We start from the raw sequence: 57,343 nt of genomic DNA on the forward strand, positions 1-57,343 counted from the left end.
CCAAGGTTGGGGTCGCGAGTTCGAGTCTCGTTTCCCGCTCCATAGCAACTTCCCTGCCCCCCACCCTAAAAGGTGGGGGGTTTCGTTTGGTGTCTGGCCCCAAAACCCTTGCCTGCCGCACCTCTCATTTCCCCCTCTCCCCCTGGGAAAGGGGTTTTGTCCACCAGTCTCGATGATGTCCCATGGGCCCCTCAAAGGGCCGCTCTCGGTAGTTGAGCCAATCGAACAAGGGGTGGTTTTTCTCAAGGTTCAGGAATCACTTAGAATCGGCTGGCATGCACGGTCTCGAGGCCACCTACCAGATCCAGTCCAGCCCCGACCAGATTGAGGCCAGGGCCGAAGCCCTGGCTATTGAGCAGAGCATCGAGATGCCCCCCTCTGCCGTGCGCCAGCCCGAGGTTCTGCGCGAGGTGCTGGCCCGGGTAGCATCCATCCAGGAAACCGAAGAGGGCTACTACCGGGTGGTTTTGCGCTTTGCCAGCCAGACCACAGCTTTTGAAACCGCGGGCTTGCTCAACGTGTTGTTTGGCAACTGTGCCTTGCAAGAGGACGTGCAACTGGTAGACCTCGCGCTGCCCTCAGAGTTACTGGCGGCATTTGACGGGCCTCAATTTGGAATCGAGGGGCTTCGACACCTTGCCCAGGTACATGACCGGCCCCTCACCTGCACCGCCCTCAAGCCCCAGGGCCTCTCCCCTACCCAACTGGCCGAACTGGCCCATACCTTTGCGCTGGGGGGAATAGATATCGTCAAGGACGACCACGGCCTCACCAACCAGCCCTACGCGCCCTTTGCCGAGCGGGTTCCCATTATCCAGAAGGCCATTAGAGAGGCCAATGCACAAACCGGAGGCCACACCCTGTATGCCCCCATGCTGACGGGTAGCCCCAAAACCCTGCTCGAGCGCCTGCAAATTGCCAAACAAGCGGGGGTTCGGGTGGTGCTGGTAGCCCCGATGCTAACGGGGCTTCCGGCCTTTGCCGAGTTAGTGAAAGACCTGGAAATGGCCGTACTGGCCCACCCTGCCTTCGCAGGCCATCGGATAGCCCCACCCCTGATGCTAGGCAAGCTGTTCCGGCTGCTGGGGGCCGATGCCACCATTTTTCCCAATTATGGTGGGCGATTTGCCTACAGCACCGAGACCTGCATGAACCTGGCCCAGGCTGCCCGGGCTCCCTGGGGACACCTCCGCCCCACCCTGCCGGTTCCGGCTGGGGGCATGACGGTGGAACGGGTCGAGGAGATGGTGAGCTTTTATGGGCCTGATTCCATGTTGCTGATCGGGGGCAACCTGCTGGCGGCAGGAGACAGGTTGCTGGAACGTACCCAGGCTTTCGTACAGAAAGTGGCGGCCAGCGTGGGCAAAATATAGCGGTAAAATGGGGCTATGGCGGCCACTCGAGCCAAAACCAAGCGGGCTGCCCAGGGCTTCACCTGGGAAGATGTGGAAGTGCTGGCTTATAAAATGGGGGAAAAGGCACCGTTCAAGAACGTAACCCGCCAGGTGCTGTTCGACGACCCCCACCTGGCCGCCCAATGGCGCTACTTTGAGGTAGCGCCGGGGGGACATACCACCCTCGAGCGCCACCAGCACGTACACGCGGTCATGGTTATCCGCGGGCGGGGGGCCTGTCTGGTGGGGGACGAGGTGCATCCGATTGGTCTGCACGACCTGATTACCGTGCCCCCCCTGGCCTGGCATCAGTTCCGCGCTGCTGAAGATGAGCCCCTGGGCTTCTTGTGCCTGGTCAATGCCGAGCGTGACCGGCCCGAGCTGCCAGGCCCCCAGGATCTGCAAGCTTTACGTGAGAACCCCCAGATAGCCGCTTTTATTCGGGTATGATACCAACTTCAGGTGTATAACAAACTTTCAACGATACATAAGGTGGGGGTGGCTTGTAGGAGGTAGGTAGCGGTTCTTCAACTTCTGTCCCCTACCTCACCGCTCCCACAGCATGCAAAGGGTTCAAACAAAGGTGGCATAGATGAACCTGTCCAAGTGGTGCAAGGCTCAAAAAAAGCTTGTGATAAGGTGATGGCATGTCGAAACAAGGAGTAGTTGAAGAAACCAGAGGGGCTGAGAACCCCGATGCCCACCTCGAGCAGATTCGCTCGATTCTATTTGGACAGCAGATGCAGGCGTTCGAGCGCAAACTCCAGGGCCTGGAGCAGCGCGTTCAGGAGAATGCGGAACAGATGAACCAGAGCCTGCTCGAGCGAATTGCAGCCCTGGAAAGTCGGATGGTTGGGCTCCTGGAGCAAGAAGCGCAGGAACGAGAAATTGCCGATCGGTCACTCCAGGAGAACCTCGACACCGCCGTGAGCAACCTGGAAGGCGAGCTGGCCTCGCAGATGAAAGAGTTGCGGGCCGACCTGAAGGATCAGGGCAAAGAGCTGAGCAAGAAGCTCGACCAACTAGCCACCAGCCTCCAGGCCGCTATAGATGAGCTGCGTCTGAGCAAAACCGACCGCTCCACCCTGGCCCAACTGCTGGAGGGCCTGGCCGAAAAGCTGCGGAAGGCGTAATGCAGCGGGCCTGGAGAGGTAGCCGGTTACCCCCCTCTCCCCTGCCCCACCCTGGTCATGGCACACCCCACTCCCCCCACCCAAGGCGACCTCGAGGCGCTGCGGCGCTTGTTGCTCGAGCCTGAGCAGCAAGCCCTGGAGGAGTTGAAAGACCCCAGGCTCTGGGAAGAGCAGGTCTCTAAAGTGCTCCCCGAAGCCCTGGTTCGGCGGGCCCACACGGATAAATCGATACAGTACGCCCTGAACCCGATTCTGGAAGAAACCTTTGTGCGGCTGGTGCGGCGCAACCCCAAGCTGCTGGTGGAAATTTTGTTTCCGGTCTTGCTGCCAGCCATTCGCCGGGCGGTAGCCAGCCTCTTTGCCTCGCTGACCCAGAGCCTCAACCAGACCCTCGACCAGGTCTTCAGCCTCCAGGGCCTCCGCTGGCGGCTCGAGGCCCTCTCTACCGGCAAGACCTTTGCCGAGGTGGTGCTCTCGCACACTCTTCTGTACCGGGTGGAGCAGGTGCTGCTCATCCAGCGGGACAGCGGGCTGTTGCTGGCCCATCAGGTGGCCGAAGGGGTCAATGTCCAGGACGGTGCCCTGGTCTCGGGCATGCTCACGGCCATCGGCGATTTTGTGCGGGATTCTTTCGATCCACAGGCGGGGCTCAACACGGTGAATTTTGGTGAGCGGGTTCTGGTGGTCGAGCAGAGCGCCCAGGCCGTCCTGGCGGCGGTAGTTCGCGGTACTCCGCCCCCGGAGCTACAGGAGCGCTTACAGGACGCCCTTTCGGAAATTCATACTCGCTTCGCCGAGGAATTGCGTCGTTATTCGGGCGACAACCAAGTTTTTGCCGATGTGCGGCCCATACTGGAAACCTTGCTGGAAACCCAGTACAAGCGCCCCGAGCGCCGTCGCCCCTACGCAGTCTGGCTGGCCTCAGCCGTGTTGCTGGCCGGTCTGGCCTGGTGGGGCTGGAACAGCTTCCAGGCCCAACGTGCCTGGGAGGCTTACCTGAAGCGCCTTTCCCAAACCCCCGGCATCGTGGTCACTGAAGCCCCTCGCCGCTACGAAGTGCGCGGTCTGCGCGACCCCCTGGCTGCCGACCCCCTGACCCTGCTCAAGGGCCTTCCCCTTCACCCCAAGCAGCTCCGGGCTACCTGGCAACCCTACCAGTCCCTCGAGCCCGAGATGGTACTGAGGCGCATCCAGCAGCGCCTGGACACCCCCGGCACGGTGCGGCTGGCCTGGCGCGATGGGGCTCTGGTGGTCTCGGGCCGCAGCACCGCGGCCTGGCTCAGCCGTCTGCGCAACCTGGCCCCTTTGCTGGGGGTGGAGCAACTCGATACCAGCCAGCTTGTGCTCGAGCCACTCCGCAAATGATACGGGCAATCCTCCATCAGGCCGCCCCTTGCGCTCACTGCGCCTTCGACCGTAGACTGCACTCACCATTGTGAAGCCTCTATTCAAATGCATTTGCTGTTCAGCTTCAATCCAAAAAGGGCAGGGGGCAACTGGTGATTCAGAAAAAAATCTGCATGCTGGGCGCATTCGCCGTGGGGAAAACCAGCCTGGTCGCACGGTATGTGCACGGTATTTTTTCAGAAAAGTATCAGACCACAGTGGGGGTCAAAATTGACAAGAAAGTGGTCGCGGTGGATCACCAAGAAGTCAGCCTGGTGCTGTGGGATCTCTACGGGGAAGACCAGTTCCAGCGGGTGCAATCGTTTTACTTGCGCGGCAGTTCAGGCTACTTGCTGGTCGCCGATGGCACCCGCCCCGAGACCCTCGAGGTTGTTCAGGGCATTCAGCAGCGCGCCCAGGAGGTACTGGGGGCAGTCCCCTTCATCCTGATGCTCAACAAACACGACCTGCCCTGGGCAGTGAGTGAAGCCCAGCTAGACAGTCTTCGAGCCAGGGGCTGGGATCTCCGCTACACCAGCGCCAAAACGGGGGAGGGGGTTGAGGAGAGCTTCGAGGCGCTTGCCAGGAAAATGCTGGAGCAATCTTAGAGCGCTCTTCAGAAATATCGGGCCATCCGGGGCTGAGAATCCTTTGTCCTGGACAGTACAGTAGCCGCCAGGATGCTCGGCCACGTCCATGAAGGGCGCGATATGTCTCAAGGCTGACGGTTCAACAACCAGTACGCCACCACAATCACCAAAAGCCAAAGCCACCAGCGGTTGCCAAAACTGCCCAGTAAGGGGCGGCGTTCGGGTAAAGGCAACGGGGCCGCAGCGCCAGGCACCACGGAGCGAGGCGGGCGGGTCGCAGGGCGCATCTGCAAGCGCTGGCCGCGCTTGATGTGGTACACCGATTTGTCAATCTGGCCCTTTTTGCGGTAGGCCGCGCCCAGGTTGTGATGCGCCAGGGGATACTCGGGGTTGAGTTTCAGCACCTCTTCGTACATTCGAATGGCTTCGTCGGTCTGGCCGGCCTCGAGGGTCAGGTTGGCCAGGTTGGTCTTGACCCGGTAATGGCCGGGGTCGGCCAGCAGGGCCGTATCAAAAGCCTTTCGGGCCTCTTCCCGATTACCGCTGCGAATACGCACCAGGCCCAGCGCAGCCCAGGCCTCGGCGCCCAGGTGGGGGTGGTCGAGGTAGGCGGCAATTTTGCTTTCATCTTCCTGGTCAAAAGCTTCAATGGCCGCCTTGGCCTGAGGCACATCCAGGTAGCCTGCAATCAGGTCGCCATCCTGTTCCAGGAGCTTCTGAGCCTTGCCGTACTCTTTCAGCCGCAGCCAGTCGCGCAGTTCCAGCAACACCGCCAGCCCATCGGCATCCCCCTCTTCCCCAGCCAGGATGCGGCTTCGGGCTTCCTCGTACCGCCCCGAACGGATAACCTGCTCTAGTTCTTCCATCGTCCCGATCCAACAGCCTATTGTACCCAGGCAGGTGAGAAAAGAGCCTGCTACCGGAAGGCGCTCCAGACAAATAATCCAGGCCGCTCAAGGTAGGCGACTCGAGGGTGCGTTCGGAACAGCGACCCGGCTTGACTCGAGGAGTTCCGGCACGGTCACAAACCGATACCCCTGGGCTTGCAAGGCTGGCAGAATGGTGTGCAAGGCTTCCACCGTTTTGCTGCGATCCCCCCCACCATCGTGCAGCAAAACAATGCTGCCGGGCTGAACCCCCTGAAGCACGTTATCCGCAATAGAAAGCGCCTCGAGCGGCTCCGTGTCCTTGCTCAAGACCGACCACTGCACCACCGTATATCCCTGCTGCAAGGCATAATCGGCCAGACCATTGTGCAGGCGGCCCCCAGGAGGCCGGAATAAGGTGGTAGAAAGGCCCGTGGTGTGCCTGATAAGTGCTGCGGTACGCTCAATTTCCTCTCCGGCTTCCTCCGGGGTCATGGGGGTGTTGCGGTGGCTCCAGGTATGGTTGCCAATGGCATGGCCTTCCGCCACCACCTGCTGGGCAATCTCGGGCCGCTTTTGCAGGTGCAACCCCACCCAGAAAAAGGTAGCCTTCGCGCCATACTGTCGCAACACCTCCAACACCGCCGGGGTGTCGGGCCAGGGGCCATCGTCGAAGGTCAGGGCCACCAGTTTTTCCTCCCCCACCGGCACGATGCGGCGTACGACCCCGGTATGAGATGAGTAAGGCTGGGGGGGTTTCTTTTCCGTTAAGGGCTGGGGTTGGGGGTTGGGGGTGGGCCTCGAGATGGGTGCCGAGGGCCGCACTGGCTGCTCCAGGGCTTCAGGAGGCGGATCCTGGCTGGGCTGGGTAATCAGCACCGTTTCCTCAAGCGCCCTGCCTGAAGGCTTTTGAAGCGGTGGAGACGGGTTGGGCTTCGGCTCCACCCCAGACATTGGCTGGGCTGTAGCAGCCGGGGTAGCGGCAACGGCAGGGCTCTGGGCTGGCCTGGTAGCAGCCCCAGGTGCTGGCTGGGGCGCTTGAATCGCCCCACTCAAGTAACCCACCTGCACCACCAGTACGGCTGCCAGAAGCAGGGCCAGCCACGGTTTGTAGGAGGGCTGGGGCTTGGTTTTGCGTTTTCGGGCCACCTCTAGCTATTATTGCACCTAGTTTCTATTAAGTTGCGCCTGTATAAGGTTTAGAGATGAATCCAGGCCACGCTAGAAAATCATGCTCCGGGCGCAATACCCGAATGATTTTCGATCATGCCATTATCCAAAACATGGGCGGGAGGTACTTAGAACGGTGCTGTTGTTATTTTCTCGCCATTGCTGCCGCTGCAGTAGTTTCACAGTTCGCCGCTCATGGTGTTTCGGCCATCGGCTATGGGCTATCGGCTATAAGCTTCATGTAACACAGTGCGCGTTCTTTGCGTTAATCCAGCCCCAACGCAGGTACCTTTGACACCAAAGCCCATTGGTAAGATACATACGCTATGGCAGACAACACGCGGGCTTGGATGGAAGAGCTGCTGGCCGAAATGGAAGAGCGACGCAAACAAATCGAAGCGGGCGGCGGGCCAGAACGAATCAAAAAACAACACGAGGCAGGCAAAATGACCGCCCGTGAGCGCATTCAGTATTTGCTCGACGAGGGCACCTTCGTCGAGCTGCAACCCTTTGCTGAGCACCCCGAGAGCGAGCTGATGCGCGGCGTACAAGCACCTGCCGATGGGGTCATTACGGGCTACGGCAAGGTAGGCGGACGCACGGTATTCGTCTTTAGTCAGGATTTTACCGTGCTGGGCGGGAGCCTGGGCAAGACCCACGGACAGAAAATTGCCCACGTTATGGATATGGCCGCCAAGGTGGGCGCTCCGGTAATTGGCCTCAACGACTCGGCGGGGGCCCGCATCCAGGAGGGCGTGGACAGCCTTTCGGGCTATGGCGAAGTGTTTTACCGCAACGCTATTTACTCGGGCGTGGTGCCGCAAATCTCGGCCATTCTGGGCCCTTGTGCAGGCGGGGCCGTATACAGCCCGGCCATCACCGACTTTGTGCTGATGAGCAAGGGCAACAGCTACATGTTCATTACCGGGCCGGAAGTGATTAAGAGCGTGACCCGCGAGGAGGTCACCTTCGAGCAACTGGGGGGTTCGGAGGTGCACACCGCCAAGTCGGGGGTGGCCCACCTCGAGTGCGAAGGCGATCAGGGCGTGCTGGACACCATCAAAAAACTGCTGGTTTATCTTCCTCAAAACGCTAAAGAAAAGCCCCCTCTAAAGGCCAACGGCGACCCCAAAAACCGCAAAACCCCCGAGCTGCTCAACCTCGTACACCCCGACCCGCGCCGCCCCTACAACATGCACCAGATTATCCAGACCATCGTGGACGAAGGCGAGTTTCTGGAACTCCACCCCAACTTTGCCAAAAACATCATTGTGGGCTTTGCCCACCTGGGCGGCCAGAGCATCGGGATTGTGGCCAACAACCCGCGCTACATGGCCGGGGCGCTGGACATCAACGCCTCAGACAAGGCCGCCCGCTTCATTCGCACCTGCGACAGCTTCAACATTCCCATTCTGACCCTGGTGGACGTAACCGGCTTCCTGCCCGGCGTGGCGCAGGAACACCAGGGCATCATCCGCCACGGGGCCAAGATGCTCTACGCCTATGCCGAGGCCACCGTGCCCAAGATTACCCTGATTACCCGCAAGAGCTATGGCGGGGCCTACCTCGCCATGAACTCCCGCGATATGGGCGCGGATGTGGTGCTGGCCTGGCCCACCGGGGCAGTGGCGGTGATGGGCGCCGAAGGGGCTGCCAACATCATCTACCGCAAGGAAATTCAGTCCTCACCCGACCCTGCTGCAACCCGACAAGCCAAAATTGCCGAATACAAAAAAGCCTTCGACAACCCTTATGTGGCGGCTGGGCGGGGCTATATTGACGATGTAATTGACCCGACCGAGACCCGTCGGCTTTTGATCCAGCACCTCGAGATGCTCTCCACCAAGCAAGAAGAACGGCCCTACAAGAAGCACGGGAATATCCCGCTCTAGCAGCAACCGCCAGAAACGATGCTGGAGATGTCGAAGATCACACACAAGTTGCAGGCCAAGCGGACAGCTTTTACCTCGAGCGCTGTACACGCCCCTGGGGTCGGCTGGAGAGCACCTGGTCGAAGCTGCTACGGGCGCGGGTTTTCATGGTTTCAATGGCACTCCAGTTGGGCTGGCGTTGCGTAAGCACCGCCGAGGCCAGCAGGTCGGGGTCGCCGGGCAGATCCACATACACCGCGCCGGCGTCGCGGCAGAAACCCGCCACCTTGGGGTCGTAGGCGATGCCGGCAAAGGGGGTTCCGGCAGCGGCTGCCAGAATGGCCCCGTGCAGGCGCACCGAGATCACGTAGCCCGCCTGGGCCAGCAGGTAGCTCACCCGGCGCGGATCCCAGGCCAGCTCGCGGGTGAAGCTGCCGAACTTTTCCAGTACCGGTTCGTCGAAGCCCGGTTGCAGGGCCAAAATGACCACCTCGTAGCCCTCTACCCGCAGCCGGTCGGCCAGCTTGTGCAGGTTGGCGGTGGCCTCCTCGGTGCCGTATTTGGGCACCAGCACCACCATATTGGGCTCGCGCTCTACCGGCGGGGGGGGCAGGAGCAAGGCCGGGTCGGCCCCCAGGTGAACCTCGAGCCCCAGCTTGCGCCCGTACTCGAGCGAGCCTTCATCGCGGAAGAAGCACGGCACACCCCGCAGGGCCCGCCTTACCCGCTGCTCACCCCGCTTGCTGAGGGGCCCCAGTGACTGGTTGAACACATACACCGGCTTGCCCCGACGGCGGGCCAGGCCCAGAATGGTCAGGTAGTACCACAGGCTCAGGCTCGAAGTCTTGTCTTGCAACAGACCGCCCCCGCCCGATAAGAGCAGATCCAGGGTGCCCAGCGCCTTCCAGACTTCCAGCGGCTGGGTGCGCTTGACGGCCTCAACCCCGTAGCGCTGGGCGGTTTCGCCGGGGTTGTGGGAAAACACCACGGCCTCGTGGCCACGGGCCTTGATTTCATGCACAATGGCCTCGAGGATGGCCTCGTCGCCCGCATTCTGAAAGCCGTAATACCCGCTGACCCCCACGCGCATGAATACCCCTCCAGGTTTGTTATATCTTGGCACGCCCCGGGATTAAATGCTTCTATCTGAGCCACCATTCGCGCAGACGCCGCACCACCCAGACCCCCACCAGTCCCACCAGGAGGCCAATGATGAGACCGTTGAGCACCCGGAAAAAGGAGATGCTGAGGGGGGTGTGGTAGTGCGAAAAGGTGTTGAGGATGGAGCCCATTCCCACCGCCACCAGCACCAGCAGCACGTTTTTGAGCCAGGTTGGCCAGGGCAGCAGCAGCGCCACCGGGGCCAGGGCGTGGGCGAAAATCTCCTTAAAGCGGGGCCGCACCATCACGTCCTGCAAAAAGGCCCGAAGCTGCAACTCCCACTCCGGCACAATGGAGGGCGCCGCATCGTTGCCCCGGCGCAGCACTGCGAGCCCCACCACCGCCAACCCCAAGAGCGCCACCGCCACCTCACCGAGCTTCAGGGGATGGTTGTACAGCGCGTTGAGGGCGGGCCTGTAAGCGGCGGGCAAGAACGAGAGCGCCACCAAGAGGGGCGGCACCACCAGGGTCAGCGAGACCCCTCGGAAAGGCTCGAGGCCCAGCACGCTCTGGGGGGTGCTGCCCAGGGCCGCCAGAAACACCACCCCGGCCAGCGAATAGAGCACCGCCGCCAACCACAAGCGCAAACCCGGCAGGTGGCGCTCGAGGAAGCCCAGTGCAGGGAAGACCATTGCGGCCAGCAGGGGCCCGGCATCTCCTCGGGCTACCCCCAGGGCCAACAGGGTAAGCAGTACCGCTACCGGAATGCCCCAGGGCTGCGGCAGCCCCAGGGCCAGCAAGCCCAGCCCCGCCAGAATGCCCACCAGGGCCACAAAGCGGAGCGGCGACGGGCTAAAGTCGCGGGCCGTGGGTGTGCCGATGGGTATGCGCGAACGTTCCAAATCGCGGCGCAGGATGGTCAGAAAAGCCTCGGTGTCGCCCGGTTGCTTGTAGGGCCGCAGGTAGAGCAACTGGTGTCCGCGCTCGCGGGCGGCCAGCACAAACTTGTCGGCGGTTTCGGCGGGGGTCAGCTTGTCCTGCCACTCTGGCCGGATGCTAAAGAGCCGTTTGACCGGCAGCGTGCGGCTGAGCTGGGCAAAGCCCCGCTGGGGGGTGCCCTCGATCCAGGCGATGGGCTTGCCTTGCAGGCCCGAGGCCACGACCTCGAGGTTGTCTTTGTAGCCCAGCACATCCAGCCCTGCAAAAACCACCGCATCGGCCTCCGGGGGAATCAGCTCCACGTCGTATCTGCGGTAGGGATGGTCGAAGGGCCGGGCCACCAGGTAAAAGCCCTGGGCCTTGAGTTCGCGGGCCAGGGCTAGGTCGTAACCTGCCGGGAAAAAGTCCACGTTGACCGGGGTGGCCAGCCAGGTCTGGGTGCCAATCAACACCCGCTCGGTGGGGATGTTCCACCGCACCACGAGGGAATCCAGCAGACTCGCCGGGCCGGTCAGATAAAACCACCCGGGCCTGATCTGGGCGTTGGGGTAGACCAGTTGCAGGCTGTTGGCCGGATGGTAGGCCAGAAGCCCCCGGCTCACCCAGTTCCGCACCGTCTGTTCATATAGCGCAACCCCCTGCACCCCCAGGGCTCGGTAAGCCTGCATCACCTGTAAGAAGGTTTGGCCGGTGAAGCGGGCCTGGTCGGCCACCTCCTCGCCGTCCATAATGAGCACCACCGGTCCCGGGCGTTCGGCCTGCATCCGCGGCAGCAAGGCCGGCAAGCTCAGCACTGCCGCCACCATGACCCCTATTCGCAACAGGTTGCGTAGATTCAAAGCCAACCCCCATGACCTGATTTTTCTGCAGGAACCAGGCTCCGTACCCTGGCGGTCAGCATGGCCAGGGCCTCTTCGTTGTGACCGCCGTGGGGAATAATAACGTCGGCATAGCGCTTGGAGGGCTCGACAAACGAAAGGTGCATGGGGCGCACCTGCTCCAGGTACTGCTGAATAACGCTTTCCACTGTGCGGCCCCGCTCGAGAATATCGCGCTGCAAGCGTCGGATAAAGCGCACATCGGCATCGGTGTCCACAAAAACCTTGAGGTTCATCTCGGCCCGCAAGGCCGCATCTACCAGCAGCATGATGCCCTCGAGGACCACCACCGGCGCAGGCTTCACCTCTATGGTCTCGGGGGCCCGGGTGTACTCCTTAAAAGAGTACACCGGAATCGAGACCGGCTGGCCTGCCACAATCTGCCGAATATGGCTCAGGTAAAGCTCGAGGTCAAAGGCGTCAGGGTGGTCGTAGCTCTGCTTCACCCGCTCTTCAAAGGGCAGGTGCCGATTGTCCTTGTAGTAGTTATCCATCGGCAGTAAGGCCACATGCTCTGACCCCACCGCATTAATCACCGCCTCGGTTACGGTGGTTTTGCCGCTGCCGGTGCCCCCCGCAATACCAATCACAAAAGCCCGACTCACAAAGCCAATCATACGCTGCGGGGTTTGGCCTGGGTAGGCTTTCCCTCTGCAAAGGCCTCACCAATGCAGCCTGAAGCGGAAAGCAGGCCCGATGTTTGCACCGAACTGTTGCGGCTGTGATGCCGCAAACTCGGCACTATGAAATAATTTTGAAAAATTTGCCAGAAGCGCCCCCCAGGACTATGGGCCTCATCGGGTCTGTTAGAGTATGGGGCGAAGATGATCGTCTTGACCGGGGAAGTCTTGATTGACCTGATTGGACACAACCTGAATTCCCGCTCTAATCTGGCCTATACCGGCGTTCTGGGAGGTTCAGCCCTGAATACCGCCTCGATCCTGGCTCGAGTGGGTGCACCCACGCGCTTTGTGAGCGAAGTTGGGCAGGATTTTCTGGGGGATTGGGCCATTGCCCACATTGCCGAGCGCAAAATAGAAACCCGTTTTATCCAGCAGCTTCCGGGCGTACCCACCCCCCTGAGCGTGGCCGAGGTAGACCCAGAAGGCAACGCCCGATTCAGCTTTTATCGGGCTTTTGGCAATACCCAGTTCAGCCCCGATAGTGCAGCCATGGCCCGCGCCAAGTGGTTTCACTTTGGCTCCCTCTCGGCTTTCGACCCCCGCAACAGCCCCGGTATCGAAAGCCTGCTGGAGATTGCCCTTGAATACGATGTGCTGGTGAGCTTCGATCCCAACCTACACGCCCGGCCCAATGAAGCCTACTGGGAACAGCTTCGGCGCTACATGCCCTATGTTTCGGTGTTCAAAGCCAGCCTGGACGATGCGCGTCTTTTGTTCCCCGCTGCTGCAAGCGACCCCAAAATTCTGCTCGAGCACCTGGTCGAGCTGGGGGCTCCGGTCACGGTCTTGACCCTGGGCGCCGCAGGTTCGATGGCTGCCTTCCGCACTCGCATGATGCAGGTTCCGGGGGTCAGGGTTCACGTGGTGGATACCATCGGTGCTGGCGATGCTTTCACGGCAGGCCTGATTTACGGCATGTTGAAGCAGGAAATTGGCTCGAGGATGGAATTGCTCTCCTGGGACGGCACCCAGCTTCCGGTAATTCTGGCCTCTTCGAACCACCTCGCCGCCATTACCTGTACGGTGGAGGGCGCCAGTCCGCCCGAGCAGCTCTTGCAAGCCTGGTGGGAGCGTTATGGCTAAAGCCACCGGGGAGATACATTACCGGAGTCGCACCTCGTGTTAGCCGAAAGCCTAACAGCAGCTCATGTGATAGGGAGTTTCCATGAGCCCTTTTGGTCAGGTCATTGCAAGGAGGCCCTTAGGCCAACAGAGCAATCCAGCGGATCGCCAAGCCCCCCGGCTGATGGGTTGCTCTGGATGGCTTCCCCTTCGGCTTAGTCTCAGGGTTGCGATAACGGGACACATAACGATTCACGCGAATCCCATGAGCAATCATCGCAAAATATACCCGGCACAGCAAAATACTGCTGTACCGGGTGTTCTTGGGAACCGCCCTATACTCGAGCCGCCGAGCGGGAATCCTGGGCCATGGCGTGACCAATAGCCTTTTCGTGTCCGTCCACTTCAAAGGCGTGGAGTTTGCTGGTGTCCACCAGAAGCTCCACGGTGTCGCTGGGCAGCACCATGGCATGGCCGTCCACCTTGGCGGTCATCATGTGACCCCCCACCTCGGCGTGTACTTCGGTGTCGGCGCCTAGCGGTTCGACAACCTCTACCCTGCCCCTCACCACATTGTCGCTCTCGGGAATGCTGGTCCAGCCCTTGAGGCCAATGTGTTCGGGGCGAATGCCCATCCAAACTTCCTTGCCGTTGTAGGGCATCAGGCTGGCACCCAGGGTTCCATTGGCCTTGATCTTGAAGCCCTCGCCCACAAAGTAGGCGTTGCCTCCTTCGACCTGTACCCTCGAGCGAATGAAGTTCATCGAGGGGGAGCCGATAAAGCCAGCCACAAACTTGGTTTCGGGGAAGTCGTAGAGGTTCAGGGGGCTATCTACCTGCAAAACCTCGCCGTCCTTCATCACCACAATCCGCTGACCCAGGGTCATGGCCTCGACCTGGTCGTGGGTCACGTAGACGGTGGTAACCCCCAGGCGGCGCTGGAGCTTGGAAATTTCGGCCCGCATCTCCACCCGCAGCTTGGCGTCGAGGTTGGAAAGGGGCTCGTCGAACAAGAACACCTTGGGTTCGCGCACGATGGCCCGGCCCATGGCTACCCGCTGGCGCTGACCGCCGGAGAGCTCGCGGGGCTTGCGCTGCAAGAGGTGGTCAATCTTGATGATGCGGGCCGCTTCCTTCACCCGGCGGTCAATTTCGTCCTTGGGAACCCGCCGCAAACGCAGGCCAAAGGCCATGTTCTCGTACACGTTCATGTGGGGGTAGAGGGCGTAGTTCTGGAAAACCATGGCGATGTCGCGATCCTTGGGGGGTACATCGTTGACCAGCCGGTCGCCAATGTAGAGCTTGCCCTCGGTGATGTCTTCCAGACCCGCAATCATGCGCAGGGTGGTGGTCTTGCCGCAGCCCGAGGGCCCTACAAAGACCACAAACTCGCCGTCTTCGGTCTCGAGGTTGAAATCCTTGACCGCCGTGACCTTGCCGCCATACCTTTTGTAGACGTGCTCCAACCGAATTTTTGCCATTATGGCCTCCTGCTTGGGAGCTGTGCTGTAAAGGCACCAGCCCGTACCCGGTTCCCACGCTGTGAGACCTCGCCTTGGCGAGCCCATCGGGGATTATGCGGTACGCTGCTAGTCTACCCGGCCCCCTGTACGAACTTCAAGCGCCAACCCAGCCCCGGGCTACCGGACAGGTATTCCCCGGTAAAGGTCGTCGAGGCTCAAGGCAGCATTGGCACAGGGTAACCTTACGACCCCGTCCTCTCTGGCCTCATAGCGCCAGCCGCCATCCTCCAGCCGCTGAAACACTTCCAGCCTACGGTCAAGCTGGGAAACCAGCACATACGCCTGCAGACCGGGCAGTTTCTGGTACCCAAGCAGTTTCTCGCCCCGATCTATGGCCTCCGTGGCAACCAGACGGTTGTGATAGTCGGTTCCGCCCGCCATGGCAAACACAAACCCGTCCACGAATTCGTGCCGGGCCTGGGACTTTGCCTCCATCTCCAGGAACTCTGCAAAGGTCGCCTGGCTAACCGGATTCTGCCGGGGCATGGCTTCAGTGTAGCAAAGCCCACGAATACCAACTTTACCTGGATAGTTATCTTTGAGAGGCGTTCCTAAGCCCCCTCATCCGGCGACTCCCCAGGCGCGGTTAATCGTGTTCCCGTCAATGTTTGTAAAAAGCATGGTCGGGGTGTCGCCACCTTCTCCCGCCCAGGGGAGAAGGCAAGAGGTTCAGATGGATTTGGTATGAAGTCTAATCGGTGGCCTCACCGGCCTCTGCGGGCTTGCGTTTGAGGTTTTGTACCACCAGCTCGGAGATGTCCAGCACCCTGGGGGCCTGGCCTTCGGGTTCCTGGGCGCTCTCGAGGTTCATCATCTGCATACAGAAGGGGCAACCCACCGCAATGGTCTCGGCCTTTGTCCCCTTGAGTTCACGGTAGCGGTTGGTGGAAACCCGCTCATGACCGGGTTCTTCTTCTTTCCAGAACTGCGCCCCGCCGGCCCCACAGCAGAAACTGTTTTTGCCGTGACGCGCAGGTTCGTGCAGCTTGAGGCCGGTGGCCTGGATTACCTGCCGGGGTTCGGTAATCACCCCATTGTGCCGCCCCAGGTAGCAGGGGTCGTGGTAGGTGACTTCGCCCGCCATGGGAAGAAGCTCGAGGCGCTTGGTATCCAGGAGCTCGGCGATGTACTCGGTGTGGTGTTTGACGGTGTAGGTTCCACCAAAGTCCCGGTACTCGTTGGCCAGGGTGTGGAAGCAGTGGGGACAGGTGGTCACAATGGTTTTGGGCCTAGCCTCCATGGCCGCGTTGAGGGTGGCTACGTTCTCGGTGGCGAGCTGCATAAACAAGAACTCATTGCCGGCCCGGCGAGCGGCGTCGCCGGTACACTTTTCCTCCTTGCCCAGCACCGCCCAGCTCACCCCGGACTCGTGCAGGATTTCCGCAAAGGCCCGGGCGGTTTTCTGGGCCCGGGGGTCGTAGGAAGGCGCACAGCCCACCCAGTAGAGCACCTCGGCTTCGGGGTTCTGGGCTACGGTTTGCACCTCAAAGGGAAGCCCCTCGGTCCAGCCCAGGCGCTTGTCGGCCCCCAGGTTCCAGGGGTTGCCGTTGCGCTCCATGCCCTTGAAGGCATTGTTCAGTTGGGCCGGGAACTCGCCCTGCATCATCACCCGCTCGCGCCGTACATCCAGAATATGCAGCATCTGCTCGTTGCCCACCGGGCACACCTCGATGCAGGCATTGCAGGTGGTGCAGGCCCAGATGGACTCTTCGTTCATGGCAAAGTCCATCAGGGGTCGGGGGCTCTCCTTGCCCGCCGCAAAATCGGGCAGAATCTGGTTCAGCTCGTAGCGCTCGCTAATCAGGATGGCCGCCGGGGAGAGGGCTTTGCCGGTGGTGTAGGCCGGGCAGACCTCCTGGCAGCGGTTGCACATGATGCAGCTATAGGCGTCCAGCAGGCGCGGCCAGCTAAAGTCTTCCAGCCTGGCTACCCCGAACTTCTCCAGCTTTTCCAGTTCTTCGAAGTCCCTGGCAATGGGCAAGAGGGCCCCCGGCTTTTCCTTCTTGAAGGCCAGGTTCAAGGGGGCCAGGAACAGGTGGATGTGCTTGGAGCGGGCAAAGTAGGGGATGAAAAGCAATATGGAGCCAATGGCAAACCACCAGAAGAGGTGCTCAACAATCACAATGCGATCCACGTCCACCCAAAGGAAGAGAGCCGAGGCCAGGCTGGCCACCGGCTGGTAGGGGTCGGGGCCATAGTCCAGGTTGGCAGCCTGGGCGGCCTTGTGCAACAGACGGCTCCCTACGTGGAAGAGAATGAACCCCCCCACAATGGCGCTGTCGGTGGGGATGCCATGGCGCACTTTCTCGTGCAGGGGGGTTTTCTCGTTCCACTGAAAGGTCTTGCGCCCGACCCTCGAGTAGCGCCGGATCAGCAGGCCCACGATGCCCACCAGGATCAGGGCGGTCAGGAGGTCGGCTACCAGGTTATAACCGTTCCAAAAGCCCCCCCGGGCCTTGATGGGAAAGAAGCCCTCGAGCACATCCACCAGGTTCACGCTCAGGTAAAAGACAAAGCCGTAGAACACGAAGGCATGCAAGAGGCTCACCCAGGGCCGCTTCTTGAAGACGGTCTGCATGGTGAGGGTCTGCCACAAAGCCCTCCCCAGCCGAGCGGGCAGGTGGTCGAAGCGGTCTTCCGGCTGGCCCCGGCGGATGGCCCGGTACACCCGCAGCAGGGCTCCCCCGCCAAAGTAAAGCGAGGCCAGCACCAGGAGCAGGAAAGCGATTTTTTCGGGGGTGGTCAGCATGCAACTCCTCGAGATACAAACTTATACTTGGTACAAGTTTATCCATCAGGTCGGACTCTGACAAGCTACCCAGACTACCTGGGGCAGTTATAGAGCACTCTTCAAAAATATCGAGCCATCCTTGATTCAAAATCTTTCGCACTGGACAGGATAGTAGCCACCCGCATAGGCGGCGGCATCTGTACAGAGCACGATGATTTGTTATACGTGCATCGTAGAATGCAGGGCGATGAATACCTTTGTGCTGGCCTGGGCTTTGCTGCTGGTGTTTGCGGCCTTCAACAACTACATCATCTACCGCCTGCTGCGGGAACGTAACCGTACTGACCTGATGTGGATTGGAGTGGTAGCCACGGTGGTTCCCGTGGCGCTTTTCGCCCTGTGGCCGGGGACCATTACCTTGATGTCCTTCCCGCTCCTGCAAAGCGTGGGAATGCTGATCATTATGCGTTTGGCGCAGCAGCGCTAGCGGGGCTGGGCCAGCACCACTGCCCAGGCATGGCCGACCCTCGAGAGCCCGGCCCCAAACTCGGTGTAGTGGGGGCTCATGATGGCCCGGCAGTGCGGAGGCGAACGCAGCCACCAGCGCACTGCCCTGGCGGGGTCGCTGTTTCGACCCTTGAAGATAATCTCCGACATACGCAAGTAGCCATAACCCGCCCTGGCCACCCGCACGCGGGGCCCCACGCCCTGGAAATAGTGTGACATAAAGCCGTAGCGCCCCATATTGAGGGCATGGCCCTTGGCAGCCTGAGCCAGGGTGGCATCGTAGTGTAAGGGCGACAGGCGAACCCCACCCCCTCCCCCACGACAGGCCACACCTCTGGCCCGGGCCTCGTTGATGAGGGAAAGAACCTGCGATTCCAGCTGGGCGGTAGTCTGGGCCATTGCAACGGAAAAGCCCAAAACCAACAGCATCCACCAAACCTGTTTCATAGGAATACCAGGAAGTTACCACATACTTGCCCGTCCGGAATCTTAACGTAACGGCCAGGAAACCGAACTGCCAACTTGCGGCGTAAACCCAACTTACAGCTTCGCGCGAAGGGCGGGGGTTGGGGGGGTCTTCCAATCCAGCCCTTTACCCCCTAACCTCTGGTTCCTACCTCCCACCTCCTACAGTATGCAAAGTGCTCGAGCAAAGGCGGTTATCACACCAGCGCAAAGCTGAGCACTGCAAAAAGGATGCCCAGGGTAGCCCCCACAGCCACCTCGAGGTAAGTGTGGCCAAGCAGCTCTTTTAAGGGCTCGGGCCGGGGGCCGTGCTCGAACACGGCACGAAACTCTTCAAACAGGTCGTTCAGGCGTTCGGCGTGCAGCCCCGCCGCCCGGCGAATGCCGGTGGCGTCGTACATGACTATGATGGCCAGCACCACTGCGATGGCAAAAAAGGCGCTACCCAGCCCCTCGGTAATCCCCACCCCGGTCGCCAGCGCCGCTACTGTGGCTGAGTGGGAGGAGGGCATGCCGCCGGTCTCGGCCAGGCGTTCCCACTCCCAGCGGCGCTCGACCAAGTAGTAAATGAAAAGCTTCAGGAGCTGTGCAAACACGCTGGCCAGGATGGCCGTCCATAACACCTGGTTGGCAAGAAGCTCGGTCACTGCTTTTCATTCTACCTTCATTGTGGAAGGCTGGCCTCTGGCTTTGGGCTGCAATCAGGCTTTTATTGTTTTCCCCTTTCCCTCTCCCCTGGCGGGAGAGGGTGGCGACACCAACGGCAAGTTTGATACCCATTCTGCCGAATAAAACTGTTCTGACGGCAACCCGGGGTCGCCGGGTGAGGGGTTGCAACGACCATGTTTAGGCAAATGATAAGAGCCTGGGGCTGCGATCAGGCTCCGGGCACGGCTGAGCCCCGGCGACGGATGGCCGCCTTAACCGTGTTGTGGAGCAGCATGGCCACCGTCATGGGGCCCACCCCCCCCGGCACCGGCGTCAGGGCCGAGGCCACTTCGGCCACCTCGGGGGCCACATCGCCCACCAGGATGTCGCGGCCTTTTTCGTTCTGGCCCACCCGGTTGATGCCCACGTCCACCACCACCGCACCGGGGCGCACCATATCGGGCGTGATCAGCCCCACCTTGCCCACCGCCGCCACCAGCACATCCGCCCGGCGGCAGACGGCGGGCAGGTCTTGGGTGCGGGAGTGGGCCAGGGTTACGGTGGCATTCTCGCGCAACATCAGGGCTGCCAGAGGCTTGCCCACCAGGTTGCTGCGGCCCACAATCACCACTTCCTTGCCCGCCAGGGGAATCTGGTAGTGCTTCAAAATCCGCATGACCCCCGCCGGCGTGCAGGATTCGAGGGCCTCCAGACCCATCCACAAGCGCCCCGCGTTGGTAGGGGTCAGGCCGTCCACGTCCTTCAGGGGGCTGATGGCTTCCAGCACGGTATTGAAGTCAACTTGCTTGGGCACCGGCGACTGTACCAGTATGCCGTCCACCTCCGGGTCGGCGTTGAGCCTGGCAATATGGGCCAGCAGCTCGTCCTGAGAGGTGCTTTCGGGAAACACATCCACCTGGCTGGACAGGCCCAGTTTCCTGGCTTGCCGGTCTTTGAGGCGCACATACGAAACCGAAGCCGGGTCTTCCCCCAGCCGCACCACCCGCAGATGAGGCACGTAGGGCAACTTCGACAACTGGACTTGCAATTCCTGATAGACCGCCTCGGCCACCGGGGGGCCGGATAGTTCTAGCATGGCAAACCTCGAGTGAAGACCTTTAGGGTGGCAATTGCCGATTATTCGTCCTTGGAAACCGCTTGCAGCTCCCCGGCCTCGATGCGCTTGAGCAACCGGGCCAGAACCCCATTCACAAAGCGGCCCGAGTCCTCGCCACCGTAGCGCTTGGCAATCTTGACCGCTACTTCAATCAGGGGCGCGTGGGGGGTAGGCTCAAAGAGCATCTCGTAGGCGGCCAGCCGCAAAACCGCCAGGTCGGTCTTGGCCATTTGACCAAAGCTCCAGCCCTGGATGGTGGTCGCCAGGATTTGGTCTATGGTTTCCTGCTGGGTCTGGTAGCCCTGCACCAACTGGTGAGCGAACAAGAGTCCTTCGGCATCAAGCACATCGGCATCCTGGTCGGACTCGTCGGGCTTTAGCTCCTGGGTAGCGTGCTGCCAGGCCGCCTCGAGCGGAACCCCACCCACCGCATGCTCAAAGAGCACTTTGAAGGCCAGTTCACGGGCCTTACGCCGCATACACACTCCATGAAAGGGGCTGGGGAGCGGCGGCAAAGCGCACAGAGCGCTCGATGAAGACTGTTCCCTGTCCCCTGTACCCTGTTCCCTTGCCCCTAGGCTGCATTGGGCTCCTTGTACTCCACCGAAACCACCGTGACATTGACGACTTTTACCTTCAGCCCGGTAGAGGCCATGAGCGCTTCTGCTACGGTCTTCTGGGCTTCCTTTGCAGCCTCCATGACCGGCTTACCATAGTCCACACTCACGTTCAGGTCTACCGTCAGACTGTCGCCTTCGCGCTCGAGGCGCACCGGGCGCGAGCGGCGCCCGGAAAGCACATCGCCCACACTCCGGGTGCCTGCCTGAGCCAGCCTGAGCCCCTTTTGCCCCTCCAGCGCCAGCACCACCAGGCTGACCAGGGCCGATTCAGAGAGATCGTAGTCCACCATGCCTGTAGTTTACCCGCTAACAAAAGAGAGCACAAAAAAAGGGGTAAAGTACAGGGGCTTTCAGTTCCCATTCCTGACCCTGCCCCGGTTCCCTATCTCCCATTCAATACGGCAACGGCCAGGTTCGGAAGTAATCTCGAATCCGGCCCCATAGCCCCACCAGACCCCTGGGTTCCAGAATCAAAAAGAGCAAAATCAGCACCCCAAAGGCCACGCTGCGCCAGGCTGAAAGCTGCGCCACATACTGCGGCCCAAAGGCCCCGGCAATCACGCTCAGGGTCTCGGGAATCAGCACGATGAAGAAAGCACCTAGCACCGCACCCAGTACGGTTCCGGCCCCACCCACAATCACAATGGCCAGGTACTGGATGCTAAAGGACAGCACAAAGTTTTCCGGGGTGACCGCCCCAATCAGGTGCATCAAAATGCCTCCGGCAATCCCCCCGTAGAAGGCCGAAAGCGCAAAAGCCGTGAGCTTGGAGCGCACCAGGTCTACCCCGGAAAGCTGGGCCGAAAGATCGTTGTCGCGCACGGCAAACCAGGCCCGGCCCGCCCGGGTCGAAAGAAGGCGCTTGGCGTAGAAGAACATCGGGATCGCAAAGGCCAGACCCAAATAGAAGACCACCCGGTCATCGGCCAGCGGCAGGCCCAGGAATGTGCCCTCCGCCGGGAGCTTGCGCCCCGCTACACCGCCGGTAAAGTCTATCCAGCGTTTGAAAATGTAATCGGCCAGGAACTGGAAGGCCAGGGTGGCGATGGCCAGATACGCACCCTTGATGCGTAGTGAGGGAATCCCCAGCACAATCCCGATGAGCGCAGCTACTAGCCCTCCGGCAAGGATGCCCAGGGGCACCAGATCGCCCGTAAGGTGGCTGGAGGTGTAGGCACCAATTCCCACAAAAGCCGCCTGACCCAATGAAATCTGGCCTGCACCCCCCACCAGCAGGTGCAAGCCCAGCCCGGCCAGGGCGGCCACCAGAATCTGGGTGGCGACAAACAACGGGTACTGCGGCAACAAAAAGGGGAGCAGCAGCAGACCCACGATTGCCACAACTAACCAGAATCGACCCTGCGGAGTGCTGGCATAGGCTTCGTCCTGACGATAGTCTTCGCGCACCGTACGAGAAAAACGTCGGCTAAAGGCATCGGTTAGGGATTGGCTCAGGCGGTACATGGTTGGTTCTCCTCCAGCCAGAACATCAAAGGGATACCAGCGGTGCTGAGGGGGTGGCAACTGGCCCTTTCCCTGCCCTGCCCATCTGGTTTTTTGCGCTCCCACGCCATCAGGCCCCCACTTTCTGCCCCGAACCGACAGGCTCACCCACATCGGCAATCTGAACCTCGGCCTCGAGGGTTCCCTGGCCCTCCAGGTAGCGGATGGGCAGGCTGAGCTTAACCTGCTTGGAGCCATCGTAGAGGGCCTCGAGCAGGCCCGCATAGCGCGACTCCACGGTGCCGCGCTTGACCTTGCGGGTACGGGTGATTTCCTCGTCGTCGGCGTGGAGTTCCTTGGGCAGGATGGCAAAGCGGCGCACCTTAAGTTCGTCGGGCAGGCTCTCGCAGGCCATGCGGAGCTCCTGCGCGATCAGCTCATAGACCAGGGGGTTGGCGGTCAGGCTCTGGTAGGTGGTAAAGATGATGCCCCGCTTGCGGGCCCAGTTCTGGGTATTCTCGGGGTCGAGCTCAATCAGGGCGGTCACGTAGGGCCGGGTATGACCAATCACCACAGCTTCTCGGATGTAGGGCGAGTATTTGAGGCGGTTCTCCAAAAACTGCGGCGCGAAGCGGGTGCCGTCGGCCAGGGCCCCCACTTCCTTGAGCCGGCCCAGGAGTACGAGGTGACCATTCTCGTTGAAGAAGCCAGCATCACCAGTACGGAACCAGCCGTCTTCGGTAAAGGTTTCCCGGGTCGCCGCTTCGTTTTTGAAATAACCGGTGAAGACCTGCCCACCCTTGACCTGAATCTCGCCGTCTTCGGCGATGCGCACCTGGGTATTGCGAAGGGGCTTCCCTACGGTCTCGGGTGGGGTATCGCCGGGCAGGTGGGCTACGCTGGTGGCCGCCGTTTCGGACTGGCCGTAAACCTGGCGGATATCCACCCCCAGGGCGCGGAAAAAGGTAAAGACCTCGGGCCCCAAAGGCGCGCCGCCGGTAGCGGCAATGCGGCAAGCGGCCAGCCCCATGCGAGCACGAATCGGACGGGCTACGATGGGGTAGGCCAGCGCTCTGGCCAGGTTCAGGCCGAAGCCAATCGGCTCCTTGCGGAATTCGCGCTGGGCGCACTCGAGCAAAACCCCCATACCCCAGCGGTACACCGCTTTCTTCAATCGGTCGGCATCCTCCATGCGGCTGCGAACAATGGCCGCCATATCCTCCCAGAGCCGCGCGGGGGCCAGGTAGAAGTCGGGCTGGACTTCCTTCACGTCCTCGCGCAGGGTAATCATGTCCTCGGGAAAGTGCATCACGGTGCCGTCGGTCAGGCCCCGCACCACCGTGAGCATCTGCTCGCCAATCCAGGGCAAGGGCAGATAGGAAAACACCCACTCCCCACCCGAGATGGTAATGGTGTCTTTGCCCGCTTCGGCCCCTGCAATCAGCTGAGCATGGCTGAGCATGGCCAGCTTGCTGCGGGCGGTGGTGCCCGAAGTAGGGGCCAGCAGGGCGATGGTATCGGGTTGCACCCTGGCCCTGGCCGAGCGCACCGCCTCGAGGCTTTGCGCCTGTTGCCCCATCGCCACCACCGAGCTAAAGGGGCGTACGCGCTCGCTCCAGTACTTGCTCATGCCGGCCTCCTCCCAGACCAGCACAAACTTCAGTTTGTCCAGGTGGGGCAGCACCTTATCGAGCTGCTCCTCGTCCGAGACCACAATGCCCGCGCACTCGGAGAACTCGATAAAGTAGCCCACCTCTTCGGGCATGGCATCGGCATAGATGCCCATCGGCATAACCCCCAGGGTCTGGGCTGCTATCTCGGAAATGACCCACTCCGGCGCGTTCTGGCCCAGGATGGCCAGCACTCCGCCCGGCTCCAACCCCAGTTGCAACAGCCCGCCCGCAAGCTGCTCCACCTTCTCTTTCAGGTGGGCCCAGGAGGTGGTTTCCCACACCCCCAGGCGCTTGACCCGCAGGGCCGGGGCATGGGGTTTGGTTTCGGCGTGATGGGCCAGGTAGTCAATCAGGGTTCTGGGCGTCATGGCACACCTCCGTTCGCCGCCCGGTTTATTGCGCGGATACTGCCCTTCATGCGCTCCTCCCCAGATAGGCCTCGGCCACGCGCGGGTTCTCCCGCACCCCCGCCGGAGCGCCCTGGTACAGCACCTCGCCGTAGGACATCACCAGCACCCCGGTAGAGAGCTCGAGCACCGCCTTAAGGTCGTGCTCGACCAGCACCAGGGTCACCCCCCACTCACGCCGGGCATCGAGCAAAAAGCGGGCCAGGTCTTGCTTTTCCTCCAGGCTGAGGCCGGCCATCGGCTCGTCGAGCAACAGCAGTTTGGGCCGCCCGGCCAGGGCCCGCGCCACCTCCACCCGCTTCTGCAGACCATAGGGCAGGGCTCCGGCGGGGGCGTGGCGGTAGGGGGAGAGGTGCAGGTAGTCCAGCACCTCTTCGGCGTGGCGGCGAATGTTCCACTCAATCTTTGCCTTGGGAGCCAGGTCGGTATAACCGCCCACGGCCAGCTCGGCCCCCAGCTTGACGTTGTCCAGCACGGTCATGCCCCGGAAGAGCTCGAGGTTCTGGAAGGTGCGGCCCAGCCCCTTCCGCACCCGGGCCTGGGGGCTCTGACCGGCCAGGTCTTCGCCCAGGAAGACCACCCGGCCCTGCTGTGGCCTGTACAACCCCGACAGCACATTGAGCAGGCTGGTCTTGCCCGCCCCGTTGGGGCCAATTACGGCAAAGAGGTCGCCCTCCGAAACGCTAAAACTCACCCCCACCAGGGCCTTTACACCCCGGAAGGAGAGGTGCAGATCCTGGGCTTCCAGCAGCACCTTAGACATCCTGACCCCCTACTAGGGCAGAGGGGAAAGACCTGTACCCACATGGGCTGTGTTCCCCGGCGCTCCCTCTCCAACTCAGACCCATCGTTTCCTCCTGCGGTAGCGCTTGGCCTCGGAGAACCCCCCCGCCACCGCGCCACCCAAGTAAAACTCCATCACGTCGGCATCGGCCTGGGCCTCCTGGGCCGTGCCCTCGAAGACCACCCGGCCCTGCTCCATCACATACACCCGCTCTACGATGGAAAAGGCCGCTCGAGCGTTCTGTTCGACCAGCACCAGGGTAAGGCCCTTGTCGCGGCGCAGCTCGTCGAGTACCCGCATCACTTCCTCGGTCAGCTTGGGCGAGAGGCCCAGGCTGGGCTCGTCCACCACCAGAATTTTGGGTTCGGTGAGGAGCGCCATGCCCAGCAAGAGCATCTGCTGCTCGCCCCCCGAAAGGTAGCCCCCCTGCTCAAAGCGGCGCTCGTAGATGCGGGGGAAGCGGGTAAAAATTTCGTCGGTAATCTCCTTCTGGCGCTGCGGCGAGAGCTTGTGGGCCGCGGCCCGCAGATTTTCCATCACGGTCAGGTAGCGAAATATGGGGCGGCCCTCGAGGATCGCCGTCAGGCCCAGCGAAGCGACTTGCAGGGCGGGCAGGTGGTTGGCCTCCCGCCCGTTGATGACAATCTTGCCGTCCAGAACCCGACCATCGTACTGCGGTAGCAGGCCCGACATGGCCCGCACCAGGGTACTCTTGCCAGCCCCGTTAGGCCCCAAAAGCGCAATGGCCTCGCCGGTGGCGGCCCGCATACTCACGCCCTGCAAGGCCAGGATGACCCCCCGGTAGACCACCTTCAGGTTTTCGACATTTATTTCAGCCATAGGGCAACCCTTGTCTCAAGACATGTGGCAAAATTGGCCATCTTTCATACTCGCTCGATTCGATGCTGCCCCAAAAGGCCATACGGACGAAACAGGAGCACCAGCAGCACAATCAAGAAAGGGATGGCCTGGGTAATGCCGGGGAGGAGCGATTCGAGGTAAAGCTGCGAAAAGGCCTCGATCAGACCAATGAGCAACCCCGCCACCACCGCCCCCGGCACCGAGTCGAAGCCGCCGAGAATAGCCACCGGGAAAACAATCAGGCCCAGCAGCACCAGATGATGCCCGGGCCCTCCACCTCCGGCAGCTCCAGCCAGGAAGGCGCCTCCCACCGTGGCCATTACCGCCGAAATGCCCCAGGCCACCGCCACTACCCGGGGGGCGTTGATGCCCATTGCAAGGGCTGCCGTCTCACTTTCGGAAACGGCTCGCAGCAGTACTCCGTAGCGGCTGTACTTGAGCCCCAACACCAGCAAGAGCGCCAGCGGCAAGGCCAGAAGCAAACTCCAAACCGCCTTTGAAGACAAAAACACCCCGCCCACGCTGAAGGCCAGGTTGGGCATCTCCTTGGGTAGCTGGGAAACATCGGCAGCCCCCATGGCTTTCTGGTCGGGGCCCCAGAGGATGAGCGCGGCGCCATCCAGGGTGGAAGCCAGCCCGATAGTGGCCATGATCACTGCAACAACGTTCCGGCCCAGCAGGGGCCGCACAAAGCCCCGCTCGACCAGCACGCCAAACAGGAAAGCCATCGGCAATGCCAGCAAAATGGCCGCTACCAGCGGAAAGAAGAGCGACATGGTGTATGTCAGGTAGGCCCCAATGAGCATGAACTCGGCAATAGCAAAGTTGACTACACTGGTCGCCCGGTAAACCAGAACAAACCCTGCAGCAATTACCGCGTAAAGGGCTCCATTGGCCAGACCGTTGAGGGCCGTTTGAACGACAAGCGCAAAATCCATCTGATTCGCCCTTTGCGTAAGGTAAAGGGTCGAGAGCCCAAAGCCGCCGGCTCCGACCCTTGACACTTGTAAACTGTTTAGAGCTTCGAGCCGTCCACCCAGTCGGTAATGGCGTCAAAGCGCCCATCCCGCACGTTGGCACGCCAGAGTTTGGTGAAGGGTAGGCGACGGTTGACCCAGCGCATGTTGCGAGCCTGACCTGCTGCATTGTAGTCGCCCAGGGTGTCCAGGGCCTCGATCATGCCGGGGCGGGTTAGCTTGCCAGCCGCAGCAGCCCGACGCATGGCCTCGGCAATCACGTCCATGGCCATCCAGGAACCCATGTAGTAGGTAGTGCGGTAAGAAAGGTCGCGGCCCTTGGCCCGGCGCAGCGCGCGTATTTGCTCCACTGCGGGTACGGTGGTGTCGTAGTAGTAAGCGTTGTGGTAAGTGACGATAAAGCCATCAGCCGCCGCCCCAGCCCGCTGCATGAGGGCCAGCTCTGCCGAGTAATAGGTGCCCATGAAAGTAGCGCGAATGCCCTGCTCCCGTGCAGCCCGCACCAGAATGGGTTCAACAGTCAGTACGTAACCCTGCAGAATTACAAAATCGGGCTGGGCCTGGCGCAGCTTGGTCACAATCGGCGTGGCATCGGCAATAGCCAGAGGGGTTACTTCCTCACCCACAATCTGGAAGCCTAGACGGGCCGACTGCTCCTTGATAAAGGGGATGGGATCGCGGCCAAACTCGGAATTGGAGTAGCACAGGAAAATCTTGGCACCGCGCCCTTTCTGGCGGCGAATCTGCTGTAGCAGAGCGCCCGCCATGTCGTTGTAGGTGGGGCCGAACACAAAGATGGTGGGGTAGGTTTGCGGATCAGCCAGCTCGTTGGAGAAAGAGGTGGCCGTGTAGGGAAGGCGAAGGCGGGTAATTTCGGGAGCGAGGGCTTTAGAGAGACCGGTGGAGTTGCCGTATACAAACACCAGCTCCTCGGGGCTCTCGCGCTGCACAATGCGGTTGAAGACCGCTGTTCCACGGGCCACATCGTAGCCGTCATCCTCAACAACCAACTCAAAGCGTCGCCCACCGATACCACCTGCGTCGTTGATCCGGTCGGCCGCATCGCGGAATGCATCCAATGCAGCATTACCCGCAAAGGCAAAGGCGCCCGTGAGGGGCAGAATGGCCGCGAGCTTGACCGGGCGGGCCTGCGCACGGGCAATCATCCAGGGGCTATACACCGCAGAAGCAGCCAGACCTGCTTTGAGCACTTGCCGACGATTCATCTTCATGTACTTCCTCCTTGAGGCAACAACTTCTCTTGTGTTGTGCTCCTAGAATACATGACACTCTGGAATTTGTGTACCGGGTTCAAAGCTCTTCTGAAAATTCAGTCTCAGTTAGCATTTGCAGAGAACGGCCCTTTCAAGGGCACAAGTGTACCTGCTTCACCTAAACACTCGACAAGGCTCCATGCGGTGAATGTAGGTCGTTGATATGGCTGGCCTGTATGGTGTCAGCAACCTCCCGCCTGTAGTGAAGGCCCGGCTGGAGGGCTTTCTAGCTCAGGGCGGTCGGGGTTCCTGAGGGGTTTTTCGCTCTGGATATACAAAGGAAGGTTAGCACAATCGCCATCAGCCTTGTACCAAATCTGCTCAGAAGTGACCCAAAAGCGATATACAAGTCCCTCGGACGCGCCCCCTGGCGCGGCAAGTGAGGGGCGCGTTTAGCGCCGCTCACGCGCAGAGCTGGTATTGGTTGTGTATGGTTCAACCGGCCTCCACGTACGAGGCGATGTACTCCAGTTCTTTCAGATGCCGCAGGTCGTGGCCGGCCAGCATCTTGACGATGAAAGCGATGGTCTCGGGGCCGCGTTTGGGGTGGTAGGCCACCCTGTCCCAGTCCTGGGGCTCGAGGTGGCGCAAAAGCTCGAGGTTCCAGCGCCGCAGGCCACTAAAAGCGTCCAGGGCCAGCCGGGCCGAGTAGCTCTCGTAGTTGCGGTAGCGAATACCCCAACGGTCGTGGTCAAACGCCTGGGCTTTTTCGGCCCCCGCCAGGGCCTGGCGCAGGCGGAAGCCGTAGCCAATCTCGAGATCGGCCAGGTGGCAGTAGATCTCCCCCGCCGTCCAGTGCGTGAGTTCGCAGCCGCGGCTCATATCCAGGCGTGGGAACAGGTCGCTCAGCAGTTCAGGCGTCTGCGCCAGCACTTCCAGGGGGTCACGGTCGCCCAGGGCCTCGAGGTTCTTCTGGACATACTCGAGTTTTTCCATAGAACCATGCTAGAGCCAGAACCCAGGTACAGAATTCCCCTACGCCCCGGCAAAAGACAGTTCAGCCACCTCGACCATGGGTGAGCCCACGATGCCCATCAAGGGGTTCCACTCGAGCTCCGTACCCAGCGCAGTGATGTTGGCTAGCAGCTCCAGGAAGTTGCCCGCCACCGTAAAGTTCTCCACCGGGTAGGCCACCTCGCCCCCCTCCACCTTGAGGCCCAGGGCTTGCAGGCTGAACTCGCCCGAGATGGGGTTGGCTCCGGCGTGCAGGCCCATCAGGTCGCTAATAATGATGCCCTCGTCTTGCTGTACGCCCTGCCCCGGCTGTACGAAAAGGTTGGTCGGCGCTACACCCAGCACGCCTTTGTAGCTGCGCGAGGCATGACCGGTGTTCTCGACCCCCATTTTGCGGGCGGTCTCCGAGTTGTGGGCGAAGGTTCGCAACAGGCCGTTCTCAATAAAGACCGTGCGCTTAGCGGCGGTGCCCTCGGCGTCGAAAGGGCGCGAGGCCAGCCCGTCGGGCAGGGTGGGGTCATCTACCAGGGTAAACATCTCCGAAGCCACCCTCTGCCCCATCTTTCCAGCCAGCAGGCTCTTACCCTCCAGCACATTCTTGGCCGAGAGCAGGAACCAGCCCATCATCCCCAGGAGTTGCCCAAAGGCTTTGGGCTCGAAATAGGCTTTGTAGCGCCCGGTTTTGAGCGGGCGGGCCCCCAGCAGCCTGCCGGTATTTTGCAGGAAGGCTTGGGCGGTGCGACCCGGCTCGAGGGCATGGAACTCCCTGGAGAGGTCGAACTCGTAGCCCTGCTTGAGGCTACTGCCCTCGGCCATGATGGCACTGGTCAGGAGCAGGGCATAGCCGTTGCGGAAAGCCCCCGCCACCCCCTGGGTGGAACCCAGGGTGGCCTGGGTCTCGCGCTCGGAGTAGCGGGTCATCTGCACCTGCTTGACCCTGGCATCGGCCCGCAAACCAGCCTCGAGGTCGAGCGCCGCCTGGCGCTTGTGCTCCAAAGGCGCCGAAAGCCCCTCGCCCAGCAAGTCGTGCTGGCCCAGCGCCCCCCCGGCGGGCAGGAAACCCCCCGTCTCCGACTGCAAGAGGGCGTTCTCGTGGGCCTCCTGGAGCACCCAGTCCAGGGCTTCCGGGGTGCGCTCCTCGGTGTAGGCGTAGCCGGTCTTGCCCTCCACCACTACCCGTACCCCGATCCCCCCCTGGGTGGCCTGGGTAATCTCCTCCACCTTGCCATCGTGGGCCTGGATGGTCAGTTCGCGGGTGTGGGTGGCCAGCACTTCGGCATCAATTCCCAGCGCCTTGGCCTTTTGTAACAGATAGTCCCTGGCTTCTTCAAAAGTCATAGACATTCCTCCGGAACGCAGGGTTCAGGTCTTGGGGCACAGGGCTTAGAGCAGCACAACCCAGTCCCTGACCCCTATCCCCTGACCCCTGCTCTAGGCTTGCCCTCCCACCACAATCTCCGAAATGAGCAGGTGGGGCTGGCCCACCTCCACCGGCAGGCTGCCCGAAAGCGAGCCGCACATGCCGGGGCCCATCTCGAGGTCGTCCGATACCGCCACAATGCGCTGGATGCTCTCGGGGCCCTTGCCCACCAGCATGGCCCCCCGCACCGGTTCCTCGATGCGCCCGTGGCGGATGATGTAGCCTTCCTTGACGGCAAAGTTGTACTCCCCCGAGCCGGGTCGTACCTGCCCGCCGCCCATATCGGCGGCATACAGGCCGTACTCGATGCCCTCGAAAAGTTTTTCCCTGGGCGTGCTGCCGGGGGCAATGAAGGTGTTGCGCATCCGGCTGGTAGGGGCAAAGGTGTAGTCCTGACGGCGGCCCGAGCCGGTGGGCCGGTAGCCGGTGAGCAGGCTCCCGAGCCGGTCTACCATGTAGCTCTTGAGCACCCCATTCTCGATCAGTACCGTACGTTCGCTGGGCCGGCCCTCGTCGTCGAACTCCTGCGAGCCCCAGCCGTGGGGGGTGGTGCCGTCGTCTATGTAGGTCACCACCTCGGAGGCCACCTTTTCCCCAAGCTTGTCGGAAAGAACGCTGGCCTTTTTGGCGACCGAAGTGGTTTCCAGCAGGTGTCCCAGCGCCTCGTGGAAGATCACGCCGCCAAAGCCGTTGCCAATCACCACCGGCATACTGCCGGCCGGAGCCGGTTTGGCCCGCAGGTTGGTCAGGGCCTGCATCCCGGCCTTGCGCCCAATCTCGGCGGGAGGGTAGCGGTCAAAGAGCTCGAGGCCCATACTCAGCCCCGGCCCCACCACCCCGGTCTGCATCCCGCTTTCGTCCTGGGCGATGGCGGTCACGTAGAGGCGCGTCCGCACCCGGCGGTCCTCGGCCCAGACACCCTCGCTATTGGCAACCAGGACTTCCTGCTCCCACTCCATCAGGTTGCTCTGCACCTGCTTGATCTGAGGCCCCACCTGGGCCCCCGCCTCGGCCTCACGGATGCGCTCCAGACGGTAACGTTTGTCTCTGGCCGTGAAGGGAATGGCGGGCGCGTGCAAACCCCGGGCCACCGCCTTGCGGAAGTCGAGCCCACCCCGGCCACCAGCGTCCACCTGCCCGGCGCTGCCCTTGAGTTTGACCAGGGTTTCGGTTAGCTCCAGCAGGCTCTCGGGGCTCAGGTCGTTGGTATAGGCGTACACCACCTCGGTTCCGTAGAAGAGCCGCAGGCCCGCCCCATACTCGATGCCGCTGGTGGCTTCCTTCACCTCGCCCGAAAGCACCCGCAGGGCCCGCCGCCGCCAGCGCTCCACATATAGCTCGGCAAGCTCGGCCCCCCCTGCACGGGCTTTCTGTAACACCTCACTAACCAGTGCTTCTGCTAGCACAGTTCCTCCTTTGGCCCCCACAGCCTATCAAGGAAAAAAGCAGGTTATTGGGTACCCAGGTTGCATTCTGGCCCGATTATGCGTTGCAAAAATGTCCGAAAACCGACCTCGCCGTCTCTGATTGCAGATGAAGTTGGAGCGCCATACACCATTCTGAGCCACCCGATGAAGAAAACTTTGTCCTGGACAAGACCTTGGCCACCTGGATGGGCGCAACACCCGTGAAGAGCGCTTTAGTACTGCCTTCCTGACTGATAGCCTGGCAAGGATGCGCCTGATACCAAATCCACCAGAACCTCTTATCTTCTCCCACATGGGGGGAGAAGGTGGTGACACCTCGTCAGCAGCATTCAGGAATAACCTCAGTAACGTCAATAGCTGCGTAGTGGGGTGTCGCCGGATGAGGGGTATGGGAATGCCTCTCAAAGATACCTGTTCAGGAGAAGTTGTCATCACATCCCCGCCCGGCGCTTCATGAAGGCCCGAATGCAAATCCCTCATGCTCGAGCTCGCCAGCAGCTTAAACTGAGGGCGTTTTGGCGGTTCTTCGCTTTTTTGCCACCATTATGGCCGTGCTGTGGCTGGGTGCAACCCAGGGCCAGAGCCTGCCGCCGCCTCGGATAGGCGACCAGCCGGGCTTCACGCGGGTGGTGCTGGAGCTGCCCAAGGATGCTACCTACACCCTCGAGCCCCTGGGCGCGGCCCTGCGCGTCACCCTGCCGGGGCAGAGCGTAGCCCCCGGGATTCACTTCGCGAGTCTACCTGAGCTGGCGGGCTATGTCCTGGAGCAGCACGAGGATAAGGCGGTGCTGATCCTGCTCACGCCCCAGGGGGTCACGCCCCGCTCAGGGTACAAGACCATGACCCTGGCGGCCCTGGAGGGCAACGGGCAGCGGTTGGTGATTGACCTTTCGGGGGCCTTTGTGGACACCAGTCCGCTGCCGCCCCCCCCTGGCTTTCGCTTTGTCAAGGCCAATGGACGGCGCTTTTCGGTGGTGGTGGACGCTGGGCACGGCGGGCCCGACCCTGGGGCCATTGGGCCGGTGGCGGAGAAAGCGGTGAACCTCGAGGTAGCCTTGCGGGTGCGCCGCCTGCTGCAAGAGGCCGGGGTGGAGGTGACCCTGACCCGCGAAAGCGATACGGCCTTTTCGCCCGACAAGCGCACCGACCTGACCCAGCGCGTAGCCCTGGCCGAGGGCAAACACCTCTTTGTTTCCATCCACGCCAACGCCACCGTGCCCGCCCGGGCCGATGGGTGGTGCGGCCTGGAAGTCTACTACTATGGCCCTCCTGGTGCCCGCCCCTTCTTCCCGCCCCCGGCCCCCCTCACGCCCACCCCGCCTGTGGCCATCACCTCCAGCCCTCTGGACGTACTAACCACCCTAGCCCAGCCGGGCACCCTCGACCCCGGCGCCCAGCCCGGCCCCGAGGATGTCAACCCCATCCCGCCCCAAAGCCTGCCCACCCCCACCCCGCAGATGAACTCCGCACGGCGCATGGAGCTCTCGCGCACCCTGGCCTCGAGGGTGCTTTCTTACATGCTGGGGGCTACCGCCGCCGTCAACCGAGGGGTACGCAGCGCCGATTTCTTTGTGATTCGCTACACCAGCGTGCCGGCCATCCTGGTGGAGATGGGCTATCTGAGCCACCCCATAGAGGGACAGAACCTGCGCGATTCTAACTACCTGGACCGCATCAGTTATGGCATCGCTCGAGGGGTGCTGGAGTATCTGGAGAACGATCATCCGCTCGAGTGAGCATCAATGTTCGTCATAGGCGACATGCTGCAACACCGTGGCTGGCTCAGAGGTTTGGTAACAAAGATTCCCCTATGCGCTAAAGTTTCCCCAATGAATCGCTCACCGCCGTTTTGGGCAATCACCGTGCTTCAAAATGTGGCGTAAAACAAGTCACCACTGCGCAAGGTGGTCTCGCTCTGGTGAAGCACTACAGACGCTCCTTTCAAGCCTTTTTGCATAACTGCAACTTCTCAGTTACCCTACTCGGCATGGAGTTTGTGCTCAGCTTACTGCTCATTGCAGGCGGGATCGTGCTTCTGTACTTTGGGGGCGAAGCGCTGGTGAAAAACGCGGTGGTGCTGGCCCGTAGTTGGGGCATCAGCACCATGGTGGTGGGTCTGACGGTGGTGGCCTTCGGCACCAGCAGCCCGGAGCTGGCGGCCAGCCTGGCAGCGGCCCTTTCAGGTAGCCCGGCCATCGCCATTGGCAACGTGGTGGGTTCCAATACCTTGAACATCCTGCTCATCCTGGGGGTCACGGCACTGGTGGCGCCCATCCGGGCCCAGGCGCAGTTCATCAAGCGCGAGGTGCCCATCATGATCGGGTCGGCCTTGCTGTTGTTTTGGTTTTTGTACTTCGACCAGCAGGTAAGCCGCCTGGAGGGGCTTCTGGCAGTGGTCTTGCTGGGCCTGTACATCTGGTTCCTATACCAGAGCAGCGCGGGGGAAAGCGCCGAGGTACAGGGCGAGTTCGACCAGGAGTATGGCCGGCCCGTTCGGGCGAGCTGGCAGACCTACGGGGGGGTGGTGTTGGGGCTGGTGCTCCTGGGAGTGGGGGCCCGCCTCCTGACCATCGGGGCGGTGGAGCTGGCCCGGGCCTTCGGGGTTCCCGAGCTCATCATTGGCCTGACCATCGTGGCCCTGGGCACCAGCCTCCCGGAGGTGGCCGCCTCCATCATGGCGGCCCTGCGCCGCGAGCCAGACATCGCCCTGGGCAACATCGTGGGCTCCAACGTCTTCAACATCCTGGGCATCCTGGGCATTACGGCCCTGGTACAGCCTATTGGCCTGCCCTGGGAGAGCATCCAGCGCGACATGTGGGTGATGCTTGGGGCCAGCGTGCTCCTGTGGCCTTTTCTGGTCACCGGTTTCAGGCTAGGGCGCAGGGAGGGGGGCGTTTTTCTGGGGTTGTACGTGATTTATGTTGCCCTGCTCATCCGAGCGGCTACCTAATGCGCCGCTGGCTGGTGAATGCGGGCCAGCCGGGCAATGGCTCGCTCGAGGGCCAGACGCATGTCCCTGCCGGTTTTGGCGGCCTCCTCGGCCTCGATTAGAATTTCCAGGGCCTGGGTAACGGCCTCCCCGGTCATTTTTTTGGCGAGCAGCAGGGTCTGTTTGGCCGCGTAGGGGTGCATGCCCAGGGCGCTGGCCGCTATGCCCTCCCCCATCATGGGGTCGTCCTGCAATAGCGCCCAGGCTCTGGCCACCCGCACATACTGCCAGGACAGCGCCCCCAGAATCCGCAGGGGGTCTTCACCCCGCTCGAGGAGTTCGCGGGCATACTTGAAGGCCTGGGTGAGCTTGCCCTCGGTGGTCGAGCGCACCAGGTCAAAGCCGGAGATGGGCGTATCCAGGGCCGCCAGGGCCTGTACTTTCTCGAGGGTAATGGGGGGAGATACCAGGCAGAGTTTCTTGAGCTCCTGGTCGAGGGCTTCCAGCCCCATAGCAGGGTTCTCGGCGCTGCCCTTGCCCCCCACCAAACCCGCCAGATACGACGCAATGGCCCCCGGCAGCTTCAGGTCGTAGTGGCGGGCGCGGTTGATGACCCAGTTGGTCATCTCCTTGGGGCCAGGGGTGGGGTGGTCGCGCTTCTGGGCCTTGTCGGCATACCACTTGCTGCGAGCCGCCGTAGGGCGCGGGTCGAGCAGCAACACCACCGCATCCGATGGCAGGCTTTCCAGCACTTCCTTGAGGGGTTTCCACTCGGCCTCGGTCAGGTCGCGCAAATCTACCAGGGCCCCGCTGGGGCCAAAGAGCCCTCCACTGGCTTCCTGGGCCACCAGAGCGGGCTCGGGGGGCATCAGGCGGGGGGCCAGACCCTGTAAGTGGGCCTCTTGCAGCAGGGCTTCTCGGGCCAGAAAGCTGTCACCGGTAAAAACCTGGATCATGCCAGGGGCAGGATACCAAAGGGGGGACGTAGGGGTTAGGGGTCAGGGGTTGAGGGTCAGGGAATAGTTACAAAAAGGCTTTGCAGGACACATCCTGGCCCTTCGCCGCGGCAAAACCAATGCCTGCACAAGGCACTACTTTACTTTTCTGACTATCTTACGCCACGGGCTCGAGCGCCGTTGGTTCGGGAGTGGGCTCGTGCGGCGCTGGCGACTCGTCAGATGGGCCGGGTTTATGCCCATGTTTGTCGGACTTTTCGGCTTCGGGCTTGACCCCTTGACTGCTGGCGTATTCCCACCAAAGCTGCAAAAGCTGGGGCTCGAGGTCGGCCACCACCCCCTGTAGCCGGGTCAGCTCGTTGCGGGCCAGGCCGCTGTTGATGACCACGTTGACGGGCTTTAGGGTGAACTTGGCCCAGGTATTGCCGTCGCGGGTTACGAAGATGTGCGGTTTTTCCTGGGCGCTGCCCGACTTGACATAGAAGCGAAAACCACCCCGGCGCATGAGCGTCAACATGGCCTAATTTTAACGGCCCCTGGTCTGGCCTGCGGTGCTTCTGACCACCCTGGGCGTTACGCAAGCCTTGCACAGCCCACCCTCACGCTGGCTTTTTTCGTATAGATTGAATCCTGGTGGACAACCGCCTGCGGCTTCTGTTGATTGTAGCCCTGCTGGGTAGCTTCGCGCTTTACAGCTGGCGCGGCCTGGGCGAGGTTTTTCGAGAACGCGGGCGCTACACCGATGCTCTGGGGCTGATACCCGCAGCGACCACCCCCTTGAGCTTTGCGGTGCCCTCCCTGCGTGAACTGGTGGTGCGCTACCACCTCGAGCCCACCCAGGCCACCTGTGCGCTGTGCCATATCGGGAAGGAAAGCGCCAAACAACTCAATCCCTTTGGCCGGGACTATCAGGCCATCGTGCGCCGAATGCTGGATGAAACTGTGGCTGCCGACAGCCCAGAAGCCCGCAGCATCTTCCAGCTCAACGTGGTGCAGATTCGCCAGGCCATCCAGGAGGTCACCCTGGATGGGCTCGACTCCGATGGCGATGGTTTTGACAATGACCTGGAACTGCTCTTCGGTTTCTGGCCCGGTGAGGCCCAGTCCAGGCCCAGTCTGAGCCGCCAAATCTTACTGGACTACCGTGCTCAACTGCGCCAGCTTGCCCGGAATGGGTACCTTGAAACCCTCTTGAAGTCGGGGATCCAGGTCGGGCGCAATGACGCTCTGGAGTCCAGAACGGAGGCTGTCTCGAGGCGCAGTTTGCTCGCTTACTGGGGTTTTGCCACAGAGCGCACGCCATTGGTGCGGCTGGAACGGCTGGCCCTCTACAAAGCTGCTCTCAATCGGTAATGTCAGCTTCACCTGAACGCTCAACTTTGATGAACCCTCACACAGGGCGACACAAGGCCTGTGGCATGCGACCTTTTCAAGCTAAACGACGACCCCACACCCGAATAAACCACCCATGAATAACCCCAAAGTTTCAATCCAGACTGAGCTGGGCGAAATTGTACTCGAGCTCTTCCCTGCCCAGGCCCCCATCACGGTTGCCAACTTTTTGCGTTATGTGGACGAGAATCGCTACCAGGGTGCCACCTTCTACCGCACCGTGCGGCTCGATAACCAGGCCCAGAGCCCGGTGAAAATCGAGGTGATTCAGGGGGGGCTTGGGATGGATGATCACCCTGCCAAGCTGCCTCCCATACCGCTCGAAACCACCGCAAAAACAGGCCTCCATCACCGGGATGGTACCCTCTCGATGGCCCGGCTCGAGCCGGACTCGGCCTGTTCGGAGTTCTTTATCTGCATCGGCGACCAGCCCGAGCTGAACTTTGGGGGCAAACGCAACCCCGATGGGCAGGGCTTTGCGGCCTTTGGACGGGTGGTGCAGGGCATGGAAGTTGTGCGGCAGATACAGCAACGGGCCTCGGGGGGCGATACACCCCCAGTACAAGGTCAGCAGCTCCTGGAGCCGGTCAAAATCCTATCCATGCAACGCATATAATGATTTTGATTTGCTATGCAATGCCAGGAAGGTATTTATACGGGTTCAGATGGACAAGGATTGTTTTACCGGCGTTGGCGGCCCGACAAGCCCAAAGCTATCCTGGTAGTGGTACATGGATTTGGCGAGCATAGTGGGCGGTATACCAACCTGGTCAACCACCTGGTTCCACTAGGCTATGCCTTATATGTCTCCGACCTTCGTGGTCATGGCCGCTCCCCAGGGCAGCGAGGACACATCGACAGCTGGCGCGATTATTGGCTTGACCTGGCGCTCTTCCGCCATTCCATAGAGTCCGTTGAGCCCGCGCTTCCAATGTTCCTCTACGGCCACAGCTTGGGGAGCCTGATTGTACTGGACTACCTGACACACCAGATCCCAGGACTGCGGGGTGCCATCGTGAGTGGGGTGCTGCTTGAGCCCGGTCAGCCGGCCTCTCCGCTTCTGGTATGGATCGCTCGTCTGCTTTCGCACTACTGGCCTACTGCACCCCTGCGGTTGAACCTGAATGTAAACGCCCTCTCTCGAGACCCCGAGGTCGTACAGGCTTACCGGAGCGACCCCCTGGTGCACAACCGGGTCAGCGCCCGCTGGGGTACCGAGGTGTTGCAAACCATCGAGTCGGTGAAGGCCCAGGTAAAGGACATCTGCGATCCCTTGCTCATCCTGCACGGTGAGGCCGATAGCATTAACAAGGTTGAGGGGGCCCGCTGGTTGTTCCGGGAGATTCCGTTTACCGACAAGGAGCTACGCATCTACCCAGGAGGCTTTCACGAACCCCACAACGACCTGGACAAAGCCCAGGTCTTGCAGGACATTACCGAGTGGCTCGAGCGTCACCTTTAGCGGTCTGCCCCCTAAGCTGTTATGACGTCGTAATAGTAGCTAAAGCCTTAAGGTAAAGTCAGCAAGAAGGCTCGCCAACCAGTTTCTCAAGCCAACCGTCGTCTTTGCGAGAAGGCCAGAGGCCGACGAAGCAATCCAGAGGAAGCTTGCCAAACCATCGGCTGGGCAGGGGGAGCTGGATTGCTTCGCATCCTGCAGATGCTCGCAATGACCAGGGGACTTCCAGAATTTCTACCGAATTGCATATCGCGATCTTCGCAGACACAGCCGCCCGCGAAAACGAGAATGCGTCCGGGCCCGGACGTATTTTACGTGGGCTGGGCCCCTTGAGTTTCGAGTTTCCAGGCGGTCACCATTCTGTCCAGGACAAAGCTTTTTTGAGTTTGGATGACTCAAAATATGCGAAGAGCGCTTTTATACCATCTTTACCTGAACACCTTGCATCCCCAAGGAGGTAGGAGGTAGGCGTCAGAAACCCACCACCCACTTCCCACCCCCACCTCATGTGTTGCTGAAAGTTGGCCACAGGGCTGAATTTTGGTATTTGCAGCCAGCGGGACAAATGTACTCCTGGACGGTAATGAGTCGGTAACGGCGGCTTTCTAGGGTTTAGACAGGAGGCTTTTATGGCTACTGCTTTATCCGTAAAGCCCAGAACCGGCTCGAGCCGCTCCAAAAACCGCACCGCTCAAAACACCATGCGCTTTGTGCGGTGGTTCAAGGAGGTGGGCATTGATGAGGTGCCGCTGGTAGGGGGCAAGAACGCCTCGCTGGGTGAGATGGTGCGCGAGCTGGGCCGGCTGGGGGTGCGGGTGCCGGATGGTTTTGCCGTGACTGCCGAGGGGTATCGCCACTTTCTGCACGCCAACGGTCTCGGTGCCCCCATCCGAGAGCAGCTTTTGGAGCTGAACCCCCACGACCCCGACGACCTGACCCGGCGCACCCGGCTGATCCGCAGCCTGATCCTGCGGGCCTCGCTGCCCGAAGACCTCGAGGGGGAAATCGTTCAGGCCTACCGCGAGCTCTCGCGCCAGGCCAGGGTCGAGGATCTGATGGTGGCGGTGCGTTCCAGCGCCACCGCCGAAGACCTGCCCACGGCCAGTTTTGCCGGGCAGCACGAGAGTTACCTGGGCATCCAGGGCGAGGCCGAGCTGCTCGATGCGGTCAAAAAATGCTTTGCCAGCCTCTACACCGCCCGCGCCACCCGCTACCGGGTGGATATGGGCTTCCCCCACGAGAAGGTGCTGCTCTCGGTGGGCGTACAGCGGCTGGTGCGTTCGGATCTGGCCTCCTCGGGCGTCATTTTCACCCTCGATACCGAAACCGGCTTTGATGGGGTGGTGATGCTGGAAGGGGTCTGGGGCCTGGGCGAAAACATCGTGCAGGGCAAAGCCACCCCGGATCGCTTCTACGTGCACAAGGAAACCCTGGCCAAAGGCTACAAGCCCCTGCTCTGGAAAAAACTGGGGGCCAAGGAACTGCGCCTGGTTTACGATACCGAGCACCACAAGCTACGCAACAACCCGGTAGCCCCCGCCGACCGCAACCGGTGGGTGCTGAGCAACGACGAGGTGCTCGAGCTGGCCCAGTGGGCGGTCTGGATCGAGCAGCACTACAGCCAAAAGCGGGGCACGCCTACCCCCATGGACATCGAATGGGCCAAAGACGGCATCACCGGCGAGTTGTTCATCGTGCAAGCCCGCCCGGAGACCGTCCATAGCCGCAAAAGCCCCACCATCCAGACCTATACCCTCGAGCAAGAGGGCAGGGTACTGGTCGAAGGGCTGGCGGTGGGCGAGAAGATTGCCACCGGCCCGGCTAAGGTCATCCGCGACCCCAAGGCCATGAACCAGATCAAGCCCGGCGATGTGCTGGTTACCCTCACCACCAACCCCGACTGGGAACCCATCATGAAGATTGCCAGCGCCATCGTGACCGAGCGGGGCGGGCGCACCTCCCACGCGGCCATTGTGGCCCGCGAGCTGGGCATTCCAGCGGTGGTGGGGGCCGCCGGGGCTACCAAAACCCTGGCCAGGGGCGGCCCGGTCACGGTCTCGTGTGCCCAGGGCGAGGTGGGGCGGGTCTACGAGGGGGCGCTGAAGTTCAGTGTGGAGGCGTTCGACCCCTACCAGGTGGGCACCACCCGCACCCAGATCATGATGAACGTGGGCAACCCCGAACAGGCTTTCCGGCTTGCCCTTCTGCCCAACGACGGCGTGGGTCTGGCCCGCATGGAGTTCATCTTCGCTGACTGGGTGGGTATTCACCCCCTGGCCCTTTTACACCCCGAAAAACTCTCCCCAAAGGTGCGGCGCGAGATTGAGGCCAGAACCAACGGCTACTCGAGCGGGCGCGAATACTTTATTGACCGCCTGAGCCAGGGCATTGCGGTGCTGGCCGCTGCGTTCTATCCCAAGCCGGTAATCCTGCGGATGAGCGACTTCAAGACCAACGAGTACGCCAAACTGCTGGGGGGCGAAGCCTTCGAACCGGGCGAGGAGAACCCCATGCTGGGTTGGCGGGGGGCCAGCCGCTACTACCACCCTGACTACAAGGAAGGCTTCCTGCTGGAAGTTGCGGCGGTCAAGCGGGTGCGCGACGAGATGGGCCTGACGAACCTGGTGGTGATGATCCCCTTCTGCCGCACAGTAGAGGAAGGCCAGCGGGTGCTGGAGGTGATGAAGGAAGGGGGCCTGGAACGGGGCAAGAACGGCCTGGAAGTCTACGTGATGGCCGAGATTCCTTCCAACGTGATCCTGGCCGAGGCCTTTAGCCAGATCTTCGACGGCTTCTCGATTGGCTCCAACGATCTGACCCAGCTGGTGCTGGGGGTAGACCGCGACTCCACCCAGGTGGCCGCCCTGTTTGATGAGCGCAACCAGGCTGTCAAATGGGCCTGCGCCGAGCTGATCCAGAAAGCCCATAAGCATGGGCGCAAGGTGGGCATCTGCGGACAGGCCCCCTCCGACTACCCGGAGTTTGCGGCCTTCCTGGTGGAAGCAGGGATCGATTCTATTAGCCTGAACCCCGACTCGGTGGTGCGTACCAAAAAACGCATTGTGGAAACCGAGAAAGCCCTGGGCAAAAGGGCGGGAAGGAGGGCCAGATGAGACACCAACGGATTGTGTTTCTGGGCGAACGCATCGTGCTGGGCGATGAAATTGGGCCGGATGAGTTTCACGACCTCGAGACCTTCCGGCGCTGCGCGGCCCAGTGGGGCGGGCCGGAGAACGTGCTGATCCTGCGCAACGCCACCGTGAGTGATGGGGGCCCTGGAGGAGAAGCTCGAGTACCTCCTGATCAACCGGGCCCAGATTGTGGCCCTGGGGCTGGGCGGGCTGAGCGTGAGTGGGCTCGAGGCCTTACGGCCTTAGCCTGCTTGCCCTCGGGCAAGCACTTTCAGGCTCACTGCGCGTTGCACGAAGGGTTATACCAGATTTGGTTGGTTCGTCGCCGAACGGCGACAAACCAACCCGACCAACGGGAGTGCTCTGGGATTCAAAAAGACAACCTCTTGAACTTTGGTGTTGTCAACTGTCTTTTTGAATCCGGTATTACGGGGGAGCAAGTGCTCCCCCGCTCAAATGGGCCAGGGCAAGATAAGGTCATTTGGCCCAGGCGCAAAAAGTTAGGCTGATAGCAACGGAGGAACGCATGAGCAAGGGCCCGTTCATACTGGAACGCGAAGGGCTCCTTCAGCTATTGCAGGCCCTGAAGGCCCTGGGCTACCTGACCCTGGGCCCCACGGTGCGCGAGGGGGCCATCGTCTACGATGAGCTTAAACAGCTCGAGGATCTTCCCATCGGCTATACCGACCGTCAGGAGGGGGGCTCCTACCGACTGGAGCGGCGGGGCGACGGGGCCCTGTTCGGCTACAATGTGGGGCCCCATAGCTGGAAGCGGTTTCTGCACCCGCCCATCCTGCGCTTGTTCCGGGCTCGCAAAACCAATGGGAGTTTCGATTTCGAATCCGAGACCGAGCCCAGCCCCAAATACGCCTTCATCGGGGTACGGGCCTGCGAGCTGCAGGCCATCCGGGTTCAGGATCGGGTCTTTCTGGGGGGGCCTTACCAGGACCCGCACTACAAGGCCCGGCGCGAACAGGTGTTTATCGTAGCGGTGAACTGCACCCAGGCCGGCCATACCTGTTTTTGCGCCTCGGTAGAGAGCGGCCCCAGGGCCCAGACTGGCTTCGACCTGGCCCTGACCGAGGTGGTGGACGGCGAGCATTCTTACTTTGTAGGAGAGGTGGGCAGCGAGGCGGGGGCCCGGTTGCTGGATCAGGTTGCCCACCGCACGGCCCGGGAGGCCGAGTGGCACCAGGCCCTGGCCCTGGTAGATCGGGCCGCCCGCCAGATGCGTCACCTGGATACCCAGGGGCTCAAGGAGCGCTTGTACCAGAGCCTGGAGCACCCCCGCTGGCAGGTGGTGGCGAACCGCTGCCTCTCCTGCGGCAACTGCACCCAGGTCTGCCCCACCTGCTTCTGCACCAGCGTGGAGGACCACACCGACCTTGCGGGCCAGGTGGCCGAGCGCACCCGCCGCTGGGACTCTTGCTTTACCGCCGACTTCTCCTATCTGCACGGGGGCAGCGTGCGGGTCTCGACCCAGGCCCGCTACCGCCAGTGGCTCACCCACAAGCTAGCCACCTGGCAAGACCAATTTGGCATGCTGGGCTGTGTAGGGTGTGGCCGCTGCATCACCTGGTGCCCGGTAGGGATAGACCTGACCGAAGAAGTTGCGGCCATGAACGACGTTCCAACAGCACGGTTTGCGCCCAAAGAGGCGGGAGGTGCCCATGTCTAAAGCTGGCCTCGAGCACTACCTGAGCGAGCACCCTTTCTTCCGGGGCTTGCGCCCCAAAGACCTGGCCTGGCTGGCCGAGCTGGCCGAGCCGCTCGAGTTCGAGGTAGGCGACTACCTCTACCGCGAGGGCGAAGAATCCAGGGATTTTTACCTGATTCAAGAAGGGCTGGTGAGGCTGGAAATCCACGCCCCCGGGCAGGGCGACCTGGTGATACAGACGGTGGGGCCGGGGGACGTGCTGGGCTGGTCGGTGATGATACCCGAGACCCGCAAAACCTTCAGCGCCCGCATCTTCCAGGCCACCCGTCTGCTGGCCTTCGATGCCGCCAGTGTGCGGGCACGCGCCGAGCAAGACCACCACTTTGGCTACGAGCTGTGCAAGCGTTTTTCCAGGGTCATCGGCGAGCGCTTGCAAGCCACCCGACTTCGCTTACTGGATTTGTATGGTCAGCCTTCCTAGCCCTACCGTGGTAGACCCCATGCAGCCCCGCCCCTTTCGGGTTGCCCGGGCCATCCGCGAAACCGCCGATGTGGTCACGCTCGAGCTCGAGGCGCAAACGGGCCCCCCGCTCCGCTTCCAGCCGGGCCAGTTCACCATGCTGTACGTCTTTGGGGTGGGCGAGGTGCCCATCTCCATCAGTGGAGACCCCCAGAAACCCGAGCGGCTGGTGCAGACCATCCGGCGGGTGGGCCCGGTCACCGAGGCCCTGTGCAAACTGCGCAAAGGGGAGGTAGTAGGGGTGCGGGGCCCCTTTGGCAGCCACTGGCCCCTGGAGCAGGCCCGGGGGCACGATGTGGTGATGGTGGCGGGCGGGATTGGCCTGCCCCCCCTGCGCCCGGCCATTTACCACCTCCTGCACCACCGCCAGGACTATGGGCGGGTTTATCTGCTCTACGGAGCCCGCACCCCCAGGGATCTGCTTTTTCCCGAGGAACTCAAGCGCTGGCAGTACACCCTCTCCCATGCCCCGGGCGCCACGCCGGTGCGGGTGACGGTAGACCGCGCCGAAGGAGACTGGGACGGAGCGGTGGGGCTGGTTACCTCGCTTATTCCGCCGCTGCCCATAAACCCCTCACGAACCACCGCCCTGATGGTCGGCCCCGAGGTAATGATGCGCTTTACCATCGCCGAGCTGCGCAAGCGAGGCATCCCGGAAGGAAACCTCTATCTCTCGATGGAACGCAACATGAAGTGCGCGGTGGGCTTTTGTGGGCACTGCCAGCTGGGGCCGCATTTCATCTGCAGGAATGGGCCGGTACTGGCCTTCCCCCAGGTGCGCGACTGGATAACGCGAAAGGAGGTCTAGGTGCCCCGCAAACAGCGCAAACCCACCCTGGCGGTCTGGAAATTTGCCTCCTGCGACGGGTGTCAGCTATCGCTCCTGGACTGCGAGGACGAGCTCCTGGCCGTAGCCGGCGCCGTGCAAATTGCCCACTTCCTCGAGGCCTCCAGCACCGTCATGCCCGGCCCCTACGACCTCTCGCTGGTCGAGGGCTCCATCACCACCCCCCACGATGCCCTTCGCATCCAGGCCATCCGCAAGAACTCCCGGTTTTTGGTGACGATTGGCGCCTGCGCGACCGCAGGGGGCATCCAGGCCCTGCGCAATTTTGCCGATGTGGAGGAGTTTACCCGCATCGTCTATGCCCGGCCTGAGTACATCCAGACCCTGAAGCACTCCACCCCCATCTCCGCGCACGTACCGGTGGATTTCGAGCTGCGGGGTTGCCCGATCAGCAAAGGGCAGCTACTCGAGGTCATCTCGGCTTTTCTGCACAGACGCAAGCCCAACATCCCTCAGCACAGCGTCTGCCTGGAGTGCAAGGCCCGGGGCACGGTCTGTGTGATGGTGGCGCAGGGCATCCCCTGCCTGGGGCCGGTTACCCAGGCCGGCTGTGGGGCCATCTGCCCCGCCTACCAGCGGGGCTGTTACGGGTGCTTTGGCCCCCAGGAGAACCCCAACACCGTGGCTCTGAGCGCCTGGTGGACCCAGCTAGGTGTGGACGAAGCAGCCCAGCAGCGGGCTTTCCGCACCTACAACGCCGGGGCCAGGGCATTCAGCAAGGAGGCAGAGCGTCATGGGTGAGACCCCCAAACCGAACCGAACCAGAACCCTTCGGGTGGGCAATCTGGCCCGTGTGGAAGGGGAAGGGGCGCTGTATGTGCGGGTCAAGGGCCGCCAGGTGGAGGAGGTGCGGCTCGAGATCTTCGAGCCCCCCCGCTTTTTCGAGGCCTTTCTGCGCGGGCGCAGTTTTACCGAGGTGCCCGATATCACCGCCCGCATCTGCGGCATCTGTCCGGTGGCCTACCAGATGAGCTCGTGTCAGGCCCTGGAAGCCGCCCTGGGCGTACAGGTGGAGGGCCCGCTCAAGGCCCTGCGGCGGCTTTTGTACTGCGGTGAGTGGATCGAGAGCCACACCCTGCACATCTACTTCCTGCACCTGCCCGACTTTCTGGGCTACCCCGACGCGGTGCGGCTGGCCCAGGATCAGCCCCAGCGAGTGCAGGAGGCCCTGGCCCTCAAAAAAACCGGCAGCGAACTGATGACCCTGCTGGGCGGGCGGGAGATTCACCCCATCAACGTGAAGGTGGGCGGCTTCTACCGGGTCCCCCGCAAGGCTGAGCTTTTAGCCCTGCGAGACAGGCTCGAGCGGGCCCGTGAAATTGCCCAGCGGACGGTGCGTTTTGTGGGTAGCCTGGACTTCCCGGATTTCGCACCCGACTACACCTTTGTCTCGCTGCGTCAGGAGGGCGAGTACCCCATACTGGGAGGCCGCCTGGTTTCCAACCGGGGCCTGGACATTGCGGTTGCCGAGTTCGAGCAGTACTTCCACGAAGAGCACGTTGCCCACTCCAACGCCCTGCACGCCACCCTGAAAGGCCAGCCCTACCTGGTGGGGCCGCTGGCCCGCTACAACCTGAACCATGACCAGCTTCCGGCCTCGGTGCAAGCGGTGGCCAGGGAAGCCGGTCTGGGGTCGGTCTGCCGCAACCCCTTCCAGAGCATCGTGGTGCGGGCGGTGGAGACCCTGTACGCCTGCGAGGAAGCGCTGCACCTGATAGACGCTTACGAGGAACCCGACCCGCCCAGTGTACCCGTGACCCCCAGGGCCGGGGCGGGCGCGGGTTGCAGCGAGGCCCCGCGCGGCATCCTCTACCACCGCTACCGCATGGACGAACAGGGCCTGATTGCCGAGGCCAAAATTGTGCCCCCCACCTCGCAGAACCAGAAGATGATAGAGGAAGACCTACGGCAGTTTGTGGCCGCGAACCTGGAACTTTCCAGGCCCGAACTCACCCTGCGCTGCGAGCAGACCATCCGCAACTACGACCCCTGCATCTCCTGCGCAACCCACTTTCTGCGGCTGGACATCGAGCATGAGCCTTAGAGTGTTCGCCCTGGGCAACCCCTACCGCCAGGACGATGGGGTAGGGCCCTGGGTGGCCCGGCGTCTGCGGAAGGCGGGCCTCGAGGTCTTCGAGGCAACCGACGACCTGACCCGGCTGGTGGAGGGCCTGGCTGGAGCAGACGAAGCCTGGGTAGTGGAGGCGGTGGTCTCGGGCCGCCCGGCGGGAACCCTGCATGTGATGGAGGTGGGCCCCGAGCCCCTGCCCGCGGTGTTTGAACGCCTCAGCAGCCACTCCTTCAGCCTGGCCGAGGCCCTCGAGCTCGCCCGCACCCTGGGTTCTTTGCCGCCTCGCACCGTAATCTACGGCATCGAGGGGCGGCAGTTCGGCCTGGGCGAAGCACTCAGCCCGGAGGTGAGGCAAGCCGCCGAGGAGGTCGTGCAAGCCATTCTGAGCAGAACGGGCCACCCAGGTAATACCCTGGTAACCAGCGCATGCCAGCATGAGGAATGAGCGCTATGAACGCCCAACGACCTTTGTCCGGACTAAGCGAAGCAGAAGCTCAAAGACGCCTGCGCACCCACGGCCCCAACGCCCTGCCCGAGAAGCGTTCCGAGGCGTTGTGGCGACGCTTTTTGCATCAGTTCAAAAGCCCCCTTATCTACATTCTGCTCTTTGCCCTGGCGGTGGACTTTGGGGGGTGGTGGCTCGAGGGGCGGCATGGCTGGCCGCTGGAGTCCCTGGTCATCGGGCTGATTCTGCTGCTCAACGCAGGCCTGGGCACCTGGCAGGAGCGCAAATCGGAAGCCGCACTGCTCAAGCTCAAACGCCTGTCCAGCCCCCTGGTCTGGGTGGAGCGCGATGGGGCCTGGGCAGAGCGCCCCAGCCGGGAACTGGTACCCGGCGACCTGGTGCGCCTCGAGGCCGGCGACCGGGTGCCCGCCGACGTGAGGCTTCTGGAAGGCAGCCCGCTGGTGGATGAGTCGGTCTTGACCGGCGAGAGCCTGCCCGCCGAAAAAGAGGTGGGCCAGGAACTTTTTAGCGGAACCCTGCTGGTGCGGGGCAAGGCCTTTGCCGAGGTATTGCGCACCGGCTCCGAGAGCGCTTTAGGCAAGCTGGCGGCCTTGTTGGGCGAGATTCGCGCCGAGCCCACGCCACTCGAGCGCGACCTGCACCACTTTGGCAATCAGGTAGCCCGGTGGGTGCTGGTGCTGGCCGGGGCGCTGGTGCTGCTGGGCCTCTTCACCGAAGGAGCAGGCCGGCTCCCACAGGTTTTTCTGTTTGCCGTGGCCCTGGCGGTGGCCGCCGTGCCCGAGGGGCTTCCGGCGGTGCTGACCCTGACCCTCTCGCTGGGGGTGGAGCGCATGGCCACCCGCAAGGCGGTGGTACGCAAACTTTCGGCGGTAGAAGCGCTGGGCTCGGTAACGGTCATTGCCACCGACAAAACCGGCACCCTCACCGAAAACCGCATGGAGGTGCGGGCCCTGGACAGCCCCGACCCCGCCCTGGCGCAGGTAGCCCTGGCCCTAGCCAACGACGCCGACCACGGCATCGGCGACCCCATGGATCTGGCCTTGCTGCACTACGTAGGTCGGCAGGGGGTACAGGTAGAAACTCTGCGGCAGAGCCACCCCCGCCTTTCCGAACGGGCCTTTGAGAGCAGCCACAAGTTTCAGCGGGTCACGGTAGAGGCCCCACAGGGCCCGGTGAGCTACCTCAAGGGGGCCCCCGAGGTACTGCTGGGGCGCTCCAACCTGCCCCCACACGAGTACCAGTCCTGGCAGGAGAAAGCCCTGGCCTACGCCGCCGAAGGCTACCGGGTGCTGGGGGTGGCCTGGGGGCGCGGCGAAACCGAAGAAAACCTGCAATTTCTGGGTCTGGTGCTGTTCTGGGATCCGCCCCGGCCCGAAGTGCCCGAGGCCATCCGCAAAGCCCAGGCAGCGGGCATCCGGGTCTTGATGGTCACCGGCGACCACCCTGCCACAGCCCTGGCCATCGCCCACCAGATCGGCATTCCCGGCGAACGCGTCATCACCGGTAGCGACCTGGAAGACTACACCCCCCAGGCCCTGGCCCAGGCGGTGCGCGAGGTCAATGTGTTTGCCCGGGTCTCGCCCCAGCACAAGCTCAAGCTGGTGGAATTGCTCCAGTCCAGCGGCGAAGTGGTGGCCATGACCGGCGACGGCGTGAACGATGCCCCCGCCCTCAAACGCGCCGATGTGGGCGTGGCGATGGGACAGCGCGGCTCGGACGTGAGTCGCGAGGTGGCCGACCTGGTCTTACTGGACGACAATTTCGCCACCATCGTAACCGCCATCGAGGAAGGGCGCAACATCTACGAGAACATCCAGAAATTCATTCGCTTCCTGTTCTCCACCAACCTCTCGGAAGTGCTGGTAGTGGCCATTGGGGCCCTGGCTGCGGCCCTCCTGAACCTGCGGGATGCCACCGGAGCCCTGCTGCTCCCCCTCACGGCGGTGCAAATCCTGTGGATTAATCTGATTACCGATGGCCTGCCCGCCCTCTCGCTCACCCTGGACAAAAACCCCAGCGTCATGCAGCACCCGCCCCGGCCTCCCAAGGCCCCCTTGCTGGATGGCCCTTCCCTGCGCTTTGTGCTGGTGAGCGGAATCATCAAGGCGCTGTGCGCACTGGGGCTTTTGGGCTTGCTGCCGCGCTGGGGGTATAGCCTCGAGGCCACCCGCAGCGCTACCTTCCACTTCATGGCTATTGGACAGCTTTTCTTTGCCTACCCCGCCCGCCACACCCACCTGTTTCCCCTGCCCAACCTCTGGCTTCACGGCGCGGTGCTGCTGGGGATGGCCGTACAGTTCCTGGTAGGCATGCTCCCCGCCAGTATTCTTGCGCTGGATCTGGTTCCGCTGCCCCTGCTGCTCTGGGGGGTGCTACTCGGCACAGCCCTGTTGGCCTGGGGCCTGGCCGAGCTAACCAGCCGCATCTTTTGGCGTAACCACCGGGGTCTGCCCTACACCCGGCAAGCCATAGCTGAAGGACGGCGCAATACTACCACCCGGCTATAGGCTCTCAGCGGCGCTCCACTGCCAAGGCCCTACGCTGGGCCTCCTCGAGGGCCTGGCGGGGGTTGGCATTGCCCTTCAGGACACGCTCGAGGGCATCTTCCAGGAAGCTGTACCAGAGGGTCACTTCGGGGTCCTGTGCCCAGGAGGCCGCCTGCTCGAGGCCGCTAAAGGCCACCCGGCGGCGGGGGTCTTCACGGTAGAAATCCTCTAGCAAAGGCTGGGCCGCGCGGCGCATGGGCAGGCAGTAGGTGGCCTTGACCCACTCGGCCATGCTGGCAGGCTCCATCCAGTAGCGCCACAGGGCCACCACCCCTCTGGCCTGGGCCTCGCTGGCCCCGCGCAACACCATCAGATTCCCCCCGGCCAGCGGCAGCTTGCCGTCGGGTGTGCGGGGCACGGGAGCCACCCCCAGGCGGAAGGGAATGGGGGTGCGGTTTTCCAGCACCGGCCAGACCGTTACCGGCGCGATACCCATAAAGGTTTTGGTACGCACAAAGTCCACCAGGGCAAACTGGGCCTCGGCGATGTTACGGCTCTGGGCACTCCCCGCACGCACCAGGCTTTGCAAATACTCGAGGCTCTGCACCACCCTGGCATCGGTGAAGTTGGGACGTCCATCGCGCACCAGTTGCCCACCCCGGCTCATCACTACCGCATTGAAGCTGTAAATGTCGCTCAGGATGGTAAAACCGCGGGCTGCTCGAGTGGTCAGTTGCTCGGCCACTGCGGCCAGGGCTTCCCAGGTCTGGGGCGGACTCTGGCGGCGGGCCGCCATCTGGTCGGCATTAAAAAACAGCACCGGCAGGTGCAGCTCCACCGGCAAGGCATAGGTTCGGCCCCGAAAGCGCCCGGTCTCGAGCAACCCCGGATAGAAATCGGTGGGCAGATTACCCAGGTATTCGTCCAGCGGCAGGGCCAGGTTCTCCTGCACGGCCCGGCTGACAAACGAGACCTCGCCATAGTAAAGCTGGGGTGGATTACCTGCCCGGATGGCCGAGGTGAGCTTGAGGCCCCCTTCGCGCAGGTCGCCCACGTACTGCGCTGCAATGCGGTACTCCCGCTGGCGGCCATTGAACTCGCCCACAATTTTTTCCAGCGCCTCCCGCCCAGGAGAGTCCAACGTGTGCCAGAAAGAAATTTCTACGGGTCTTTGGGCGTAGGCAATGCCACACAACAAGCCTATAGACAGCCATCGTAGGAGCGCAACGTTCACTGGTTTAGCTTAGGACAAAATTCTGAAGGCACCCTGAAGACATATCCCGACCTTCACCAACGTTGTTGCCCGCGAAAACGAGAATGCGTCTGAGCCAGATGCAGGTTGCGCACCCCAACGGGTACTTGGGTTTCGAGTTTTCCGATGACCACTGTTCTGTTCGGGATAGGGCTTCCTTGAGGTCGGATGGCTCGAGATTCGCGAAGAGCGTTCTGGGTAGTACGTTGGCCCTGCCATTGACCCGCACCCCCATCGAGTAAGGCCCGGCCCGAGGGGCCGCCCTTGCGGGGCTGGTGGGGGCTGGCCTGTATGCAAGCGTTACCGAAAAACATTGGGGCTCCGCTTCACAGGATTTCGTAGCCGACATAACAGCCATCAACCGCGAGGCCCCGGAGGAGGGCTGTTGCAGGGGCTACGAACGGTTCAGGGCTTCAAAGGGGGGAAGTAACCAAAGGGCGTGACACAGGCATTCTTTCACACCTAAAGAAATGCTAAACTTTAGGGGCTGGTATTTGCACTAGCATTGAAGCTGGAATTGCCTGGCATTGAACGCAATCAAGCGCACAGGGAGCACCCCTTGATTCTGAGAACCGCACCCACCCCGCTCTATCAGGTTAAAATGCCCTTTATCGGAATCCCATGCGCCTTTTCAGGGAGCCTTGCATAGTGGTGTGACCATGCGCAGTCTTCTATTGGCCTTTGTATTAGCACTTGCACCGCTGCCCAACCTCCCCTACATTCCATCGGGAAGCGAGATTCGGGTGGTGTCCCCCGATTTACTCACGGTGTATGTGGTCTGGCAGGTGGATGAACGCAACCTGGTTTTGCAAAGCAAGCTGCCCGCCCCCGCCAACCGGGAGGTTCGGGTGCTGTTCCGGGTGGATGGAGGCTACCGCCCCCCGTACAATGGAATCACCACCCCCCGGGGGGATATCGCACTGATGATCCAGGGCGAACGTGTTAGTCTGAACGAGCTTTTGACCCGTACATACCGTCTGAACCTGCCCAATGGGCGCGTCTTGCCGGAGGTTCGATGAAACGCATTCTGCTGATTGAAGACGACCCCGAAATTGCTCACCTCTTGCAGCTCGAGCTTGGCGAGGCCGGCTACACCGTAGACTGGGCCCCAGGGGGCATGCCGGGCCTGGTGCGCCTGCGCGAAGCGGTGCCCGATCTGGTCATTCTCGACCTGGGCTTGCCGGATTTGGACGGGGGCGAGGTGGCCCGCCGCATTCGGGCCGGCTACGAAGTGCCCATCATTGTCCTGACCGCTGCCGATGCGGTCGAGCGCAAGGTCAGCCTGCTCTCCGACGGAGCCGATGACTACATCGTAAAGCCCTTCCACCCCGCCGAGCTACTGGCCCGCATCCAGGTGCAGCTGCGCCACCGCGAGGGGGGCGAGCAGATCAGTGTGGGGGGCCTGGAAGTGCATCTGGCCAAACGCCAGGTGCTCTTCGACGGGCAGGAACTGCGCCTCTCGCCCAAGGAGTTCGAGTTGCTCTCGCTCCTCGTGAGCCGCGCCGGCAAGGTGTTTAGCCGCCAGGAGATCGAGGAGCATCTGTGGGGACGCCAGCTCGAGCGCGACTCCAACGTAGTAGACGTCCACATTGCCAACCTGCGCTCCAAGCTACGCGAGGCCGGGGCCTATGGCTACCTGCGTACCGTGCGGGGGGTGGGTTACGCCCTGCGCCAGCGTGAAGCCGAGTGAGCGCCTGGTGGCGTGCCAAGAGGGTTCGGCGCTAAGCGCAAACAACATGGCCCTTATGGCCCATCTCCGCGGCTTAGAGCGCTCTTCACAAATTTTGAGCCATCTGGATATGGGAAAGCTTTGTCCTGGACAGAACAGTGGCCGCCGGGATGGGCGGCCATGTCTGTGAAGAGCTCAATATGTCCTTCCGCACCCGACTGATCCTGGCTTATACGATCCTGTGGGTGCTGATTCTGGCCTTGACCCTGACCATTGCCGTCTACAGCATCAATTTCGGTCTGTACGGGCAGGTCGAGCGTACCCTGTTGCGCTACGTGAACGAGGTAGCCCAGCTCTATGCCTCGGGCCGCGCCGGGGAGATCAGCCTGCCCCGCTCGGGCCCGGTAAACGTGAGCTTTTACAGTTCGGGTGGGCAGCTCCTGATTGCACCCAGCCCTGACTTTGACCAGAAAGTACCCAAAAACTATATCCGTGCGGCCAGCAGCACCGCCAAGCCCTATTACGCCCCTGGCTATATGGCCGCCTATCAGGAAATCCCGGGGGCGGTGGTAGCGGTCAGTCAGGATACCCGCTATATCGAGAGTATTTCGGTTACGGTGCGCAACACCCTGATTCAGGGGATGGCCTTTCTGCTGCCCCTGGGCGCCCTCCTGATTGTGCTGGCGGCCCGTCTTTCGCTCATTCCGCTGCACCGGGCGGCCTCCGAGGTGGACAAGCGCGGCCCGCGCAACCTCGAGCCCATCCACTACACCGGCCCCAAGGACGACCTGGGGGTAATGGTGGAGAAGGTCAACGACCTGCTGGGCGAGCTGCGCGAGGCCCAGGCCCGCGAACGGGCCTTTCTGGCCGAGGTTTCGCACGAACTTCGCACCCCCCTGACCTCGCTGAACGGCTACCTCGAGCGCCTCAGCCGCAACCCCAGCGATACCGAGATGCTCGAGCGGGCCCGCAAAATTGCCGCCCACACCGCCCGCATGGTGCAGGACCTGCTGGCCCTGGCCCGGGGCGAGGCCGAGCGTAGCGTGAATGCCCACATCGTCAACCTGGGCGACCTGCTGCGCCAGGCTGTGGGCGAGTATCCCGGCGTGGTGCTCAAGATGCCCGCCGAGTTTCCCGAGGTGCTGGGCGACCCCGACCGCCTCTTGCAGCTCGCACGAAACCTTATCGCCAACGCAATACGGGCTGCCGGTGCCCCCGAAAAGGTGCAGGTGCGGGTCTGGATGGTCAAGGAACCCACCGACAACCCCCCCGACCCCTACGAGTCCGCCGACGAGCTTCGCACCACCTCCACCCCCGAGATGAAACCACCCAAGCAGCCCTGGGCCGCTTTTGCCATTGTGGACCGCGGGCCGGGCATCGCCCCCGAGGTGCTGCCCCGGCTCTTCACGCGGTTTGCCAGGGGCCCCGAGGGCGGCACTGGGCTGGGGCTGGCCATTGCCAAGCAGATTGCCGAGGCCCACGGGGGCGAGATTCGGGTCGCCAGCCGACCCGGCGAGACCCGCTTCACGGTGTTTTTGCCGCTCTTGCTGGAGGAAGAGTAATTTCAACAATCGAGCGGATAGCCAACTTTCAACATGTAAACAAGTGGAAGTAGGTGGTAGGAGGTAAGCAGTGGGTCTCCGACGCCTATTCCCTGCTCCTTACCTCATCACTCCCGAAGTATGCAAAGTGTTCAAGCAAAGATAGCAAACAAGATCACAGGTCGAGCCGGTACGGGTTTTTGTAATTTGCACACCTTTGCAAACTTTCGTATGCTTGCGTTATGCCCTCCCTCGAGGCCACCTTTCGCCACCAGGAAATCCTGGAGGTGCTGCACCGCGATGGCCGGTTGCAGGTGCGCCAGCTGGCCGAACACTTCGGGGTTTCTACCGTTACCATCCGCACCGACCTGGAGTATCTGGAGCAGCGGGGCCTGCTGCGCCGTACGCGGGGGGGCGCGGTTCCGGCGGAGACCAAACGCTTTGAGCTGCCGCTGGAGGAAACCCGGCAGGTACACGCCCGAGAGAAAGAGCGCATCGGCCATCACGCCGCCGCACTGGTGCGCGATGGCGAGACCATCATTCTGGATGTGGGCAGCACCACCACCGAGCTGGCTAAGGCCCTTCCGTCCTCGCTACGGAATGTGGTGGTGATTACCAGCGGGCTCAACATTGCACTGCTCCTGGAGTCGCATCCGGGCATCACGGTCATCGTCACGGGGGGCACTCTGCGGCCTTTGCAGCACTCGCTGGTGAACCCCTACGGTACGCTCCTGCTCCAGGAGATTAATGCCGACAAAGCCTTTATTGGCTGCAACGGGGTTCACCCCGACAAGGGCTTCACCAACACCAACCTGCAAGAGGCCGAGATCAAGCGGGCCATGATGGAGGCCGCCCGCGAGACCATTGTGCTGGCCGACCACAGCAAGCTGATGCAGGTGGCCGCCGCCCGCATCGGGCCGCTGGAGGCCGCTCACCTGCTCATTACCGACCGCAAGGCCAAAAGCGAAGACCTGCTGGCACTAAGGCAGCGGGGCCTCGAGGTGGCCCTGGCCGCTCGAGATGGGTAAATACTTTCGAAACCTTGCGAAAGTATCCATAACTATTGACAAGTTCAGAACTCCACCCTTAGACTCGCCTGGAACCTTGACGGGGAAAGTTAATCGCTCCTACGCTCACGGGCCACAGTTCGTTTTGCCCAGGGCAGGAGCCCCGGAAAAGGCGGGTATCTAAGGAGGGATACATGAAACGTCTACTGGTTTTTGGCGCGGCCCTGGCCCTTACGGTGGCCTCGGCCCAACAATTGCAGGGGAACCCCAACCTGCGCGGCGAGATTACCGTGTGGAGCTGGGACATCGCCGCCAAGGCGCTGGAGGCCAACATCCCCGGCTTCAACAAGCTCTTCCCCAATGTCAAGGTCACGGTACTCGACATCGGCAACCAGGCCACCTACGACCGCGGCCTGGCTGGCTGTGCGGCGGGCGGCGGCGACCTGCCCGACGTATACTCCATCGAAAACAACGAAGCCGAGGTGTTCTGGGCCCGCTTCCCCAACTGCTTCACCGACCTGAACACCCTGCAACCCGCCGCCTCGACCCTGCGTAACCAGTTCCCCGCCTTCAAGTGGACCGAACTGACCGTGGGCAACAAGGTTTTTGCCATGCCCTGGGACTCCGGCCCGGTGGTGATGTTCTACCGGCGCGACATCTATAGCCAGGCCGGGGTCAACCCCGCCACCATCCGCACCTGGGACGACTTCATCGCCGCGGGGAAAAAGATTGCCCAGGCCACCAACAACCGGGTCAAGGTGGGGGTCATTGCCAACGGCCAGGACGACGAATGGTTCCGTATGCTGGCCAACCAGAACGGTTGCTTCTACTTCAACAACGAAGCCAGCGCCGTAACGGTGAACCAGCCCGGCTGCGTGACCGCCCTCGAGACGGTCAAAAAACTCATTGACGCCGGAATCGTGATGCAGGGCGGCTGGAACGAGCAGATCCAGGCCTTCAAGGCCGGCACAGTGGCCACCAGCATGTTCGGGGCCTGGTACGAAGGCACCATCCGCTCCAACGCCCCCGACCAGAGCGGCAAGTGGGGGGTGTACCTGATGCCTGCTTCGCGTGCAGGCGGGGTTCGCGCGGCCAACCTGGGCGGCTCTGCCCTGGCCATTCCGGCCTCCTCGCGCAACAAAGAGGCGGCCTGGGCTTTTGTCCGCTACGCCCTGGGCACCACCGAAGGCCAGGTCACCATGCTCAAGCAGTACGGGCTGGTACCCTCGCTCCTGGCTGCCACCCGCGACCCCTATGTGGCCCAACCCCAGGCCTACTGGGGCAACCAGCGCATCTGGCAACAGATTCTGGGCACCCTGGGTAGCGTACCGGCGGCCCGTGGCACCCAGTTCTTCCAGGAAGCCCGCGCCATCATGGTCAAGACCCAGGCCGACTACGTAGCCGGGCGCTTCCCCAACGCCAAAGCAGCCCTGGACGCTGCCGCCCAGCAAATCTCGCAGGCCACCGGTCTGCCCATCGCACGCTAAGCGCTTTGTGGGGGTGGGGGCAACCCCACCCCCAAACTTTTATAACAGCAGAATCCCTTTGGAGCATCCTGTGAGATGCAACCTATCAACCAGACTTTTGGCCGGGAAGAAGCCGCGTACTGCCCGGCAACACCTACTGCCGTACGGGAAGAAGCCGCGTACTGCCCGGCAACACCTACTGGCGTACGGGAGGACGCGTGAAACGTAGCGCGACCCCTTATCTTTTTCTGAGTCCTTACCTGGCGATTTTCGCCCTGTTCTGGGCCTGGCCGATCCTCGAGTCGCTGTTGCTCTCGTTCCAGAACACCCGGGTCTCCCCGCCGGTCTGGAACCTCAGCGTCAACTGGGGCCGCATCCTGGGCGATGCGGCTTTTTGGGACGCCCTGCGCAACACGGTGCTGATTCTGGTCATCCAGGTACCCCTCATGCTGGCCCTGGCAACCGTGCTGGCGGTTGCGCTCAACTCACAACTGCTGCGGGCCAGAGGCTTTTTTCGCTTTGCTTTTTTTGCGCCGGTGGTGGTGGGGGCGGTGGCCTACTCGGCGGTGTTTCGCCTGCTTTTTAATCAG

Annotated in this window: 52 protein-coding genes (1 of these 52 cut by a window edge); 27 read left to right on the forward strand and 25 right to left on the reverse strand. The window is 62.1% G+C overall.

Annotation, left to right across the window (positions count from 1 at the left end; genetic code table 11):
- The first annotated feature begins 275 nt into the window (after positions 1-275).
- The 5 genes from J3L12_RS08695 to J3L12_RS08715 all read left to right on the forward strand — a co-directional run bounded on the left by J3L12_RS08695 (position 276) and on the right by J3L12_RS08715 (position 4,521).
- The gene (locus J3L12_RS08695) at positions 276-1,373 is read left to right on the forward strand and encodes a RuBisCO large subunit C-terminal-like domain-containing protein (RefSeq protein WP_208014661.1); all 1,098 of its coding nucleotides are present in this window, start codon (positions 276-278) and stop codon (positions 1,371-1,373) included.
- Between the two features lie 15 nt (positions 1,374-1,388).
- Positions 1,389-1,844, forward strand: coding sequence for a cupin domain-containing protein (locus J3L12_RS08700; protein ID WP_208014662.1), 456 nt, complete (start codon positions 1,389-1,391; stop codon positions 1,842-1,844).
- 197 nt (positions 1,845-2,041) lie between these two features.
- Positions 2,042-2,527, forward strand: a complete 486-nt coding sequence (locus tag J3L12_RS08705) for a hypothetical protein (protein WP_208014663.1) — start codon at positions 2,042-2,044, stop codon at positions 2,525-2,527.
- Between the two features lie 57 nt (positions 2,528-2,584).
- The gene (locus J3L12_RS08710) at positions 2,585-3,892 is read left to right on the forward strand and encodes a hypothetical protein (protein ID WP_208014664.1); all 1,308 of its coding nucleotides are present in this window, start codon (positions 2,585-2,587) and stop codon (positions 3,890-3,892) included.
- Positions 3,893-4,026: 134 nt separating this feature from the next.
- On the forward strand, positions 4,027-4,521 hold the full coding sequence (locus J3L12_RS08715; protein ID WP_208014665.1) for a Rab family GTPase: 495 nt from the start codon (positions 4,027-4,029) through the stop codon (positions 4,519-4,521).
- 107 nt (positions 4,522-4,628) lie between these two features.
- Here the strand turns inward: J3L12_RS08715 and J3L12_RS08720 are convergent, their stop codons facing one another.
- Both J3L12_RS08720 and J3L12_RS08725 read right to left on the reverse strand, forming a co-directional pair.
- The gene (locus J3L12_RS08720; protein WP_243455082.1) at positions 4,629-5,369 is read right to left on the reverse strand and encodes a tetratricopeptide repeat protein; all 741 of its coding nucleotides are present in this window, start codon (positions 5,367-5,369) and stop codon (positions 4,629-4,631) included.
- 87 nt (positions 5,370-5,456) lie between these two features.
- A complete protein-coding gene (locus J3L12_RS08725) occupies positions 5,457-6,518 on the reverse strand; it encodes a polysaccharide deacetylase family protein (RefSeq protein ID WP_208014666.1) in 1,062 nt (353 codons plus the stop codon).
- Between the two features lie 347 nt (positions 6,519-6,865).
- Here J3L12_RS08725 and J3L12_RS08730 point away from each other — a divergent pair, with 347 nt between their 5' ends.
- Positions 6,866-8,431, forward strand: a complete 1,566-nt coding sequence (locus J3L12_RS08730) for an acyl-CoA carboxylase subunit beta (protein WP_208014667.1) — start codon at positions 6,866-6,868, stop codon at positions 8,429-8,431.
- Between the two features lie 70 nt (positions 8,432-8,501).
- On the opposite strand, the gene csaB is transcribed toward J3L12_RS08730, so the two are convergent.
- The 3 genes from csaB to udk are packed head-to-tail and all read right to left on the reverse strand — an operon-like array spanning position 8,502 to position 11,945.
- The gene (gene csaB, locus J3L12_RS08735; RefSeq protein WP_208014668.1) at positions 8,502-9,500 is read right to left on the reverse strand and encodes a polysaccharide pyruvyl transferase CsaB; all 999 of its coding nucleotides are present in this window, start codon (positions 9,498-9,500) and stop codon (positions 8,502-8,504) included.
- A 52-nt stretch (positions 9,501-9,552) separates the two neighbouring features.
- A complete protein-coding gene (locus J3L12_RS08740) occupies positions 9,553-11,256 on the reverse strand; it encodes a DUF5693 family protein (protein ID WP_208014731.1) in 1,704 nt (567 codons plus the stop codon).
- Between the two features lie 29 nt (positions 11,257-11,285).
- Entirely contained in the window at positions 11,286-11,945 is a 660-nt protein-coding gene (gene udk, locus J3L12_RS08745) for a uridine kinase (RefSeq protein WP_208014669.1), read from the reverse strand.
- 207 nt (positions 11,946-12,152) lie between these two features.
- On the opposite strand from udk, the gene J3L12_RS08750 reads away from it, so the two are divergent.
- Positions 12,153-13,094 carry a carbohydrate kinase gene (locus J3L12_RS08750; protein ID WP_208014670.1) on the forward strand — a complete coding sequence of 314 codons (942 nt, stop codon included), beginning with the start codon at positions 12,153-12,155 and terminating at the stop codon, positions 13,092-13,094.
- A 314-nt stretch (positions 13,095-13,408) separates the two neighbouring features.
- Here J3L12_RS08750 and ugpC read toward each other — a convergent pair whose 3' ends face one another.
- The 3 genes from ugpC to J3L12_RS08765 form a co-directional block, all read right to left on the reverse strand.
- A complete protein-coding gene (gene ugpC, locus J3L12_RS08755) occupies positions 13,409-14,554 on the reverse strand; it encodes a sn-glycerol-3-phosphate ABC transporter ATP-binding protein UgpC (protein WP_208014671.1) in 1,146 nt (381 codons plus the stop codon).
- Between the two features lie 159 nt (positions 14,555-14,713).
- On the reverse strand, positions 14,714-15,082 hold the full coding sequence (locus J3L12_RS08760; RefSeq protein WP_208014672.1) for a Uma2 family endonuclease: 369 nt from the start codon (positions 15,080-15,082) through the stop codon (positions 14,714-14,716).
- 205 nt (positions 15,083-15,287) lie between these two features.
- Positions 15,288-17,345: a (Fe-S)-binding protein gene (locus tag J3L12_RS08765; RefSeq protein ID WP_208014673.1), complete on the reverse strand. Its 2,058-nt coding sequence runs from the start codon at positions 17,343-17,345 to the stop codon at positions 15,288-15,290.
- A gap of 229 nt (positions 17,346-17,574) precedes the next feature.
- On the opposite strand from J3L12_RS08765, the gene J3L12_RS08770 reads away from it, so the two are divergent.
- Positions 17,575-17,814: a hypothetical protein gene (locus J3L12_RS08770; RefSeq protein ID WP_208014674.1), complete on the forward strand. Its 240-nt coding sequence runs from the start codon at positions 17,575-17,577 to the stop codon at positions 17,812-17,814.
- On the opposite strand, the gene J3L12_RS08775 is transcribed toward J3L12_RS08770, so the two are convergent.
- The 14 genes from J3L12_RS08775 to J3L12_RS08840 all read right to left on the reverse strand — a co-directional run bounded on the left by J3L12_RS08775 (position 17,811) and on the right by J3L12_RS08840 (position 31,883).
- Entirely contained in the window at positions 17,811-18,281 is a 471-nt protein-coding gene (locus tag J3L12_RS08775; RefSeq protein WP_208014675.1) for a CAP domain-containing protein, read from the reverse strand. The two genes, J3L12_RS08770 and J3L12_RS08775, sit on opposite strands and share 4 nt — an antisense overlap.
- Before the next feature lie 215 nt (positions 18,282-18,496).
- On the reverse strand, positions 18,497-18,946 hold the full coding sequence (locus J3L12_RS08780) for a divergent PAP2 family protein (protein ID WP_208014676.1): 450 nt from the start codon (positions 18,944-18,946) through the stop codon (positions 18,497-18,499).
- 230 nt (positions 18,947-19,176) lie between these two features.
- On the reverse strand, positions 19,177-20,043 hold the full coding sequence (gene folD / locus J3L12_RS08785) for a bifunctional methylenetetrahydrofolate dehydrogenase/methenyltetrahydrofolate cyclohydrolase FolD (RefSeq protein WP_208014677.1): 867 nt from the start codon (positions 20,041-20,043) through the stop codon (positions 19,177-19,179).
- A 41-nt stretch (positions 20,044-20,084) separates the two neighbouring features.
- Positions 20,085-20,543, reverse strand: coding sequence for a transcription antitermination factor NusB (gene nusB, locus J3L12_RS08790; RefSeq protein ID WP_208014678.1), 459 nt, complete (start codon positions 20,541-20,543; stop codon positions 20,085-20,087).
- Between the two features lie 95 nt (positions 20,544-20,638).
- Entirely contained in the window at positions 20,639-20,974 is a 336-nt protein-coding gene (locus J3L12_RS08795) for an Asp23/Gls24 family envelope stress response protein (RefSeq protein WP_208014679.1), read from the reverse strand.
- 103 nt (positions 20,975-21,077) lie between these two features.
- Positions 21,078-22,148 (reverse strand): branched-chain amino acid ABC transporter permease, encoded by a 1,071-nt coding sequence (locus tag J3L12_RS08800; protein WP_208014680.1) that lies wholly within the window; start codon positions 22,146-22,148, stop codon positions 21,078-21,080.
- A gap of 109 nt (positions 22,149-22,257) precedes the next feature.
- On the reverse strand, positions 22,258-24,168 hold the full coding sequence (locus tag J3L12_RS08805; RefSeq protein ID WP_208014681.1) for an AMP-binding protein: 1,911 nt from the start codon (positions 24,166-24,168) through the stop codon (positions 22,258-22,260).
- 46 nt (positions 24,169-24,214) lie between these two features.
- The gene (locus J3L12_RS08810) at positions 24,215-24,970 is read right to left on the reverse strand and encodes an ABC transporter ATP-binding protein (RefSeq protein WP_208014682.1); all 756 of its coding nucleotides are present in this window, start codon (positions 24,968-24,970) and stop codon (positions 24,215-24,217) included.
- Between the two features lie 75 nt (positions 24,971-25,045).
- Entirely contained in the window at positions 25,046-25,831 is a 786-nt protein-coding gene (locus J3L12_RS08815) for an ABC transporter ATP-binding protein (protein ID WP_208014683.1), read from the reverse strand.
- Positions 25,832-25,875: 44 nt separating this feature from the next.
- Positions 25,876-26,790: a branched-chain amino acid ABC transporter permease gene (locus J3L12_RS08820; protein WP_208014684.1), complete on the reverse strand. Its 915-nt coding sequence runs from the start codon at positions 26,788-26,790 to the stop codon at positions 25,876-25,878.
- 77 nt (positions 26,791-26,867) lie between these two features.
- Positions 26,868-28,055 (reverse strand): ABC transporter substrate-binding protein, encoded by a 1,188-nt coding sequence (locus J3L12_RS08825; protein ID WP_208014732.1) that lies wholly within the window; start codon positions 28,053-28,055, stop codon positions 26,868-26,870.
- A 483-nt stretch (positions 28,056-28,538) separates the two neighbouring features.
- Entirely contained in the window at positions 28,539-29,039 is a 501-nt protein-coding gene (locus tag J3L12_RS08830) for a DinB family protein (protein WP_208014685.1), read from the reverse strand.
- Between the two features lie 39 nt (positions 29,040-29,078).
- Positions 29,079-30,395, reverse strand: a complete 1,317-nt coding sequence (locus J3L12_RS08835) for a TldD/PmbA family protein (protein WP_208014686.1) — start codon at positions 30,393-30,395, stop codon at positions 29,079-29,081.
- Positions 30,396-30,488: 93 nt separating this feature from the next.
- On the reverse strand, positions 30,489-31,883 hold the full coding sequence (locus J3L12_RS08840; RefSeq protein WP_208014687.1) for a TldD/PmbA family protein: 1,395 nt from the start codon (positions 31,881-31,883) through the stop codon (positions 30,489-30,491).
- Positions 31,884-32,419: 536 nt separating this feature from the next.
- On the opposite strand from J3L12_RS08840, the gene J3L12_RS08845 reads away from it, so the two are divergent.
- Both J3L12_RS08845 and J3L12_RS08850 read left to right on the forward strand, forming a co-directional pair.
- On the forward strand, positions 32,420-33,640 hold the full coding sequence (locus tag J3L12_RS08845; RefSeq protein WP_243455083.1) for an N-acetylmuramoyl-L-alanine amidase: 1,221 nt from the start codon (positions 32,420-32,422) through the stop codon (positions 33,638-33,640).
- 251 nt (positions 33,641-33,891) lie between these two features.
- Positions 33,892-34,854, forward strand: coding sequence for a calcium/sodium antiporter (locus J3L12_RS08850; RefSeq protein WP_208014688.1), 963 nt, complete (start codon positions 33,892-33,894; stop codon positions 34,852-34,854).
- On the opposite strand, the gene holA is transcribed toward J3L12_RS08850, so the two are convergent.
- Together holA and J3L12_RS08860 are read right to left on the reverse strand one after the other, a co-directional pair.
- Positions 34,851-35,789: a DNA polymerase III subunit delta gene (gene holA / locus J3L12_RS08855; protein WP_208014689.1), complete on the reverse strand. Its 939-nt coding sequence runs from the start codon at positions 35,787-35,789 to the stop codon at positions 34,851-34,853. The two genes, J3L12_RS08850 and holA, sit on opposite strands and share 4 nt — an antisense overlap.
- A gap of 157 nt (positions 35,790-35,946) precedes the next feature.
- The gene (locus tag J3L12_RS08860) at positions 35,947-36,306 is read right to left on the reverse strand and encodes a DUF4160 domain-containing protein (RefSeq protein WP_208014690.1); all 360 of its coding nucleotides are present in this window, start codon (positions 36,304-36,306) and stop codon (positions 35,947-35,949) included.
- A 116-nt stretch (positions 36,307-36,422) separates the two neighbouring features.
- Between J3L12_RS08860 and J3L12_RS08865 the strand changes: the two genes are divergently transcribed.
- The 11 genes from J3L12_RS08865 to J3L12_RS08915 all read left to right on the forward strand — a co-directional run bounded on the left by J3L12_RS08865 (position 36,423) and on the right by J3L12_RS08915 (position 49,839).
- Entirely contained in the window at positions 36,423-37,142 is a 720-nt protein-coding gene (locus J3L12_RS08865) for a hypothetical protein (RefSeq protein WP_208014691.1), read from the forward strand.
- Between the two features lie 115 nt (positions 37,143-37,257).
- Complete coding sequence (locus tag J3L12_RS08870) at positions 37,258-37,797, forward strand: peptidylprolyl isomerase (protein ID WP_208014692.1); 540 nt, start codon at positions 37,258-37,260, stop codon at positions 37,795-37,797.
- Between the two features lie 15 nt (positions 37,798-37,812).
- Entirely contained in the window at positions 37,813-38,643 is an 831-nt protein-coding gene (locus J3L12_RS08875) for an alpha/beta hydrolase (RefSeq protein WP_208014693.1), read from the forward strand.
- A gap of 698 nt (positions 38,644-39,341) precedes the next feature.
- Complete coding sequence (gene ppsA, locus J3L12_RS08880) at positions 39,342-41,753, forward strand: phosphoenolpyruvate synthase (protein ID WP_208014734.1); 2,412 nt, start codon at positions 39,342-39,344, stop codon at positions 41,751-41,753.
- A gap of 544 nt (positions 41,754-42,297) precedes the next feature.
- A complete protein-coding gene (locus J3L12_RS08885; protein WP_208014694.1) occupies positions 42,298-43,449 on the forward strand; it encodes a 4Fe-4S dicluster domain-containing protein in 1,152 nt (383 codons plus the stop codon).
- Positions 43,442-43,909: a Crp/Fnr family transcriptional regulator gene (locus J3L12_RS08890; RefSeq protein ID WP_208014695.1), complete on the forward strand. Its 468-nt coding sequence runs from the start codon at positions 43,442-43,444 to the stop codon at positions 43,907-43,909. The genes J3L12_RS08885 and J3L12_RS08890 overlap by 8 nt, the downstream gene beginning before the upstream one ends.
- Positions 43,893-44,756 carry an FAD/NAD(P)-binding protein gene (locus J3L12_RS08895; RefSeq protein ID WP_208014696.1) on the forward strand — a complete coding sequence of 288 codons (864 nt, stop codon included), beginning with the start codon at positions 43,893-43,895 and terminating at the stop codon, positions 44,754-44,756. Before J3L12_RS08890 ends, J3L12_RS08895 begins: the two co-directional genes overlap by 17 nt.
- Complete coding sequence (locus J3L12_RS08900) at positions 44,757-45,536, forward strand: hypothetical protein (protein WP_208014697.1); 780 nt, start codon at positions 44,757-44,759, stop codon at positions 45,534-45,536.
- Complete coding sequence (locus tag J3L12_RS08905; RefSeq protein WP_208014698.1) at positions 45,529-46,839, forward strand: Ni/Fe hydrogenase subunit alpha; 1,311 nt, start codon at positions 45,529-45,531, stop codon at positions 46,837-46,839. The genes J3L12_RS08900 and J3L12_RS08905 overlap by 8 nt, the downstream gene beginning before the upstream one ends.
- The gene (locus tag J3L12_RS08910) at positions 46,829-47,311 is read left to right on the forward strand and encodes a hydrogenase maturation protease (protein WP_208014699.1); all 483 of its coding nucleotides are present in this window, start codon (positions 46,829-46,831) and stop codon (positions 47,309-47,311) included. The genes J3L12_RS08905 and J3L12_RS08910 overlap by 11 nt, the downstream gene beginning before the upstream one ends.
- A gap of 5 nt (positions 47,312-47,316) precedes the next feature.
- Positions 47,317-49,839: a cation-transporting P-type ATPase gene (locus J3L12_RS08915; protein WP_243455084.1), complete on the forward strand. Its 2,523-nt coding sequence runs from the start codon at positions 47,317-47,319 to the stop codon at positions 49,837-49,839.
- 4 nt (positions 49,840-49,843) lie between these two features.
- Here the strand turns inward: J3L12_RS08915 and J3L12_RS08920 are convergent, their stop codons facing one another.
- A complete protein-coding gene (locus J3L12_RS08920; protein WP_208014700.1) occupies positions 49,844-51,052 on the reverse strand; it encodes an extracellular solute-binding protein in 1,209 nt (402 codons plus the stop codon).
- 677 nt (positions 51,053-51,729) lie between these two features.
- Between J3L12_RS08920 and J3L12_RS08925 the strand changes: the two genes are divergently transcribed.
- The 6 genes from J3L12_RS08925 to J3L12_RS08950 all read left to right on the forward strand — a co-directional run.
- Positions 51,730-52,089, forward strand: a complete 360-nt coding sequence (locus J3L12_RS08925; RefSeq protein WP_208014701.1) for a hypothetical protein — start codon at positions 51,730-51,732, stop codon at positions 52,087-52,089.
- Positions 52,086-52,760, forward strand: a complete 675-nt coding sequence (locus J3L12_RS08930; protein WP_208014702.1) for a response regulator transcription factor — start codon at positions 52,086-52,088, stop codon at positions 52,758-52,760. The genes J3L12_RS08925 and J3L12_RS08930 overlap by 4 nt, the downstream gene beginning before the upstream one ends.
- A 179-nt stretch (positions 52,761-52,939) precedes the next feature.
- On the forward strand, positions 52,940-54,301 hold the full coding sequence (locus tag J3L12_RS08935) for a HAMP domain-containing sensor histidine kinase (RefSeq protein WP_208014703.1): 1,362 nt from the start codon (positions 52,940-52,942) through the stop codon (positions 54,299-54,301).
- A 221-nt stretch (positions 54,302-54,522) separates the two neighbouring features.
- Positions 54,523-55,308, forward strand: coding sequence for a DeoR/GlpR family DNA-binding transcription regulator (locus tag J3L12_RS08940; protein ID WP_208014704.1), 786 nt, complete (start codon positions 54,523-54,525; stop codon positions 55,306-55,308).
- Between the two features lie 173 nt (positions 55,309-55,481).
- Complete coding sequence (locus J3L12_RS08945; protein WP_208014705.1) at positions 55,482-56,774, forward strand: sugar ABC transporter substrate-binding protein; 1,293 nt, start codon at positions 55,482-55,484, stop codon at positions 56,772-56,774.
- 197 nt (positions 56,775-56,971) lie between these two features.
- On the forward strand, positions 56,972-57,343 hold the start of the coding sequence (locus J3L12_RS08950) for a sugar ABC transporter permease (RefSeq protein ID WP_208014706.1). Its footprint extends 468 nt past the window's final position; the window shows 372 of its 840 coding nt (coding positions 1-372); the start codon lies at positions 56,972-56,974; the stop codon falls past the right edge of the window.

It is taken from the genome of Meiothermus sp. CFH 77666 (assembly GCF_017497985.1).
Taxonomy (GTDB): domain Bacteria; phylum Deinococcota; class Deinococci; order Deinococcales; family Thermaceae; genus Meiothermus.

Coding starts and splice junctions, on each gene's coding strand:
- J3L12_RS08925 (WP_208014701.1), top strand. CDS start 51,730: ATGCGCAGTCTTCTATTGGCCTTTGTATTAGCACTTGCACCGCTGCCC.
- ppsA (WP_208014734.1), top strand. CDS start 39,342: ATGCGCTTTGTGCGGTGGTTCAAGGAGGTGGGCATTGATGAGGTGCCG.
- J3L12_RS08710 (WP_208014664.1), top strand. CDS start 2,585: ATGGCACACCCCACTCCCCCCACCCAAGGCGACCTCGAGGCGCTGCGG.
- J3L12_RS08810 (WP_208014682.1), bottom strand. CDS start 24,970: ATGTCTAAGGTGCTGCTGGAAGCCCAGGATCTGCACCTCTCCTTCCGG.
- J3L12_RS08765 (WP_208014673.1), bottom strand. CDS start 17,345: ATGCTGACCACCCCCGAAAAAATCGCTTTCCTGCTCCTGGTGCTGGCC.
- J3L12_RS08885 (WP_208014694.1), top strand. CDS start 42,298: ATGAGCAAGGGCCCGTTCATACTGGAACGCGAAGGGCTCCTTCAGCTA.
- J3L12_RS08730 (WP_208014667.1), top strand. CDS start 6,866: ATGGCAGACAACACGCGGGCTTGGATGGAAGAGCTGCTGGCCGAAATG.
- csaB (WP_208014668.1), bottom strand. CDS start 9,500: ATGCGCGTGGGGGTCAGCGGGTATTACGGCTTTCAGAATGCGGGCGAC.
- J3L12_RS08935 (WP_208014703.1), top strand. CDS start 52,940: ATGTCCTTCCGCACCCGACTGATCCTGGCTTATACGATCCTGTGGGTG.
- J3L12_RS08760 (WP_208014672.1), bottom strand. CDS start 15,082: ATGCCCCGGCAGAATCCGGTTAGCCAGGCGACCTTTGCAGAGTTCCTG.
- J3L12_RS08895 (WP_208014696.1), top strand. CDS start 43,893: ATGGTCAGCCTTCCTAGCCCTACCGTGGTAGACCCCATGCAGCCCCGC.
- J3L12_RS08835 (WP_208014686.1), bottom strand. CDS start 30,395: ATGACTTTTGAAGAAGCCAGGGACTATCTGTTACAAAAGGCCAAGGCG.
- J3L12_RS08805 (WP_208014681.1), bottom strand. CDS start 24,168: ATGACGCCCAGAACCCTGATTGACTACCTGGCCCATCACGCCGAAACC.
- J3L12_RS08875 (WP_208014693.1), top strand. CDS start 37,813: ATGCAATGCCAGGAAGGTATTTATACGGGTTCAGATGGACAAGGATTG.
- J3L12_RS08930 (WP_208014702.1), top strand. CDS start 52,086: ATGAAACGCATTCTGCTGATTGAAGACGACCCCGAAATTGCTCACCTC.
- holA (WP_208014689.1), bottom strand. CDS start 35,789: ATGATCCAGGTTTTTACCGGTGACAGCTTTCTGGCCCGAGAAGCCCTG.
- J3L12_RS08905 (WP_208014698.1), top strand. CDS start 45,529: ATGGGTGAGACCCCCAAACCGAACCGAACCAGAACCCTTCGGGTGGGC.
- J3L12_RS08700 (WP_208014662.1), top strand. CDS start 1,389: ATGGCGGCCACTCGAGCCAAAACCAAGCGGGCTGCCCAGGGCTTCACC.
- J3L12_RS08910 (WP_208014699.1), top strand. CDS start 46,829: ATGAGCCTTAGAGTGTTCGCCCTGGGCAACCCCTACCGCCAGGACGAT.
- J3L12_RS08750 (WP_208014670.1), top strand. CDS start 12,153: ATGATCGTCTTGACCGGGGAAGTCTTGATTGACCTGATTGGACACAAC.
- J3L12_RS08945 (WP_208014705.1), top strand. CDS start 55,482: ATGAAACGTCTACTGGTTTTTGGCGCGGCCCTGGCCCTTACGGTGGCC.
- J3L12_RS08860 (WP_208014690.1), bottom strand. CDS start 36,306: ATGTTGACGCTCATGCGCCGGGGTGGTTTTCGCTTCTATGTCAAGTCG.
- J3L12_RS08770 (WP_208014674.1), top strand. CDS start 17,575: ATGAATACCTTTGTGCTGGCCTGGGCTTTGCTGCTGGTGTTTGCGGCC.
- J3L12_RS08870 (WP_208014692.1), top strand. CDS start 37,258: ATGAATAACCCCAAAGTTTCAATCCAGACTGAGCTGGGCGAAATTGTA.
- J3L12_RS08795 (WP_208014679.1), bottom strand. CDS start 20,974: ATGGTGGACTACGATCTCTCTGAATCGGCCCTGGTCAGCCTGGTGGTG.
- J3L12_RS08825 (WP_208014732.1), bottom strand. CDS start 28,055: ATGAATCGTCGGCAAGTGCTCAAAGCAGGTCTGGCTGCTTCTGCGGTG.
- udk (WP_208014669.1), bottom strand. CDS start 11,945: ATGATTGGCTTTGTGAGTCGGGCTTTTGTGATTGGTATTGCGGGGGGC.
- nusB (WP_208014678.1), bottom strand. CDS start 20,543: ATGCGGCGTAAGGCCCGTGAACTGGCCTTCAAAGTGCTCTTTGAGCAT.
- J3L12_RS08695 (WP_208014661.1), top strand. CDS start 276: ATGCACGGTCTCGAGGCCACCTACCAGATCCAGTCCAGCCCCGACCAG.
- J3L12_RS08940 (WP_208014704.1), top strand. CDS start 54,523: ATGCCCTCCCTCGAGGCCACCTTTCGCCACCAGGAAATCCTGGAGGTG.
- J3L12_RS08740 (WP_208014731.1), bottom strand. CDS start 11,256: ATGGTGGCGGCAGTGCTGAGCTTGCCGGCCTTGCTGCCGCGGATGCAG.
- ugpC (WP_208014671.1), bottom strand. CDS start 14,554: ATGGCAAAAATTCGGTTGGAGCACGTCTACAAAAGGTATGGCGGCAAG.
- J3L12_RS08850 (WP_208014688.1), top strand. CDS start 33,892: ATGGAGTTTGTGCTCAGCTTACTGCTCATTGCAGGCGGGATCGTGCTT.
- J3L12_RS08830 (WP_208014685.1), bottom strand. CDS start 29,039: ATGGAAAAACTCGAGTATGTCCAGAAGAACCTCGAGGCCCTGGGCGAC.
- J3L12_RS08705 (WP_208014663.1), top strand. CDS start 2,042: ATGTCGAAACAAGGAGTAGTTGAAGAAACCAGAGGGGCTGAGAACCCC.
- J3L12_RS08890 (WP_208014695.1), top strand. CDS start 43,442: ATGTCTAAAGCTGGCCTCGAGCACTACCTGAGCGAGCACCCTTTCTTC.
- J3L12_RS08815 (WP_208014683.1), bottom strand. CDS start 25,831: ATGGCTGAAATAAATGTCGAAAACCTGAAGGTGGTCTACCGGGGGGTC.
- J3L12_RS08775 (WP_208014675.1), bottom strand. CDS start 18,281: ATGAAACAGGTTTGGTGGATGCTGTTGGTTTTGGGCTTTTCCGTTGCA.
- J3L12_RS08800 (WP_208014680.1), bottom strand. CDS start 22,148: ATGTACCGCCTGAGCCAATCCCTAACCGATGCCTTTAGCCGACGTTTT.
- J3L12_RS08720 (WP_243455082.1), bottom strand. CDS start 5,369: ATGGAAGAACTAGAGCAGGTTATCCGTTCGGGGCGGTACGAGGAAGCC.
- J3L12_RS08915 (WP_243455084.1), top strand. CDS start 47,317: ATGAACGCCCAACGACCTTTGTCCGGACTAAGCGAAGCAGAAGCTCAA.
- folD (WP_208014677.1), bottom strand. CDS start 20,043: ATGCTAGAACTATCCGGCCCCCCGGTGGCCGAGGCGGTCTATCAGGAA.
- J3L12_RS08820 (WP_208014684.1), bottom strand. CDS start 26,790: ATGGATTTTGCGCTTGTCGTTCAAACGGCCCTCAACGGTCTGGCCAAT.